The following is a 57,671-nucleotide window of genomic DNA, read 5'->3' as shown; positions in this document are numbered from 1 at the left end:
TGCGCTTGTCTGTCATCAGTAAACCTCTTCTTTTATCTCTTGCCCGCAGGCCCAACAGCGATATCACTTCAACCTGAATCACGCGCAAGCGCGAATTCGTGAACCACAGGTACGCTATGGCCGGCGGCGTTATTCGCGGTGTGTCATCACGGCGTCAACCAATCCATACTCTACTGCTTCATGGGCAGAGAGGAAACAGTCACGCTCAGTGTCACTATCTATCACTTCGAGAGGTTTGCCCGTATGTTCAGCCATCAGCTCATTCATACGTTGCTTCACTTTCAGTATTTCACGCGCATGGATTTCGATATCCGTTGCCTGCCCCTGGAATCCCCCCAGCGGTTGGTGAATCATCACGCGCGAATTCGGCAGGCAGAAACGCTTGCCCTTGGCACCGGCAGTGAGCAGGAAAGCCCCCATAGAACAGGCTTGTCCCATACAGATGGTGCTGACATCCGGTTTAATGAATTTCATGGTGTCGTAAATCGACATCCCTGCGGTAATCACGCCACCCGGAGAGTTGATGTACAGATAAATATCTTTTTCCGGATTTTCGGCTTCCAGGAAAAGCATCTGAGCAACGATCAGGTTGGCGATGTGATCTTCCACCTGACCCGTCAGGAAGATGATGCGTTCTTTAAGCAGTCGGGAAAAAATATCGTAAGAACGTTCCCCGCGCGAAGTCTGTTCTACCACCATCGGCACCAAAGCCATTTGGGGTGCTAATTTTTCTTGTTCGCCACTGTATAACATTCACCTCTCCTCGATAAAATGCTTTTGGTGCCATGTATCAGATTCTACTTGAGATAACGGCGGTTGACTATCACGGTCACCTAGACGTATCCCTTAAGAACGACACCGACTCGCCAAAATCCATGACCACGCGCCTCTGTTTCTTCTAGTTGGGGCATTGCACGCTATTTCAAGCTTACACTATCCTTTATTTTAGATTAAAGGGGTATAGTGCCCACCACATTTACAATGACTTGCATAGCAAACCCCGTTTTGCATAGAAAATAATATGTTGCACGCCCAAGAGACAATGCGGATTTTATCACTCGCGAAACGTTTCAATGCCACACCCACACAGTTTTATCATAGTGCAATCTGGCGCATCCGTGGCGATAGGTCTTTTCAAACGTAAATCAGTGATAACAAAAAGCCCACGCCAGAGGCGCGGGCTTTTTTTGGCAAAGATAACCGACCGAAGCCAGACAGCGAATTACGCCGTAGCAGGCTGGTTCATCAGATCGTTGAAGCTGCCGGCTTTCTCGACCACTTTCGCCTTAGACAACACCACTTCAACTGCTTGCTCTTCCAGAGCAACGTTGCGCATGTTGTTCATCAGCTCTTTGTTTTTGCTGTAGTAAGCAACCACTTCCTGCGGATCTTCGTAGGCAGAAGCTATCTCTTCGATCAGCGCGTTAACGCGATCATCGTCCGCTTTCAGTTCGTTGGTGCTGATCACTTCGCCCAGCAGCAGACCCACGACAACACGACGTTTAGCTTGCTCTTCAAACAGTTCACGCGGCAGTTCAGCCGCTTGCTTGGCGTTGCCACCAAAGCGTTGTGCCGCTTGTTGACGCAGAACGTCAATTTCCCCGTCGATCAGCGCAGCAGGAACGTCGATGTCATTGGCTTTCACCAGACCGTCGATCACCTGAGACTTGATACGGTTACGCACTGCGCCTTTCAGCTCACGCTCCATGTTTTTACGCACTTCAGCGCGCAGACCCTCAACAGAACCATCCGCCACGCCGAAACGTGCGATAAATACCGCGGTCAGCTCCGGCAGTTCACGCTCTTCCACTTTCTTCAGGACGATAGCGAACTGCGCTGCTTTCCCTTTCAGGTTTTCAGCGTGGTAGTCCTCTGGGAAGGTCACATCGATAGTGAACTCTTCACCGGCTTTGTGACCTACCAGACCTTCTTCAACGTCTGGGATCATGCGGCCCTGGCCCATAGCCAGAACGAAATCAGACGCTTTACCGCCGTCAAACACTTCGCCGTCGATAGTGCCGGTAAAGTCCACGGTTACGCGATCTTCTGCGCCAACGGCAGCATCGGTATCTTTCCAGGTCGCTTGTTGCTTACGCAGCGTTTCCAGCATGGCATCAACGTCAGCATCAACCACGTCAACCAGCGGTTTTTCAACTTCGATGGTGTCCAGGCCTTTCAGCTCTACTTCCGGATAGACTTCAAGCTCTACCGCGTAGGTGAAATCGGCATTCAGCTTGTATTCGCCCGGCACATAGTTCGGTGCACCAACGGGATTGATTTTTTCTTTAATGATGGCGTCAACGAAATGACGCTGCATCAGATCGCCCAACACGTCTTGACGCACGGAAGCGCCATAACGTTGAGCGATAACGTTCATCGGCACTTTGCCTTTACGAAAACCGTCAACGCGCGCTTTTTTAGCAACGTTAACCAGCTCTTTTTTTACCGCTTCTTCAATGCTATCAGCAGTGACGGTAATTGTTACGCGGCGACCAAGGCCTTGGGTGGTTTCAACTGAAACTTGCATCTTGTTACCTCAAAAAATCACAGTGCTCGGTCAGCTCCAAAACCATATACGCATGGGTGTCGGTTTGGACATATAACCCCACAGAACCGGGACAGCAACAGCTGGTATCTGAACCCTGTTCCTTGTCGTCAGAAGCGTCCCGATGACATTTCCGGAAAATAAGACGCGGCATTATAGCGGCATAGAGGGAGTGAGTCGAGAAAAGCGCGCAGACTATTATGACAAGATAAGCGCGCTTTGATGCCGGTCACCTCTTATGCGTCTCTTTTTATGCGTCGTTGGCATCAATCAGGCGTTAATACCAGCACCACCACAGGCAGGTGATTTCGGGGCCTGGCCCTGCGCATCGGACCACTCTTGCGGCGTGTAAGTATGCAGCGCCAGCGCCTGCAGGCCATTTTCCAATTCCGTCGCCAGCGTGGCATAAACCGAGCGATGACGGCCAATGGTGCGCTGTCCGGTAAAGGTTTCACTCACCAGTACCACCTTAAAATGGCTTTGCGAGCGCGCAGGCACGCGATGTTGATAACTTTCATTGATTACATCCAGATGCGTGGGGGCGAAAGCAGCGCGCAATTTCGCCTCAATGGTGGCATGCATGAAATAGTCCCTTGTTGCTTGTTGATCTTGCCAGACAGTATATTCCAATGGCAGCAAAATGAGGTGAACACACTATCGGTCAATCCGGCGATCGCGAAATCTCACCCCATCGCGCCGAAAAAATGGCCATTTCCAGAGTATTTCCCCTGAATTCGTCCTTTCACCCGCTGCCGGCAATGGTATGATAACGGGAATTTTTTACCAGCGAACCACCCTAATCATTACTGAGAAAATGCACAATGTTAAAAAAACTGTTTTTTCCCGTATTGGCCGTGCTGATGCTCGCCGGATGCGCCAATCAAAGCAATACGCTTGATGTCTCTCCTAAAATTAACGTGCCAGCGCAAGACCCAACCCTGATGGGCGTCACTGTCAGCATCAACGGGGCCGATCAGCGTGCCGATCAGGCATTGGCCAAAATCAACCGCGACGGGCAACTGATCGTTTTGACCCCTTCACGCGACCTGCGTTTCCTGTTGCAAGAAGCGCTGGAAAAACAGATGTCTGCACGCGGTTACATGATAGGAACCGGTGGCCCGGTTGCGCTGCAAATCGTGGTGAACCAGCTGTATGCTGATGTTTCAGAAGGCAACCTGCGTCATAATATCACCGCACGTGCAGATATTTCGATCATCTCTCTGGCGGCCAATGGCAACAAGCAGGTCAAAAATTACCGCTCAACCTATAACGTTCAGGGCGCCTTGACCGCGACCAACGAAAAAATCACCAACGCTGTCAATACGGTATTGAGCAATGTCATCAATGATATGGCACAAGACACCATTGTCAGCAGCTTCATTAAGGCTAACACCCGATAATTCCCACGCTGTTTTCCTCTATCCTGCTCTGTGGGATAGAGGAAAGGATCTGCCATGCTACATCGCTTTTTTACCATTGTTCGTCAGCCGTATTCGCTGTCGCTACTGCTACTGGGTTTTGCGTCTGGACTACCGCTGGCGCTGACCTCAGGTACGTTGCAGGCATGGATGACGGTCGCTAACGTCAATTTGAAAACCATCGGTTTCTTCTCCCTGGTGGGGCAAGCCTATGTTTTCAAGTTTATGTGAGCACCGATGATGGACCGTTACACCCCACCCTTCCTCGGCCGCCGCGGCTGGCTGCTGGTCTGTCAAGTGTTGCTGATTGGGTTGATTGCCTCAATGGCGCTGCTGGACCCCGGCAAGCATCTGTGGTGGTTAGCCGCGATTGCGGTTTTGGTGGCATTTTTTTCCGCCTCGCAGGATATCGTTTTTGACGCTTACAAAACGGACCTGCTACCCGCCGATCAGCGCGGCTCGGGTGCGGCCATTTCCGTACTGGGTTACCGTCTGGCCATGCTGGTTTCTGGTGGATTGGCGCTGTGGCTGGCCGATCGTTATCTCGGCTGGCACGCCACCTATGTGCTGATGGCACTGCTGCTGCCGGGTATCATCGCTACCTTGCGCGCGCCTGAACCGGTGTTGGATGCTCCAGCACCGCACACCCTTGAGCAGGCAATGTTTGCCCCGCTGCGCGACTTCTTTTCGCGCAATAACGCCTGGCTGATTTTATTGCTGATCGTGCTGTATAAGTTTGGGCGACGCCTTTGCGATGAGCCTGAGTACCCCGTTCCTGATTCGCGGCGTAGGTTTCAATGCCGGCGACGTCGGACTGGTCAACAAAACGTTGGGGTTACTCGCCACCATTATTGGTGCCTTGTACGGCGGGTTGTTAATGCAACGTATGACCTTGTTCCGTGCGCTGCTGTTATTCAGCATCTTGCAGGCCGTCTCTAACGCAGGCTACTGGCTGCTGGCGATCACGACCAAACATCTGGTTAGCATGGCAGGGGTTATCTTTCTGGAAAACCTGTGCGGCGGGATGGGCACAGCGGCGTTCGTGGCGTTACTGATGACCTTGTGCAACACGTCGTTTTCCGCTACCCAGTTTGCACTGCTTTCCGCACTTTCTGCCGTGGGGCGCGTCTACGTTGGCCCGATCGCAGGCTGGTTTGTACAGACCCATGGTTGGGCCTGGTTCTATTTATTTACCATTGCAATCTCAGTGCCGGGATTAGTCCTACTATTAGTATGCAAACAAACCCTGGAGTACACCCAGCGTACCGGCACATTCATGGTACGTATGACCTATCCCCGCTATTACCGCTTCGCGCTGCGTCTACTGGCCGCCGGGTGTGCGCTGTTATTCATCTGGCTGACCTTGACCATCGCCCACGCGTTGGGTGCCAATGCGGTTGAAATAATCAATGATAAACTTCTGATACTAGAGGGTATTTTTGTCATTTCGGGGGCGCTTTTTGGTAGTGTGCTCGACTATTTATCGCTGCGTAACCCACCGTCATCTGAAGCCTGAAAATAGCGATAAACCTGCGTGGTTATCACCGCATCGTATTATTTTTTTTCACTAGTCTGCTATCAGCCAACGTTATTTTTTTACGTTGGCTCACTTTTTTTCTGGCTATTTAATTGTTGGGAAAATGTGTGAGAGGCAATCATGTTGGTTCGATGGAAAATGCCTCTTCAGGCGGGTTGTAATTTTTTTTATCCATCCATACTTCTCTACGGAATAAAATTTAATTCACTGTTTTTAATAATTTTTTCCTAACGACAAGGTAATTGTGACATTCAGGGCAAAAATCAGCAACAAAGCGCTGACATAACCTTAATCATGTCTACAGTGCAGTAACCTTACCGTAAAATGCCCGCTCGCATGAAATGACAATAGAGCCCTTGTTATTGAGGTCGCTAGATGAGACTCAGGAAATACAATAAAATTTTTGGGATGTTGTCTTTATTCGCTGCCGCAGCACTACTGAGCGGTTGTGATATGGCATTGATGAACCCCAAAGGACAGGTCGAGTTGGAGCAACGGTCGTTGATTCTGACGGCACTCGGGTTGATGTTGATCGTGGTTATTCCGGTAATAGTGATGACCATCGCTTTTGCCTGGAAGTTTCGCGCTTCCAACACCAAAGCGAAATACACCCCGAACTGGTCACACCCCAACAAGATTGAAGCGGTGGTATGGACAGTTCCCATCATCATCATTCTTATTCTGGGTACCATTACCTGGAAAACCACCCATTCACTGGATCCGTGTAAGCCGTTGGTCTCCGAGGCCAAGCCGATTAACGTCGAAGTGATTTCACTCGACTGGAAGTGGCTGTTTGTTTACCCGGAATTGGGTATCGCCACGGTCAACGAGTTAGCGTTCCCGACCAATGTGCCGGTGAATTTCAAAATCACCTCCGATACCGTAATGAACTCTTTCTTCATTCCGCGTCTGGGTGGGCAGATTTACGCGATGGCGGGCATGCAAACTAAACTGCACTTTATCGCCAACGAGCCGGGTAAATATGAGGGTATTTCTGGTGGTTACAGCGGGAAAGGCTTCTCCGGCATGAAATTTACTGCCATTGCCACGCCAAGCCAGCAGGAATTCGACCAGTGGGTTGCCACCGTGCGTACCTCCAGCAAAACGCTGAACAGCACGGAGGAATTCAATACTCTGGCCAAACCCAGCGAATTCCACCCGGTAGAGTACTTCTCCAGCGTGCAACCTGAGCTGTTTGAAAACCTGATTCGCAAATTCACGCAAAGCGGCGGTGCGCCTGCGCATCACCACGCTGAAGGCGAAACGCAGCAAGGCAGCATGCAACACGGTGACAATATGAACATGAGCGAGCACGCCTCGCACCAAGGCGCCGAGGGATAAGACGATGTTCGGAAAACTAACGCTTGATGCGGTTCCGTATCATGAACCCATTATTATGGTTACGGTGGCCGGCATCATCGTCGGCGGCCTCGCCCTTTTGGCGGCCATCACTTATTTCGGTAAATGGAAGTGGCTGTGGGCTGAATGGTTTACCTCGGTAGACCATAAACGCATCGGCATCATGTATATGATCGTTGCGTTTATCATGATGATTCGTGGCTTTGCCGATGCCATCATGATGCGTGGTCAGCAGGTCTTGGCGTCTGCCGGTGAGGCAGGCTTCCTTAATGCCCACCACTACGATCAGATATTTACCGCGCACGGCGTGATCATGATTTTCTTCGTGGCAACGCCGTTTGTGGTCGGTTTGATGAACCTGGCGGTGCCGCTGCAAATCGGCGCACGCGACGTGGCCTTCCCTTTCCTTAACTCGCTCAGCTTCTGGCTATTCGTGGTAGGGGTTGTCCTGATCAACATGTCGCTGGGTATCGGTGAATTTGCGCAAACCGGTTGGGTGGCCTATCCGCCGCTTTCCGGCAAGGAGTACAGTCCTGGCGTAGGGGTGGATTACTGGATATGGAGTCTACAGATCTCCGGTCTGGGTACTACGCTGACTGGCGTCAACTTCTTCGCAACCATTATCCGTATGCGCGCACCGGGCATGACGCTGATGAAAATGCCGGTCTTTACCTGGACGGCACTGTGCACCAACGTGCTGATCATCGCCGCCTTCCCGATTTTGACCGTAACCATCGCCTTGCTGACTCTGGATCGCTATCTGGGCACCCATTTCTTTACCAACGATATGGGCGGCAATATGATGATGTACATCAACCTCATCTGGGCCTGGGGCCATCCTGAGGTGTACATTCTGGTTCTGCCCATTTTCGGCGTTTACTCCGAAGTGGTTGCCACCTTCTGTAAGAAGCGTCTGTTCGGTTACACCTCGCTGGTGTGGGCGACCATCGCCATTACCGTACTGTCGTTTATCGTCTGGCTGCATCACTTCTTCACCATGGGGTCTGGCGCGAACGTTAACGCCTTCTTTGGTATCGCCACCATGATCATTTCCATCCCGACCGGGGTGAAAATCTTCAACTGGCTGTTCTCCATGTATCAGGGCCGAACCCCGCCATGTTGTGGACCACCGGTTTTATCATCACCTTTACCATCGGTGGGATGACCGGGGGTGCTGCTGGCAGTGCCGGGTGCCAACTTTGTGCTGCACAACAGTCTGTTCCTGATTGCGCACTTCCATAACGTCATCATCGGTGGCGTGGTGTTTGGTATTTTTGCCGGTATTACCTACTGGTTCCCGAAAGCGTTTGGCTTCACGCTGAACGAAACCTGGGGCAAACGCGCGTTCTGGTTCTGGATTATCGGCTTCTTCACCGCCTTTATGCCGCTGTATGTGCTGGGCTTTATGGGCATGACCCGTCGCCTCAGCCAACAGATCGATCCGCAATTCCACTCACTACTGGTCGTTGCCTCTGTCGGTGCTGCACTGATTGGCCTCGGCGTACTGTGCCAATTGATGCAGTTCTATGTCAGTATCCGCGATCGCGACCAAAACCGCGATTTGACCGGTGACCCGTGGGGTGGCCGCACGCTGGAGTGGGCAACCTCTTCCCCGCCGCCGTTCTATAACTTCGCCATCGTGCCGAACGTTCAGGAACGCGATGCCTTCTGGGAACAGAAAGAGCGCGGTGAAGCCTACAAAAAACCGGTCAGCTATGAAGAAATTAATATGCCGAAAAACACCGGAGCTGGCGTGATTATCTCAGCGTTCAGTCTGGTGTTCGGCTTCGCCATGATCTGGCATATCTGGTGGATGGCGATTGCCGGTTTCGTCAGCATGATCGTGACCTGGATTGTGCACAGTTTTAACCGCGATGTGGATTACTACGTTCCGGTCAAGCAAATCGAAGAGATTGAAAACCAGCACTTCGACAATATCAGCAAAGCAGGTGTGAAACATGACAACTGAAACTCTGACGCATCATCACGCTGCTCATGACGCCCATGCCAAGCATGGGCACCACAACGCCAGCGGCACCAAGGTGCTGGGGTTCTGGGTTTATCTCATGAGCGATTTGATCATTTTCGGCTCATTGTTCGCCACCTATGCCGTGCTGGTAACTGGCACGGCGGGCGGTCCGTCCGGAAAAGAGCTGTTTGATCTCAAGTTTGTGCTGGTCGAAACCTTCACGTTGCTGTTGAGCAGTATCACCTTCGGCATGGCGATGATTGCCATGTACAAAGGCAACGTGGCACGCATCAACACCTGGCTGACTATCACCTTCCTGTTTGGTCTGGTGTTTATCGGGATGGAAATCTATGAATTCCATCACCTGATCGCAGAAGGATACTGCCCGGATCGCAGCGCGTTCCTGTCGGCCTTTTTCGCGCTGGTCGGCACCCACGGCGTTCACGTAACTTCAGGCCTTATCTGGCTGGTGGTGATGATGATTCAGGTCTCACGCTGGGGCATCACCCCTACCGTGAAAACCCGTTTGATGTGCCTTAGCCTGTTCTGGCACTTCCTTGACGTGGTATGGATTTGTGTCTTTACCGTAGTTTATCTGATGGGGGCGATGTAATGAGTCATTCAACGACCGATCACGGCGCCAGCCACGGTAGCGTACAGTCTTATGTCGTCGGCTTTGCCATGTCAGTCATTCTGACTGTGATCCCGTTTGGTCTGGTGATGGCGGGTGCCGCCTCCCCCAGCGTGATTATGGCCGGTGTGGTTGGCTGCGCCGTGGTACAGATACTGGTTCACCTGGTCTACTTCCTGCACCTGAACAGTTCTTCTGAGCAGCGCTGGAACGTGGTAGCGTTGGTGTTCGCCATTCTGATTATCACCATCGTGGTAGTAGGATCCATCTGGATTACGCTGAGCACGCACCACAATATGATGATTCCGTAATCGAGCCAGACATGATGATTAAGCAATACCTACAAGTCACAAAACCAGGGATCATTTTTGGCAACCTGATTTCTGTTATCGGGGGATTTCTGCTGGCGTCCAAAGGCAGCATTGATTACCCCCCTCTTTATCGCGACCCTATTTGGGGTGTCGTTAGTGGTTGCGTCCGGTTGCGTCTTCAACAACGTAATCGACCGTGACATTGACAAAAAGATGGAGAGAACCAAAAACAGAGTGATGGTGAAGGGGCTGATTTCGGTCAAGGTTTCACTGAGTTATGTGGCTGCGTTAGGTATTGCCGGTTTTGCGTTGCTCTACGTGGCGGCAAACCCGCTAGCCATGTGGCTTTCAGTAATGGGCTTTGCGGTATACGTTGGCGTCTACAGTCTGTATATGAAACGCCACTCGGTATACGGCACGCTGATCGGCAGCCTGTCCGGTGCCACACCGCCGGTGATCGGGTATTGTGCAGTAAGCAACCAGTTCGATGCGGGTGCGTTGATCCTGATGTTGATCTTCAGCCTGTGGCAAATGCCGCACTCCTACGCTATCGCCATTTTCCGTTTCAAGGATTATCAGGCCGCCAACATTCCAGTACTGCCGGTGGTGAAAGGCATTTCCGTGGCTAAAAACCATATTACGCTGTATATCGTGGCGTTTATGGTGGCTACGCTGATGCTGTCGCTGGGTGGCTATGCAGGGTATAAATATCTGGTGGTAGCAGCCTCTGTAAGTATCTGGTGGTTAGGCATGGCACTGTCGGGCTACAAAAAACCAAATGATGACAAAGTGTGGGCGCGCAAACTGTTTGTGTTCTCGATCGTTGCCATCACATCGTTGAGCGTGATGATGTCTGTCGACTCAATGACGCCAATGCAGGATGTGCTGCTCACCGCACTGCGCTAACGTTTCACCGTTCGCACGTTAAAAAAACAGACGATCCCCATCGTCTGTTTTTTTTCGCCCTTCCCCACCTTTGCTGCATTTACTGTGTCATTTTATGACCGTGCGCCAAATCAAGTAACAATGCTGCCATTTACTGCCCGATGAGTAAGGCACTACAATAGCGCCAACGCGAATTTGAGGTTTTCATGAACGATACATCCCTCACAGACAATATCATGACGCCGCGCGAACGGCACGCAACCTGGGGCTTAGGTGCGGTTTTTTCCCTGCGGATGCTCGGCATGTTTATGGTGTTGCCAGTGCTAACAACCTACGGCATGGCATTACAAGGGGCCAGCGAATCGCTGATTGGCCTCGCAATTGGCATCTATGGTCTGATGCAAGCGCTGTTTCAGGTGCCTTTTGGTTTACTTTCCGATCGCGTCGGGCGTAAACTGCTCATCGTTATCGGCCTGCTGATGTTTGTGCTCGGCAGCGTCATTGCCGCCCTCAGTACCACGATCTGGGGCATTATTATCGGACGTGCGTTACAAGGAGCAGGTGCGATCTCCGCCGCCGTTATGGCGCTGCTGTCCGATCTCACTCGCGAACAAAATCGCACCAGAGCAATGGCTTTTATCGGCATCAGTTTCGGCGTGACCTTTGCCATCGCCATGGTGCTTGGACCGATCGTTGCGCACGCCTGGGCATTACAGTCCTTGTTCTGGTGTATGGCCCTGCTCGCATCGCTCGGTATTGTGATAACCCTGACGCTGATCCCCAATGCCGCTAGCCATGCCCTCAATCTGGAATCCGCCATCGTGCGCGGCAGCATTCGCCAAGTGGTCGGTAACAGCCGTCTGGTAAAACTCAATATCGGCATTATGTGCCTGCATATCCTGCTGATGTCGAGTTTTGTCGCCCTGCCGCGCGTGCTGGAACAGGCAGGCTTGCCGGCAGAATCACACTGGAAGGTGTATCTGTACACTATGCTGATTTCCTTTGTCTGAGTGCTGCCCTTTATCATTTATGCCGAAGTGAAACGGCAGATGAAGCGGGTGTTTGTGGGCTGTATCGTCGTGCTGTTAGCCGCAGAGGTGGTTTTATGGATGGCAGGCAGCCAATTCTGGCCTATTGTGGCAGGCATTCAGCTGTTTTTTCTGGCGTTTAATATTATGGAGGCGCTGCTGCCCTCACTTATCAGTAAAGAGGCACCGGCGGGTTACAAAGGCACCGCAATGGGGATCTACTCCACCACCCAATTTATCGGCGTTGCTATCGGCGGCAGCATGGGCGGCGCACTGTTTCAATTCCACGGTGCAGCCTGGGTGTTTGCAGCAGGAGCGCTGCTCTGCGCGTTATGGCTGATTATCGGCGTCAGCATGAAGGAGCCGCCTTATCTGAGCAGCTTGCGCATTGCACTACCCGATGACGCATTGGACGACTCCGCACTAGCACAAAAGATACGCATACACCCCGGCGTAGCGGAAGTCATCGTGGTACCGGAAGAGCGCAGCGCCTATGTCAAAATCGATCGTCAGAAGACCAACCGTCAACAGCTCGAAGCGCTGATCGGGCAAGCGTGAGTCACATCGGGCCAGCATCGCTGGCCCTTTGCGATTAATCGCGGAAATTGGTGAACTGGAAGGGTTGCCCTAGATTGGCTCCGCGAATCAACACCATGACGCTTTGCAAATCGTCACGCGCTTTGCCGGTTATGCGCAGTTGCTCACCCTGAATCTGCGTTTGCACTTTCATCTTACTGTCTTTGATCAGCTTGACGATTTTTTTCGCCTGTTCAGGCTCAATACCCTGCTTCAGTTTGGCGTTAACGCTGTACGTCTTGCCGCTGTGTTCCATCTCTTCTGGAACCTCCAACGCGCCTGCTTCGATACCGCGTTTCACCAGTTTTTCGCGCAGAATATCAACCAGTTGCTGTACCTGAAAATCTGACTCGCTGGCCACTTTGATCTGTTCGTTTTTCTCATTCAGCTCAAAGCTCGCCGGTACGTTACGAAAATCCCAGCGATTAGTCAGTTCACGTGACGCATTCTCAACCGCGTTGCGGATTTCCTGCATATCGATTTCGGATACAATATCGAAAGATGGCATAATCAATTCTCCCTGATTTATGAGTAGGAATAGGGTTATGTGGCATGCATGATACCTGTTCCCCGCAGAGAAACAACATCCGCCTGCCTTGGCGCTTGCAGTCCCTTTCTCACGCGCCATAATACGTAGTTGTCAGGCAGAATGAATCAACCAAAAGATAACCGCCGCCGTCACACTGCGTGCCACGCGCATCGATAAAGGAAACCTCAGATGAAAATTACCGTGCTGGGTTGCGGCGCACTGGGTCAGCTTTGGCTTGCCGCATTACATCAGCAAGGCCACGACGTTCAGGGATGGATGCGTTTCCCCGCTCCGTACTGTGCTGTAAACGTACAAATGCTGGACGGAAAACTGTGCAATCTGATGCTGCCGACAAACGATCCCGAGCACCTGATGCAGAGCAAACTGCTGTTGGTAACCCTTAAAGCCTGGCAGGTTTCCGATGCCGTCAGCGCCTTATTACCAACTATCACCCCCGACTGTACCATTTTGTTGTTGCACAATGGCATGGGCACCCGGGAAGAGTTGCCGGTATTGACCCAACCGTTGTTACAAGGCGTCACGCCGCACGACGCGATGCGACGCTGGTGGTGCACGTTGCCGGAGGAACCACGCACATTGGTGCCATTACCAGCGGCAACAGCCGTGGCGCGGTTCCTCACAGCGATACGCACTCTGCGCTGGCTGCATTGCTGCATCAGGCGCTGCCGGATGTCGCCTGGTACAATAATATTGCCGTGACGTGCTGGCGTAAGCTGGCAGCAAACTGTGTAATCAATCCGTTAACCGTGCTCTATAACTGTAAAAATGGGGCGTTAAGCGCTTATCCCGAGCAAATAGATCTGCTGTGTCAGGAGATCGTGCGCGTCATGGAGCGTGAAGGCCACCCCGATTCGCTGGAGCAGGTGAAACTGTACGTGGAGCAATTGATTCAGAATACCGCAAAAAACACCTCCTCCATGCTGCAAGATATCCGTGCCCAGCGTCATACCGAGATTGACTATATTACCGGCTATCTGCTGCAACGGGCCCGTGCCCACGGGTTAACGCTGCCGGAAAACAGCCGTTTATTTGAAATGATTAAGCTAAAGGAAAGCGAATATGACCGCATCGGTACTCATCTGTCTGGCTCCTGGTAGCGAAGAAACCGAGGCCGTCACCACGTTCGACCTGCTGGTACGCGCCGGTATTGCAGTCACGGTAGCCAGCGTCGCCAGCGACGGCGCAACAACAGTAACCTGCTCGCGTGGCGCAAGATTAGTTGCGGATGCACCGCTGGTTTCTGTTGCAGATAACCCGTTCGACGCCATCGTGTTACCGGGCGGTGTCAAAGGGGCAGAATGCTTTCGCGACAGCCCGTTACTGGTGGAATGTATTCGCCAAAAGCATCAGGAAGGGAAAATCGTGGCCGACATCTGTGCCGTTCCTGCACTGGTGCTGGAACACCACCAGCTGTTTCCAGTCGGCAACATGACTGGATACCCCACGCTAAAAGAAAAAATCGCGCCAGAAAAATGGATGGATAAGCGCGTGGTATTCGATCCACGCGTTAATCTGCTGACCAGCCAGGGCCCCGGCACCAGCATGGATTTCGCCTTGAAGCTGATTGACTTACTGTCCGGGCGTGCCAAAGCGGCAGAGGTGGCAGCGCAGTTGGTGCTGCCACCGGGCATTTATGATTATCGGGAGTGATGCCTATGCCCCATCAGGTTATCAGGGTTGATGACCTGAAGAGAATTTGCCATAATGCCATCACAAAAGTAATTATACTAGTAATGGCATGCTATCATGCTAAAAGGAGACATCATGGGACACTTGAATATTCGTATCGATGACGAGCTTAAAGCACGGTCCTTTAGTGTCTTGGAAAAACTGGGGATGACGCCATCTGAGCTACTGCGTCAAACGCTGGAATACGTTGCCACCAACGAGCGACTACCCTTCCGCCAGGTTCTGCTAAGCGATGAAGATGCTGCATTGATTGAAGTTGCTCGTCAACGGCTGAAAAACCCTCAGCCTGTAAGAGTGACGCTTGAAGACTTATAAGCAGGAAATAGATTGATAGATAACGTCATTTAAAAGGAAATTTTAATGACTTACTCTTTGGATTTTGATGCTAATGCACTCAGAGAATGGCGAAAGTTAGGTTCAAACGTCAGAGAACAATTCAAAAAGAAACTGGCTGAGATTCTTCAGAATCCACACGTAGCATCAAACAGATTAAGAGAACTGCCCAACTGTTATAAAATAAAACTACTCAGTTCAAGCTACAGAATGATTTATCAGGTCAAGGACGATGTTGTCACTGTGTATGTGGTCGCGATCGGAAAGCGGGAGCGTTCTGTCGCCTATCGCGATGCAGTAAAACGGTTGTAAGAAAGCCAATGAGTCATTCATCCTCCGCACACGCGGAGGATGATGCACAGAGATTAAGGCCGATAGACCTTCACGTTAGTGAACCCCTGCTCACGCAGATACAGCGCCTGCAAACGGCTCATCACACCGCGTTCACAGTACAGCAGATAGGTCTTACCCTGATCAAGATCGCCAAACTGGGTGCTGAGCTTGTAGAACGGCAGCGATTTGATTTCAACACCGGTGAGCGCAAGCGGACGATCGTCTTGCTCATCCACCGAGCGAATATCCAGCAGAATATCGTCAGCAGAAAGCGATGCCACGGTTTCAACTTCCGTTATCTCTTGCGAGGTCTGGGTGGCGATATCGCGGATATCTATATTGCGCGCTTCAAAGACCACCCGGTCCAGAATCTCAAAATCGAACTTACCTTCTTCCTCTTCGATTTTGGATTTGACCGCTTTTACTGTTGGGCTTTTGGAAATGACCCCGCAATACTCAGGCATGGTTTTGGCAAAATCTTCCGTGCCTAAATGGCGCGCCAGCTTGATGATGTGCTCTTTATCGTGTGAAATCAGCGGGCGCAGAATCAGCGTATCCGAGGCATTATCGATGAGACGCAGGTTGGTCAACGTTTGGCTGGAAACCTGCCCTAACGCTTCCCCGGTTACCAACGCCTGAACGCCATAACGCTCCACAATGCGCGATGCGGCACGCACCATCATGCGTTTAAGCACCACGCCCATCTGGCCGTCATCCACTTTTTCCAGGATCTCGCCCACCACGGGTTCAAAATCGATAGCAACAAAGCGCACTCGATGCGAACTGCCAAAGCGTTTCCACAAATAGTGTGCGACCTGTTTAACACCAATTTCATGCACTGCGCCGCCCAGATTGAAAAAGCAGTAGTGCACGCGACAGCCACGGCGGATGAGCATATAGCTGGACACGCCAGAATCGAACCCGCCGGAAATCAGTGACAGTACATCTTCTTGCGTACCGATAGGGAAACCACCGATGCCTTCATAACGCCCTTTAATCAGCAGCAAAAGATCTTGTTCAATCTCCAGATGAACCGTGACCTGCGGCGTGGTAAGGTTAACGTGCGCACTGTCGATGTGCTGATTAAGTCCACCGCCCACATAACGTTCCACATCCTGCGATGAGAAGTCGTGCTTGCCGCGCCGTTTCACGCGTACACAGAAGCTTTTCCCTTCCAACTGCGGACGATACAGCGCCAACGTTTGTTCAAAAATGTCGTGCACGTCGGTGTAAGCGTGGTCTTCAACGTCCAGAATATGATGAATGCCGGGAATATGGGTTAACGCATCGCGAATCTCTTCGCGTTGGCTTTCCTCTTTAGCGCGGACTTCGATATGATCCCAATGACGGACGACGGCCAGTTGGTCGTCATACTGCTTAAGCACGTTACGAATGTTACCGGTAAGTATCTTAATAAAGCGCAACCGCACAGATTGACTCTTGATGGTGATTTCCGGGAACAATTTAATGATAAACTTCATGATGGCTGTCGTTACTTGGTCAAATAGGCGTATGTGTTAACCCGAGTGCTACATTCACGTTATCGGTAAACTCGTTCCATGGGGTGATTTTATCAATAGCATCCAGGGCGCGGAGTATATCATCTTCTCGCACACTGCGCGCAGGAAGGATATGCTTATCTGTGCGATGGGCCAGTAGCGAACAGTAATGATTAACGACACTAAAAGAACAGCATAACTTAGCGATCAGGATGTAAAATAGGTCATGCCTGCAAAAAAAACGTCGCCTCACTCGGAGGCAAACAGCGAAACGCTGAACACCACTGACTCAGCGCTGAGTTTTGAAGATGCGCTGCAACAGTTGGAACATATTGTCACCCGCCTTGAGTCGGGCGATTTGCCGCTGGAAGCCGCACTGAGCGCTTTTGAAAATGGCATTCAGTTGGCGCGTCAGGGACAGTTGCAGTTGCAACAAGCAGAGCAACGCGTACAAATCCTGCTAAGCGATGAACCGGATGCCGCGCTGTCCCCTTTCGCTCAGGGCACGACAACCCCGAACAGTAAACCACTATGACGGAATTCGCTGAGCAATTACGCGCCCATGCCGATCGCGTTAATCAGGCATTGAACCGTTTTATCACCGACTTGCCGTTTCAGAGCAGTCCGCTGGTTGACGCCATGGCCTACGGTGCGCTGCTGGGAGGCAAACGCCTTCGCCCTTTTTTGGTTTATACCACCGGGCAACTTTTCGGCATTCCCCTGAGCAGCCTGGATACGCCGGCTGCCGCAGTGGAATCTATCCACGCCTATTCGCTGATTCATGACGATTTGCCTGCCATGGACGATGATGATCTGCGCCGTGGTCAACCGACCTGTCACATTAAATTTGGCGAAGCCACTGCGGTTCTGGCTGGGGATGCGCTTCAAACGTTAGCCTTTTCCATTCTGGCTGACGGCTCCATGCCGGAAGTCAGCGACCGCGATCGCCTCTCAATGGTTGCAGAACTGGCGTACGCCAGCGGCGTGGCAGGCATGTGCGGCGGGCAAGCGCTGGATTTGGCGGCAGAGGGTAAGCAAGTCGATCTCACCGCGCTGGAGCAAATTCATCGCCACAAAACCGGCGCATTGATTCGCACAGCAGTCAGGCTCGGCGCGCTCAGCGCTGGTACTTCAGGTCGGGCAGCATTGCCACACCTCGATCGCTATGCCAATGCCATCGGCCTGGCTTTTCAGGTTCAGGATGACATCCTTGATGTGGTTGGTGACAGCGACACCACCGGCAAGCGACAAGGGGCCGATCAGCAACTGGGCAAAAGCACCTATCCCGGCTTCCTCGGGCTTGACAGTGCACGGGCAAAGGCGTGGGATCTCTATCAGGAATCACTGGCAGCATTGGATGAACTGCAAGCGGCCAGCGCAACGCCGCTCGATACCACGGTACTACGGGCATTGGCGAATTATATTGTCGAACGAGATAAATAATTTCAACATCACCCAGTGAATTTCAAGCGTGTCGCACGGTAGCAACGCCCGGATGGGCACTCCATTCGCCGCTTGAGAGAGAACGGGGATTACACCTCAGAATGAGTCGCAAATGAGTTTTGATATTGCAAAGTACCCTACACTGGCTTTAGTGGAAACACCTGACGAACTGCGCATGCTGCCGCGTGACAGCCTGCCTAAACTGTGCGATGAACTTCGTCAATATCTGCTGGACAGCGTTAGCCGCTCCAGCGGCCACTTTGCGTCAGGGCTCGGCACCGTTGAACTCACCGTGGCGCTGCACTATGTCTACAACACGCCATTTGACCATCTGGTGTGGGATGTCGGCCATCAAGCCTATCCTCACAAAATCATCACCGGTCGCCGCGATCGCATTGCCACCATCCGACAAAAAGGCGGCCTGCATCCGTTCCCCTGGCGCGGCGAGAGTGAATACGATGTGTTAAGCGTCGGTCACTCATCCACGTCGATCAGCGCCGGGCTGGGCATGGCGGTTGCCGCCGAACGCGAAGGCAAAGGACGCCGTACCGTGTGCGTTATCGGCGACGGCGCACTGACCGCGGGAATGGCATTTGAAGCCATGAACCACGCGGGCGATATCCGTTCCGATCTGCTGGTGGTGTTGAACGACAATGAGATGTCCATTTCCGAGAACGTCGGTGCGCTCAACAATCACCTGGCGCAACTGTTGTCCGGCAAACTCTACTCCACCCTGCGCGAAGGCGGTAAGAAGGTGCTGTCTGGCATTCCGCCCATCAAAGAGCTGGTCAAACGCACGGAAGAGCACCTGAAAGGCATGGTGGTACCCGGAACGCTGTTTGAAGAACTCGGCTTTAACTACATCGGCCCGGTCGACGGTCATGATGTGGTCGGGCTGGCGCAAACCCTGAAAAACATGCGTAGCCTGAAAGGCCCGCAACTGCTGCATATCATGACCAAAAAAGGCCGTGGTTATGCGCCCGCAGAGCAAGATCCTATCAGTTGGCATGCCGTGCCCAAATTTGATCCGGCCAGCGGCACCTTGCCCAAAAGCAAGGCGAGCCTTCCCAGCTACTCGGCCATTTTCGGTGATTGGCTGTGTGAAATCGCCGCCAAAGACAGCAAGCTGATGGCAGTAACGCCAGCCATGCGCGAAGGCTCTGGCATGGTGCGCTTCTCACGCGACTATCCGCAGCAATATTTCGATGTTGCCATTGCCGAGCAGCACGCCGTCACCTTTGCCGCCGGCTTGGCGCTGGGCGGGTACAAACCGGTGGTGGCGATCTACTCCACCTTTTTGCAGCGCGCCTACGATCAGGTGATTCACGACGTCGCCATTCAGAACCTGCCGGTGCTGTTCGCTATCGATCGCGGCGGTATTGTGGGTGCGGACGGCCAAACGCATCAGGGGGCGTTTGATTTGTCCTTCCTGCATTGCATTCCCGATCTGATTATCATGGCCCCGAGCGATGAGAACGAATGTCGCCAGATGTTGTTTACCGGCTACCGTTATCAAGACGGCCCTTGCGCCGTGCGTTACCCACGCGGTACCGGTACCGGTGCCACGCTTGAGCCGTTGCAGGAATTGCCGATCGGTAAAGGGGTGGTACGACGCACGGGCGAGAAAGTCGCCATCCTCAATTTCGGCACACTGCTGCCAGAAGCACAGCAGGTTGCCGAAAAGCGCAATGCGACATTGGTCGACATGCGCTTCGTCAAACCGCTGGATGAAGCACTGATCGCTGAACTGGCAAAAAACCACGATCTGCTGGTAACGCTGGAAGAGAATGCATTGATGGGCGGTGCGGGCAGCGGCGTTAATGAAGTGGTGATGGCGCAGCGTCTGGGCATTCTGGTGTTAAATCTGGGGTTGCCGGACAGCTTTATTCCCCAAGGGACTCAGGAAGAAGTACGCCACGACTTGGGGTTGGATGCAGCGGGCATCGAACGTCGCATTGATGAATGGCTGCAATGATAGTTGTTTCGACCGGGGCTGCCGCCCCGGTCAGCCACTGCGCATTCCGTTTAAGAAAATAGCGGCCAGTGGTGCCAAATCCAGTAGATAATGCCCGCAGAGATAACCCCAGCCACAATATCGTCAATCATGATACCCATGCCGCCGTGCACGTTGCGATCGAACCAGCGTATCGGCCAGGGTTTGAAAATATCCAGAACACGAAACACCACAAACCCGGCCAGCACCCACTGCCACTGTTCATCCGGGATCGCCATCAACGTGATCCACATCCCGACAAATTCATCCCAGACGATGCTGCCGTGATCGTGCACGCCCATGTCTTTGGCCGTTTGATGACACAGGTAAACGCCGATGCAAATGCTGAACATGATAGTCAGCGAATACAGTTGCCAGGGCAGGAAGGAGAGCAGATACCACACGGGGATCGCCGCCAGCGATCCCGCCGTACCCGGCATCCAGGGTGAAAGACCACTGCCAAACCCGGTTGCCAGCAGATGCCAGGGATTGCTCAGGCGCAAGCGCTGCTTAGCGGCGCGCTTGGCTTCTCGGTCATTGGCTGAAGTGGTCATAGCCTTTCCAGTTCAGTTCCACTGCGTTATCACCACGGAAAAAGCGTAGCCCCTCGGACGACGGTGCTATCTGACCAATGCAAGTGTAGCCCACCCCAAGTTGGCCCAGCGCCATGTCGATCGCCCCGCGATTAATTTCCGGCACGGTAAAGCACAGTTCATAATCTTCCCCGCCAGACAGCGCCCAACGCAGCGCCTGATCGGGCTCAACGTGTTGCATCATTGCCGATGAATAAGGAATAGCATCAAGCTGCACGCGCGCACCACAATCACTTGCGGCCAAAATATGGCGTAAATCCGAGATCAGCCCATCCGACAGATCGATAGCCGTGCTGGCAAGCGTGCGCAACGCCTGACCTTGCAGAATGCGTGGCTGCGGACGCAAATGGCGTTGCACCAATGACTGACGCGCCGCGCTGTCACTCACCTGCAAACGTTGTTGCAAAATCGCCAGCCCTGCGGCGCTGTCACCCAGCGTTCCGGTCACGTAGATCCAATCGCCAATGCGGGCACCGGCACGAGTGAGCGCACGACCAGCAGGAACCAGCCCGTGAATAGTCAACGTAAGGCTCAGCGGACCGCGCGTGGTATCGCCGCCAATCAGCTGCATGCCATAGTAATCCAGCAGCGTGAACAGGCTATCGCTGTAGGCTGCCAACCACGCGCTGTTGATTTCGGGCAAGGTAATGGCGAGAGAGAGCCAAGCGGGATCGGCCCCCATGGCAGCCAGATCGCTTAAATTAACGGCCAGCGATTTGTAACCCAAATCAGCAGGATCGATAGTCGGTAGGAAATGCACACCAGACACCAGCGTGTCGGTACTGACGGCTAAAAGCTGCTTTTCTGCCACTGTGAGCAACGCACAATCGTCGCCAATCCCCAATTCCACATCACGGCGCGGATTTCCCGCCTTGTAGGCGTTCGCACGATTGAAATAGCGGGCAATCAGATCAAACTCACCGTAAATCATAACCGTTTCCGTCAAAAACAATCGCGAACAGGGCCGGTATTCCGGCCCTGAGCGTTACTTCTTGGTTTGGCGCACCGTAGGAGCGACTTTATCCAATACGCCGTTGACAAACTTGTGGCTATCTTCCGCACCGAACACTTTCGCCAGTTCAATGCCTTCGTTGATGGCAACCTTATAAGGGACGTCGTCGCGCTTGCTCAGTTCGAACAGTGCAATACGCAGCACGGCGCGCTCCACCTGCCCCAACTCTTCGAGCTGACGTGACAGGTAGGGTGCCATCAATGCATCCAGTTTTTCTGCCTGTATGGCGACGCCCGCCAGCAACTCACGAAAGTAGCTGATGTCGACATCTTTGACATCCTGCTCACTCAGGAATTGCAGTTCAATATCGGCAATGTCATTCTTTGACAATTGCCAGGAATACAGCGCTTGAACCGCACATTCACGAGCGCGGCGACGAGCAGCAGGTTTCACGGAATACCCCTTTCTCAATCAAACTTATTTGATATCTTTCAATACGTTAATCATTTCCAGCGCGGTCAGCGCAGCTTCTGCACCCTTATTGCCCGCTTTGGTACCAGCGCGTTCAATCGCCTGCTCGATGCTTTCTGTCGTCAAAACGCCAAACGTCACAGGAATATCGCTGTTCATGGCAACATGAGCCAACCCGGAGCTGCACTCACCCGCAACATATTCAAAATGCGCAGTACCGCCACGGATAACCGTTCCCAGTGCCACGACGGCGTCATAGCCATTTTTTGCCAGCGCGCGCGCGGTCAGCGGCAGCTCATAGGCACCCGGTACCCACACGACGGTAATGTTTTCATCTTTGACCTGACCAATACGTTTCAGCGCATCGATAGCGCCTTCCAGTAGGCTATCGTTGATAAAATTGTTGAAACGGGCAATCGCAATCGCGACGCGGGCATCAGGGGTGGCAACAACACCTTCAATGACGTTCATAGCGTTCCTTATAATCATAATCGCATGCTAATTACCCCGCATGGGGGCGGATTCTATCACATTCTTGTGACGGCGTATCCGGTTTTGTCTGCCACACCCCATAGAGGCCAGAGCAAACCAAAACCCCAGGATATCGACGTCAGGATTGCGGTATCAAACGCAGACGGAGATCGGGGCCAATCTGGCACACCTCCGTCAGCGTAAATGAAGGCGCTTGCACCAACTGCGTCAACCCCGGCAACACACACAGGGCCCGGGCATCATGCCCTAACAGTTTCGGCGCCATATACACGATCAGCTCATCGACCACGCCCGCATTCAACAGCGCGCCTGCCAGCGTAGCACCAGCTTCAACCCAAACCGAATTAATCTGGCGCTTGCCGAGCGTCATCATTAGCGCAACCAAATCGACGCCGCCACCGTGGGCGGGCAGAGTAAGGTGTGTCACGCTTTCAGGCCATGCGCTGTCATTGCTCGGTTGGGTACTCGCCAGCCAGGTTTGTCCTGGTTGATGGACCAGTTGATGCTGAGGCGTTACGCGCCCATGGCTGTCGACGATCACACGCACGGGTTGAGGAAGCGCTACATCGGGAAGCTGTTGTTGCGTAGCGGCATCCAACGTCTCCCAACGTACCGTCAACAGCGGATCGTCCGTCAACACGGTAGCACTGCTGCTAAGGATAGCGGCGCTTTGTGCGCGAAAGCGTTGCACATCCTGACGCGCCTCGGGAGAGGTGATCCACTTGCTCTCTCCGGACGCCATCGCCGTGCGGCCATCCAGCGAAGCAGCCACTTTAAGGCGGACATAGGGAACGCCGGTGCGCATCCGTTTCAGAAAACCCAGATTGAGCTGCTCGGCATCTTGCATCATCAGGCCATGACTGACGGCGATACCCGCCTGCTGTAAACGGTGCAAACCGCGCCCGGCCACCTGAGGGTTGGGATCTTGCATCGCCGCCACGACGCGCGCCACACCCGCCGCAATCAGCGCATCCGCACAGGGTGGCGTGAGTCTATGGTGACTGCACGGCTCCAGCGTCACATAGGAGGTTGCTCCCCGGGCCTGTTCACCTGCCATGCGCAGCGCATGCACTTCCGCATGCGGTTCACCGGCGCGCAGGTGATAGCCCTCACCGACCATTTCACCGTCGCGCACAATCACACAACCAACATTAGGGTTTGGCGACGTAGTGAAACGCCCACGCCGCGCCAATTCAAGCGCGCGCGCCATCCAGAATTCATCTTGCCGTTCCATATGACTAATCATGTAACCGAGCAATCTCTTCGCCAAACTCCCGGATATCCTCGAAGCTACGGTATACGGAGGCAAAACGAATATAAGCGACTTTATCCAGGCGCTTCAGGGCATCCATCACCAGATTGCCGATCATCTTTGTGGTGACTTCACGCTCACCCGTGGCGCGCAGTTGAGATTTGATATGATTGAGGGCGTTTTCAACGTCGTCTGCACTGACCGGCCGTTTTTCCAGTGCTTTCAGCATCCCTTTACGCAATTTTTCTTCGTTGAAGGGCTCTCGAACGTCATTGCTTTTGATCACCCGGGGCATCACTAGCTCCGCCACTTCAAAGGTGGTAAAGCGCTCATTGCACACCAGACACTGACGGCGACGCCGCACCTGCGTGCCTTCGCCGACCAGACGAGAATCAATAACTTTGGTATCAACAGCGGAGCAGAATGGGCAGTGCATAACATATCCCGATGATTAGCTTCTCTTGCGCCTAGTTTACCCTGATTTGATTGACTAACCCAAATATCCAGCGCTTACAGACCAATATTTGCATAGGTGCCAGCATAAACGCAGCATGATTTAACTCTCATTCGCCACTAAGCTTATATACTTGCCACGTAAAGACGACATGAGAAAGGGCATAATGCAATGAGGGAAAAACCTGAATGAATAACTATTATCGTGCATCTGGCCTCTTGATGCTAGTGCTGACGGGCTGTTCAGCGCCTCCACAAACGCCTACGCTGCAACGGGAAGTGGGGCAGCTTAACCGGCAATTACAAACACTGACGGCACATGCGTTAGCCCTGGAGCAGCAAAATACCTTAAACAGTCACTCTACCCACGGTATGTACCTGCTACCCAGCGCGAAAAATAGCGCAATTTTAGAAAGCAATATTGGCAAACTGAGCATTTCCCTGAGCCATATTGAGCCCGAGGCGAATGGCACCCAGGCGCTGTTGCACGTTCGGCTACTGGAAGGTGCAGCACTGCCTGCGTTTCACGCCCAACTCGACTGGGGTCAGCTCGATCCGGTCAGCAGCAAGCCGTTGCCAAGCGAAACTCACACCCAGCCGCTGGTGCTCGACGCCCCCCTCTTGCCCAAAACCGAAGCCATATTTGGCCTGCGGCTAAGCGGTGTCACACCGGAGCAGCTCGGGTTTATACGCCTGCATCAGGTTGAAACCAGCCGCCCCTGATACATAAAAAAAATCCCTGCCGCAGCAGGGATTTTTCTCAACGTTATCAAACGGCCTTAAGGCAAGATGGAGGGTTGATCCGCCCCTTCCTTCTCGACTTTCTGCACCAGCAGGTGTTCGCGCTTCATCCCGAGCTTCAGCGCCAGCGCTGAGGCCACGTAGATGGAGGAGATAGTACCGATAGACACCCCGATCAGCATTACCAGCGAGAAACCTTCCAGCATCGCGCCGCCAAAAATGTAGAGCATCAATACCACACCCAGCGTGGTACCGGAGGTCATCAAAGTACGGCTCAATGTCTGTGTCAGCGACACGTTCATGATTTCGTAAGGCGTACCGCGGCGAATCTTGCGGAAGTTTTCACGAATACGGTCAGATACCACGATGCTATCGTTCAACGAGTAACCGATAACCGACATCAGCGATGCCACAATGGTCAAATTGATTTCGATTTGAAACAGCGAGAACACCCCCATGGTGATGATCACGTCGTGCGCCAATGCCAGCACCGCCCCCAACGCCAGACGCCATTCAAAACGGAATCCTACGTAGATCAAGATGCAGATCAACGCCGCCAACAATGCCATAGCACCGTCTTGCGCCAAATCGTTACCCACACTCGGCCCAACAAACTCGATGCGCTTCACCGTTGCACTCTGTTCCGTGCCCTGGTTAATCACGCTAACCACTTTGTTGCCCAGCTCCTGAACTGACGTGCCCACGCTTGGCGGCATGCGCACCATCACATCACGGCTGCTACCGAAGTTCTGAATCAATGGATCGGCAAAACCGGCTTTTTCCAGCGAGTCACGAATGAGGTCCAGATCGGCCGGTTTTTCCAGGTTGATTTCAATCACCGTACCACCGGTGAAATCCAATCCCCAGTTAAACCCGCGCACACCCATAACAATCAGTGACAGGATTAACAAAGTGCCCGAAATGACGAACGCGACGTTATCCCAACGCATAAAGTTATAGACTTTACGACCATAGTTGAGCTGTTCAACAGTATATTCCTGTGCCACGACGCACTCCTCAAATAGACAGCTTGTTAACGCGTTTGCCGCCGTAAACCAGGTTCACAATCGCACGGGTGCCGACAATAGCGGTAAACATTGAGGTCGCAACCCCAATCGCCGTCGTAATGGCAAAGCCTTTGATTGAACCGGTCCCCACAGCGTACAGAATCACTGCCGTGATCATCGTTGTCAGGTTGGCATCGACGATACTGGAGAACGCACCTTTGTATCCTTCATGAATGGCTTGCTGAACCGTGCGCCCGTTCCTGAATTCTTCTTTGATACGTTCGTTAATCAGTACGTTGGCATCTACCGCCACCGCCAGCGTCAACACGATACCGGCAATCCCCGGCATGGTGAGCGTCGCCCCCGGCAACAGTGACATCACCCCGACGATCAGCACCAGGTTAGCCACCAACGCAGTGGTCGCAATGACACCAAACCCTTTGTAGAACACCACCATAAACAGGATGGATGCCACCAGACCCCACAAGCAGGCTTCAAGCCCCTGTGTGATGTTTTGCATCCCCAGCGTTGGCCCGATGGTGCGCTCTTCAACAATCTGAATCGGGGCAATCAACGCACCGGCACGCAGCAACAGAGAGAGCTGACGCGCTTCGTTCGGGTTGTCGATACCGGTAATACGGAAGCTGTTACCCAGACGCGACTGAATGGTCGCAACGTTGATCACTTCTTCGTGTTTTTCCAGAATGGAACGACCTGAGGTGGCATCTTTCTTACCGCTGTCCTTGTATTCCACAAACAAGGTTGCCATCGGTTTACCGATGCTGTCCTTGGTGAAATTGGACATGGCGTTACCGCCCGCGCTGTCCAGCGAGATGTTCACCTGCGGACGACCGTATTCGTCGGCACCCGAGGTGGAATCGGTAATGTGATCACCGGTGAGGATCACACGCTTGTAGAGCACCACCGGGGTACCATCACGCATGTTTTTCACTTCGGAATCAACCGGAACACGACCATTGGCCGCTGCCGTCACGTCCGCAGAACTATTTACCAGACGGAATTCCAGCGTTGCCGTCGCACCCAGAATTTCTTTGGCACGCGCGGTATCTTGAATACCGGGCAGCTCAACCACAATGCGATCCGCACCCTGACGCTGTACCAGCGGTTCGGCCACGCCCAGTTGGTTAACACGGTTACGCAGGATATTGATGTTTTGCTGGACGGCGTATTCGCGCGATTCACGCATGCGCTCGGCGCTCATCATCGCACGCATCAGGTTATCGCCGCTGGCGTTAAACACCAGATCGCGATGACGGGTGGTGAGATACGAAATCGCGTCGTTACGCGTTGCCGCATCGCGGAAACGGATCTCTACGGTATTGTCATCGGCTTTACGCACCGTGGCATAAGGGATGCCCTTTTCACGCAGATCGCTGTGCAGGGAATCCATGGTCTGCTCTTGCAGTTTACCTAACGCCGTTTCCATATCCACTTCCATCAGGAAGTGTACGCCGCCGCGCAGGTCGAGACCCAGTTTCATGGGTTCCGCACGCAGCATGCGCAGCCAATTTGGCGTAGCGGGGGCCAGGTTCAAGGCCACGACATACTTCTCACCCAATGCATTCACCAGCGCTTCACGAGCGCGCAGTTGAATATCCGAGGTGGAGAAACGGGCAAGGATCGCACCACTTTCTAACGCGAGCGATTTGCTGGTGAGCTGCTGTTCTTGTAATACATTCTGGACTTGGATCAGCGTTAACTCACTGGCGGCGATACCTCGCGCGCCAGTGATTTGTACCGCCGGATCCTCACCATACAGGTTAGGAAGTGCATAAAGCAGGCCGATGACTAATGCCACGACCAGCATCAGGTACTTCCACAAAGGATAACGGTTTAACACGGCAGTTCCCTTCGGGAAAATCAAAAATTACAGGGCTTTGATGGTGCCCTTTGGCAATACGGCAGCAACAAAATCACGTTTGATAACCACTTCATTGGTGTCGTTCAGCGCGATAGCGATGTACCCGGTCTCAGAGACTTTCGTCACACGACCCACCAAACCGCCCGTCGTCAGCACTTCATCCCCTTTGGAAATGGAATCCATCAGTTTCTTGTGATCTTTAGCGCGCTTTTGCTGAGGACGCAGAATCATGAAGTAAAAAATCAGGCCAAAAACAGCCAGCATAATCACCAGAGAGTACGGACTTTGTGCCGGAGCGTCAGTTGCAGCTACAGCATCAGAAATGAAAAAACTCATTTAACTATCCTCTTTGTTATCAAACCAAACGTGTGCAAAAGTATATGAAATCCAAATGTGCCTAAAACGCTTCAACCGTACACATCACGCGCAGCAGGTACGAAAACTGCGTCGTCAGTCGTGTTGACCTGCCGCTGTTTCAGCAAGGGACGGCGCCGGCTTGCCAATCCGTTGGTAAAAATCTGCCACAAAGTGCTCTAATTTACCCTCTTCGATGGCCTGACGTAAACCCGCCATCAACCGTTGATAATACCGCAAATTGTGGATTGTATTGAGGCGCGCGCCGAGTATTTCGTTGCAGCGGTCAAGATGATGCAAGTAAGCGCGGCTATAATTGCGACACGTGTAGCAATCACAGTGCTCATCCAACCGACGAGTATCATCCTTGTGTACCGCATTGCGGATTTTTACCACACCGTCGGTGACAAACAGCTGGCCGTTGCGCGCATTGCGCGTTGGCATCACACAGTCAAACATGTCAATGCCGCGTCGCACGCCTTCCACCAGATAACGGGGTTTATCCGCCGGGATCTGCGGGCAAACATGCTCCAGAATGCGGTGCATATCCGCCTTCGGCTCCCCGACTGCCAAGCCGCCCACAGCGTACCCATCAAAGCCAATCTCTACCAGCCCTTTTACTGAGACATCGCGTAAATCTTCGTAAACACTTCCCTGAATGATACCAAATAACGCGTTGTTGTTATTGAGTTCATCAAAACGATCGCGGCTGCGCTTCGCACAACGCAACGACATTTCCATCGAGCGTTTGGCATAATCCCAATCGGCAGGATAAGGCGTACACTCATCGAAAATCTTCACGATATCAGAGCCGAGATCGTACTGGATTTTCATAGATTTTTCTGGACTGAGGAAAATCGGGTCGCCGTTGATCGGATTACGGAAGTGCACACCCTATTCGGTGATTTTGCGGATGTCACCCAGGCTGAATACCTGAAATCCGCCGGAATCGGTCAGGATCGGGCCATGCCACTGCATGAAATCATGCAAATCGCCATGCAGCTTCATGATCTCTTGGCCTGGGCGCAGCCACAGGTGGAAGGTGTTACCCAGCAGGATTTGCGCGCCGGTTTCTTTCACTTCCTCGGGCATCATGCCCTTTACCGTGCCGTAAGTGCCAACCGGCATAAACGCCGAGGTTTCCACTACGCCACGCTCAAAAACAAGACGGCCACGGCGCGCGCGACCATCGGTTTGCAACAATTCGTATTTCACTTTGCCTCCAGCACCGGAAAAACAGTCCGATGTTGTTATTGGTAAGTCAGTCAACACGCCAACAGATTGCACTCTGCGGCGCTATTATGCGTTTGTTTTCAAAAAACTTAAGCGTCGTTGTCGGCCGCACTGACAACCTGCTCCGCTTCAGCCGCGGGATTGCGCGTAATAAACATGGCGTCGCCGTAGCTGAAAAAACGATACTGCTCGCTCACTGCCGCACGGTAAGCCGCCATGGTGTGCTGATAGCCCGCAAACGCAAACACCAGCATGATCAGCGTTGATTCCGGCAGATGGAAGTTGGTCACCAGTGCGTCGATCACGCGATAATGATAGCCGGGATAGATAAAAATGCGGGTATCATCGAAGAAAGGGGCAATCAGCGCATCTTGTGCTGCCTGCGCCGCACTTTCCAATGAACGCACTGAGGTAGTGCCAACGGCGATCACGCGATTACCGCGCGCTTTACACGCCAGCACAGCATCGATCACCTCCTGCGGCACTTCAGCATACTCCGCATGCATGATGTGATCTTCGATGGTATCAACCCGCACGGGCTGGAAAGTGCCTGCGCCGGCGTGCAGGGTGACAAACGCCATTTCAACCCCTTTCTCGCGCAATGCAGCCAACAGCGGCTCATCAAAGTGCAGCTCAAACAGCGTATCGTGGCGCTGGGCCATCACCGCTTTGACGCTGCCGTCTTCTCCCAGCAACAGTTCCGTTCCCGGTTTGGGCGCCTTGGACGCTTTGACATCGGCCAGCACACGCCGGGTGTCCAGCACGCGCTCGACCAGCACTTCAATCTTGCCACCGCTGGCCTTTTGACCAAACAAACGAGCAGGAATGACGCGCGTATTGTTAAACACCAGCAGATCGCCCGGTGCCAGCTTATCCAGCAGATCGGTGAAAACACCATGGGTCAGGGCTCCCGTTGGTCCGTCCAGCGACAGCAATCGGCAACCGCTACGCTGCGCCTGCGGATAGTGCGCAATCAGCGCTTCGGGAAGTTCAAACGAAAAATCAGAGACTCGCATGGCTATTCACTTGGTTGTGCTATTTATAAAAAAGAGTGTTCGACAGGAATAGGTAAAAAAACGGCGTTCTAGTTTAGAGCCGTAAGCGCGCGGCTGCAACAAATAAGCAAACGGTGCTCGAAATTGATGTAAACAGGCAGAATGAATTTTCTTGCTCATCTTCACTTGGCCACGCTAGCCGATAGTTCGCTTCTCAGCAACCTGATGGCAGACTTTGTGCGCGGTAACCCGCAACAAGGCTTTAGCGATGACGTGGTGTCAGGTATCCGCCTGCACCGCCGCATTGATGTGCTAACGGACAGTCAGGCCGAAGTAAAAGCCGCCGCCGCCCATTTCAGCGCCGATTACGCTTGACGTGCTGTGGGACCATTTTCTTGCCCGTCACTGGACGCGCGTATGTCCGCAGCAATCGCTGGAAGCGTTTGTCGATAGCACTCGCGCCCAGATAGAGCCGCATCTGGCAGACACGCCGGAACGCTTTCAAAACCTGAATCACTATCTGTGGCGTGAACGCTGGCTAGAGCGCTACGCCGAGCTGCCCTTTATTGCCGATGTGCTGCAACGCATGGCGATACGCCGCCCCCGGTTGGCAGCATTAGCAGGCTCATTTGACGATATCGAGCGCCACTACACCGCCTTTGAAGACTATTTTTGGTGTTTCTATCCACGTATGATGGAACAGGCTCGTTTGCAACAACTGTAACGCTGTCGATTTATACAGGGTATGACCAATCAATTTAATAGACAAAACCTATCTCATCAATCAGTCTGTTAACCTGTATTCATGAGGAAACAAACCCTATACTGCCTGTTGTTTTTTCATCCTTGTCCTTTTAATCACTTTTACAGGAGTTATTATGGTCCTGGTAACGCGTCAAGCCCCTGACTTCAACGCTGCTGCCGTATTAGGCAATGGCGAAATCGTTGAAAACTTCAATCTGAAAAAGCACATCAGCGGTAAAGCGGCAGTGATTTTCTTCTGGCCGATGGACTTTACCTTCGTCTGCCCGTCAGAACTGATCGCCTTTGACCACCGCTACAAAGAGTTTCAAGATCGCGGCGTAGAAGTGGTTGGCGTCTCTTTTGACTCCGAATTCGTTCACAACGCCTGGCGCAACACGCCGGTGAAAAGCGGCGGTATCGGCCCGGTGCAATACGCCATGGTCGCCGACGTGAAGCGTGAAATCCAGAAAGCCTATGGCATTGAGCACCCGGATGCGGGCGTGGCACTGCGCGGTTCTTTCCTTGTCGACAAAGAAGGCGTGGTACGCCATCAGGCTGTCAACGATCTGCCGCTGGGTCGCAACGTTGATGAAATGCTACGCATGGTTGATGCCCTGCAATTCCACGAAGAGCACGGCGAAGTGTGCCCGGCACAGTGGGAAAAAGGCAAATCCGGTATGGGCGCATCGCCAGATGGCGTTGCCAAATACCTGACGGAAAATGCCGACAAGCTGTAATCTCGCCCTTTTGCGCGACAACAAGCCGACGCTATGCCGTCGGCTTTTTTATTAGCCATGTTCAGAGAATAAAAAACGGGGCTTTGCGCCCCGTTTTCTCATTGCCGTTCAACCACGCTTACGCGTTGTCATTCGCCAGCTTCTGCCGTTTCTGTTTAACGGCATAGCCCAACAGCAGCAACGCAATCCACAGCACGCCCACGTAGAGGGAAACGCGCGTTTCTTCTAAGTAGCCAATCAGTCCGATAATAAACACCAGGAACACGATACCGACTAACGAAGACGCCACCCCACCCGGCAGCGGGAACGCCAATGCTTTCACCTCGTTCTCACTCAAACGACGGCGGAACGCAATTTGTGAACAGAGGATCATGATCCACACCCACACGGTGGCGAAGGTTGCCAGCGATGCAATCACCAAAAACACTTTGCCTGGCATAATGTAGTTAAGGTAAACCGCCACCAGCAGCGCCGCCATCATTACAACGACCGTGACCCACGGAATACCGCGCTGCGACACTTTGGCAAAGACCTTGGGCGCGTTGCCCTGCTCAGCCATGCCGAGCATCATGCGGCCCACGCCAAAAACGTCGCTGTTAATCGCCGACAGAGACGCCGTAATGACCACAAAATTCAGAATGCCCGCCGCTACCTTAATACCGAGATGCTGGAAGGTCAACACAAACGGACTGCCGTTGGTGCCCACCTGATTCCAGGGATAAATCGACATGATGACAAACAGCGTACCCACGTAGAACACCAGGATGCGCCACGGCACCGAGTTAATCGCGCGCGGAATGGATTTATGCGGATCTTTGGCTTCACCGGCGGTGATACCAATGATTTCGATACCGCCGTAGGCAAACATCACCAGTTGCAACGACAGGACCATGCCCATCACACCGTTACTGAAGAAACCGCCGTGGCTCCACAGGTTACTGATTCCGGTTGGCTGACCGCCGTTACCGATACCCCACACGATAATCCCGATGCCCGCCACGATCATGATGATAATGGTAGCGACCTTGAAGAACGAGAACCAAAACTCCAACTCACCGAACACCTTCACGCTCATCAGGTTGATGGCACCAATGATCAGCACCACGCTCAACACCCAGATCCAGTGCGGCACATCAGGGAACCAGACGCTCATGTAGATACCAAACGCGGTCACATCAGTGATGGCGACGATGAGGATCTCAAAGCAGTAGGTCCATCCGGTAATGTAGCCCGCCATCGGCCCCAGGTAATCCTGCGCGTAGCGGGAAAAGGAACTGGCCTGCGGGTTATTGACCGACATCTCTCCCAGCGCTCGCATAATGATATAGGCGATAACGCCGCCGATGATATAAGCCAACAGCACGCTTGGTCCTGCCATCTGAATGGCACTGGCCGAGCCATAAAACAGCCCGGTACCAATCGCCGATCCGAGTGCAATAAAGCAGATATGCCGCGTGCTTAACCCACGCTTTAGCTTAGCGGATTGTTGTTCCATAAATTAAGCTGCTCTGTCTTACAAAAGAAAAACCACAGGCGACAGCCTGTGGTGAAAAATGCAGATGAGTGCGTTATTGGTGCGCAGTCACTTCCTGACGCCCGCTCAGCCGGTCATAAATAACCGCAGCCAGCAGCACCACCAGCGACGGCGGCAGCCAGGCCAATCCCTGTTCACCCAAAGGCAAGTTCAGGCTCCAGGCTGGCAGCAATGACGCAAAGGTCGATGATTTTACCCCATCAATCAGACCGAATAACAGGCTGATTAACATGACCGGGGCCACAATACGCGAAGCCTGATTCCACCAGCGCAAAGTAAAACTCAGCAAAACCAGAATGATACAGGGCGGATAGATCGCTGTCAGCACCGGAATGGAAAGCTGAATCAGATGACTTAATCCCAGATTGGCAACTAACGCAGAGAAGCCACCCAACACGAACACCAGCGTGCGATAGGAAAACGGCAAATACTGGGAGAAAAACTCGGCACAGGCGCAGGTCAGGCCAACCGCCGTCACCATGCAGGCGATAAAAATCAACAACGCCAGGAAACCGCTGCCCATGCTACCAAAGGTGTGCTGCACGTAAGCATGCAGGATTTCAGCCCCGTTTTGCGCGTTAGGAATCAGTTCACCGCTCACAGAGCCTAGTTTAAACAGGCTCAGATAAACCAACGTCAACCCGACGCCAGCAATCAAACCGGCCCAAATGGTATAGCGGGTCAGCAGCGTAGCATCGGTCACGCCGCGTGAACGGGCCGCATTGACGATAACGATCCCGAATACCATGGCACCCAGGGTATCCATGGTCAGGTAACCGTTCACAAAACCGTTAGAAAATTGCACGGTTTGATAGGCTTCGGTCGCCGGGATCGGCGACCCCGCAGGCCACATCACCGCCGCCAATCCCAGCACGGCCAGCGCCAGAATTTTCAACGGTGCCAGCACATGGCCAACCGTATCCAGCAGACGACCCGGATAGAGAGAAATGCCGATCACCAACGCGAAATAGACCAGGCTATAGATCAACAACGGCGTGGCTGCATCGCCAAACAGCGGAGCCAACCCCACTTCGAAGGATACCGTAGCGGTGCGCGGCGTAGCGAACAGCGGTCCGACAGCCAGATAACACACGGTCGCCAGCAAAACGCCTGCCTTCTGGCCGATGGGGGAGCTCAGCGCATCGACGCCACCGCCCACGCGCGCCAGCGCGACCACGGTCAGCACCGGTAGGCCAACCGCGGTGAGCAAAAAGCCAAGCGCGGCGGTCCAGACGTGTTCACCGGCCTGTAAACCCACAATTGGCGGGAAAATGATGTTCCCCGCCCCGACAAACAGCGCAAAGGTCATAAACCCCAGCGCCACGATATCTTTGGATGTTAAACGATGACTCATAGTTACGTTGTGTTGCCTGTATATAAATGCGACAAAATGGGAAGACGAACTGCGGCGTGTTATAAATTATTCTTATCGCGCAGACGTTATAGGGCGCTAAGTAAAACGTTTATAGCAATAAAAGACAAGTAGCGATCTAAAATGCGAAGCATTGCGCCAATCTAACAAAAATAGACAGCATATAATATCACCACTCACACAAACTTCGGCACATGATGTGCATTTACCGTCTTTGCTTTGCAATAAAACTAGTATAAAAACGCGTAATACGCGCAAAATGGACATAAAAGAGGCAGTGCTTCAGCATAAGAAGCGATTTTTGCTGCAAAAGGGGACAAGTGGCAGGGGATTACGCGGTAAACGGAGTGAACGGATTTGCAGATTGGGACACCCCATGGCGAAACGTCGCGGATACACCGGGGATAGTGTGCGTCCCCGGTGTTATGCACTGGTGTGTTACTTGCTCCACACGGCGGCAGCAGTATCCACAACCAGACGCAGCTTGGCCCACTGCTGTGCTTCCGTCAGGCTATTACCCTCTTCCGTGGAAGCAAAACCACACTGCGGGCTGAGGCAAAGTTGTTTGATATCGACATATTTCGCGGCTTCCGCGATGCGCGCTTTCAGCAAAGCCGGATCTTCCAACTCGCCGTTTTTGGTAGTCACCAGACCCAGCACCACTTGTTGGTGTCCCGGTTTGATGAAACGCAGCGGCTCGAACCCACCTGAGCGATCGTTATCGTACTATCGTACTCAAGGAAAAACTCGTCCACATTGACTTCGCCAAACAGGATAGATGCCACCGGCTCGTACCCGCCTTCAGAAATCCAGGTAGAGAGGAAGTTGCCGCGACATACGTGCAAACCGATCGTCAGGTCAGCAGGTTTACCCGCCAATGCTTTATTCAGCGCGACGGAATTCACCGTCGGTGACAACCTGAAGCCCGGCTTCGCGTTGCAGTTCAACGGCACGCAGAATTTCTGCATCTTCCACGGCGCGCAGTTGCTCCGCATGAATGGCACCGGACTGGAATTGCAGGCGTGCTTCTTTGATTGCTGCGGGACGCAACAGGCTGCCGACCACGTTAGCGCGGAAAGGGGGAAGTACTTTAGCCATGATAACCTCCTGATCTTTCGCAACAATGCCTTCACGTCACGGCGTGAGGCAAGCGACATTGCAAAATAGTTTCAAAATAAATAGTCACGCCGCACAGTAATCACGCCTTATACTTATTTAGACGTCTGGACGGCTAGAAGGTAGGTAAATCCTGTCATGGCAACAGGTTGAGGGCAATAGAATAATTTTCACTTTCCGCGACTAACATGAATAAAATTCACGTCAAACTGATGACAAAGTCACTTTTCCCTCGGCATCCCCGACTTTCTCCCCTCGTCATCCTCGGAGAAAGCCGGGGATCTCTGACAGAATGAACGCGTTTCGCCTGCACGAGATTCCCGCCTTCGCTGGAATGACGGTGATGGGCGAGAATAGTGGCGTGTTACAGGCCGAGCTGCTGGCGTGCGCTAACCCGCACGTGCTCAGGCAAAGGAAGATAGCCATCCTGACTCACCAGACTTTGCCCGGCGATAGACAGCACCCGATCCATAAAGGCGGCCGTCAGGCTATCCAGCGTCTGCTCTGGCGCTTTGTTGACATAAATATAGAGATAGCGCGCATAGGGATAACGCCAGCTGCGAATATTGTCCACCGTCGGCGCAACATAGTCGTTTCCCTGCGCCGCCAGCGGCAACATTTTCACTCCGCTGGCGCGAAAACCGATGCTGGCATAACCAATCGCCTGTGTGGAGGTAGTAACCGCCTGCACCACCGAAGCAGAACCCGGTAGCTCATTCACCAGCGGCAAGAAATCACCACCGCACAGCGCTTGCTGCTTAAAAAAACCATAGGTGCCTGACGCTGAGTTGCGCCCATAGCGCAACACTCGGCGCGATGCCCACTCCCCCGTCAGCCCAAGATCGCGCCAGTGGGTCACGGTTTGCGTCGCCCCGCAGCGATGGGTAATAGAGAACAGCGTATCGAGCTGTTGCACGTTCAAACCCGGCAGCGGATTATCCTGATTCACGAACACCACCAACGCATCCATCGCCACCGGCACAGCCAGTGGTGGATACCCGCAGCGTTGCACAAAAGCCTCAATCTCACTGGCCTTCATGGCACGGCTCATCGGACCGAGTTGTGCCGCGCCGGAGGCAAGTGCCGTGGGGGCCGATGACGATCCCGTCGCCTGCATCTGTATGTTAACGCTGCGATAATGCTGGTTAAAATAGGCAGCCCAAAACGCCATCAGCGTCGCCAAATCAGAGCCGGCACTGGAGAGATTACCCGTCAGCATTTGCTCACTGCGCGCAGCGTGGCTCTAGCCACTGAGTAACAGCGCAGCACAGAGCAATAAACCCGAAAAAAGCGGGGCTGGCATCATAGGTCAACTATCCATCAGGCCAAAGGAGTGGTGCTATTCTCCGACAGAGAGACAGCGACAATCAACCGGTTAGGAAGCGTAAACATAAAACGCGCTCCGGCACCCGGTTCACTGAGAATCTCCAGCCGCGAATCATGATGGCTGAGCGCATGCTTGACGATGGCAAGCCCCAACCCGCTGCCACCCGTTTGGCGTGAGCGGGCTTTGTCCACACGATAAAAACGCTCCGTCAGACGAGGGATGTGCTCGGCAGAGATCCCTGGACCATTATCGCTGACCTGAAACTGCGCACCCTGCGTGATTTTTTGCCAGCACACTTCAATGCGCGTGCCTTCCGGCGTGTGATTAACCGCGTTGTACACCAGATTGGAGAAGGCGCTGTGCAACTGCTCTTCATTGCCGTAAACGCTCAGCCCATCGTTGATGTGGAACACAATTTCGTGACGATCCTGACTCAGCGTCTGTGCTTCGCGTTGTAGTATGCGCAGCATACGCGGCACATTGACCTTTTCCGCCAGATTGATCGGTGCTGCCGCTTCTATTTTCGATAACGTGAGCAACTGTTTCACCAACCCGTCCATGCGCCGCGTCTGCTCCTGCATGGTTGAAAGCGCTTTGCTGCGTAAGGCACCGTCCAGCGAATCGTCCTGCATCATCTCCAGGTAACCTTGCAACACGGTGAGCGGAGTGCGTAATTCATGACTGACGTTGGCGAAGAAGTTACGCCGAGCCCTTTCCAACTGGTGCATCTGGGTAATGTCGCGCACAACCATCAATAATTGCCCTTCCGAGTACGGCATAACACGGAATTCGACATGGTGTGAATTGATCAGTTGCAGGGTCAAGGCGCGGGAGAAATCCTGCTGACGCATGTATTGGGTAAACTCGGGATAGCGCAGCAAGTTGAGGATATTCTGGCCGTTATCTTCCGGCCAACGCAGGCTGAGCAAATGCTGCGACAGGCCGTTGCACCAGATAATGGTGCCCTCTTCGGTGGTGATTACCACGCCATCGGGCAGCGACTCGGCACCGCTGCGAAAACGCTTGATCAGCAAAGCCAGCTCGCGCCGCCGCCGCCGACTACGCAGTTGCATTTGATACAGCCCGTAAAACAGCGGCTCCCAGCTCCAGAGCCCGGGTGGCGGTGTCATGCTGCGATCGACCCACAGCCAGTAGGAGAGTTTAAGCTGGTTGTAATAATTCCAGCCAAGCACCACCAGCACCGCCGCCAGCATAAACCAGGGCAGGTAGCCGAAAATCAGGCCAAGCAGCAGGGCTGGCAAGCAAAAAAAAGCCAGCTCCAATGCCAGCTTTTTCCACGAAAGACGTTCTAACACGTTAAAAACTCTCCGCTTTGGCGGTATTTAGCCACGATGTCGCGCTCGCTATGGCTCACGGGCACATCAATAACGCGTAGAAAAACGGTACCCCGTTCCCCGGACCGTTTGCACCATTTTATCGTGTCCGCTGGTTTCCAGCGCCTTGCGCAAGCGACGAATATGCACGTCCACAGTACGATCCTCAACATAAACGTTAGTTCCCCAAACGTTATTGAGCAACTGCTCGCGGCTGTATACACGCTCAGCGTGCGTCATAAAAAAATGCAGCAGTTTGAATTCGGTCGGCCCCATCTTCAGCGCATGTTGTTCTGTGGTAACGCGATGCGAAGTTGGGTCCAGACTCAACCCCCGCATTTCGATCACCTCTTCCACCGCCATGGGTGAAATACGGCGCATCACCGCATTGATCCGTGCTACCAGCTCTTTGGGCGAAAACGGCTTGGTGATATAATCATCCGCACCGACCTCAAGCCCGCGCACGCGATCTTCCTCTTCACCGCGCGCCGTCAACATCATAACCGGAATATCCCGCGTCAGCGCTTCGCGCTTCATGTGCTTGATAAACTGCAATCCCGAGCCACCTGGCAGCATCCAGTCCAGCAGTACCAGATCCGGATATGGTTCGGACAAACGCGTCACAGCGCTGTCATAATCTTCCGCTTCAACGGACTGATAGCCGTTTTGCTCTAACACGAAGCACACCATTTCACGGATCGGCGCTTCATCTTCTACGACCAGTATGCGTCTTGCCATTGTCCATCCTGCCGTTAGTCAGCGTATGAAACGCGTCAACAATAACGAAATCTCACCATTGCCCGCTTTACCTATAAAGGTGCCTGAGTGGCTTATCTTCTGCGGGCGAAAGCAGTATGCGTCAGTTTTATGACAGATTTATGAAAACCCAAACTGAAGGTAACACCCGATTTAGCCGCTGTTTCCAAAATTTTCGATGCGATAACGACAGCCGCCGCCCTCACTGCTTATAATCGCCCTACAGTAGGTAGATAGCACGTCTAACAGGAAACGCCATGCGTATCATTCACACCGCAGACTGACATCTGGGCCAATATTTTTATACTAAAAGTCGCGCACCGGAGCATCAAGCGTTTCTCGACTGGCTCATCGAGCAGATAACCGAACATCAAGTCGATGCGCTGATTGTGGCGGGTGATATCTTTGATAACGGTTCGCCGCCGAGCTACGCACGCGAGATGCTCAACCGGTTTGTGGTGGCATTGCGCACCACGGGATGCCAATTGGTATTGCTGGCCGGAAACCACGATGCGGTGGCAACCTTAAATGAATCGCGCGATCTGCTGGCGTGCCTCAAATACTCGTGTTATGGCCAACGCCGCTGAGGATGTGACGCAGCAGGTCTTCACACTCAATACCCATCAAGGCGCGCCCGGTGCAATTCTGTGCGCGATTCCTTTTCTGCGCCCGCACGACATCCTGCGCAGCCTGGCGGGTCAATCCGGCGTGGAGAAACAGATCGCCTTGCAAGACGCCATCAGCGAACACTACGCGCAATGCTATCAGCACGCCTGCGATTTGCGCGACACGCTGGCAATTACCCTGCCGATTATCGCCACCGGACACCTGACCACCGTGGGAGTCACCGCCTCGGAAGCGGTGCGCGAGATCTACATCGGCTCGCTCGACGCTTACCCGGTGCAGGCCTTTCCGCCTGCTGGTTATATCGCCCTTGGGCATATCCACCGCCCGCAGCGCGTGGGGCACAGCGAGCACATCCGCTACAGCGGCTCCCCGATAGCCCTGAGTTTTGATGAGCTTAGTAGTGAAAAATCAGTCGCGTTGATCGATTTCCCGTATGACGCGCCCCCAGAAATAAGGCTGCTGCCGGTACCTGTGACGCAACCGATGCGCCTCATCAAAGGCAATTTGGCGGACATTGAGCAGCAATTGCACAGCTTCCCCATACCAGAAGCTGGGCAGCGTATCTGGCTGGACATCGAGATCGCCACCGACACCTACCTCAGCGATATGCAGCAGCGTATCCAGCAGTTAACGCACGCATTACCCGTCGACGTGTTGCTGTTACGGCGCAACCGTGAGCAGCGCTTGCAGGCGATTGCGCGCGAAAAGAAAGAAACGTTGGACGAATTATCCCCGCAGGACGTTTTCGAACGCAAACTGGCGCTGACCGACATGGCGCAGGAACAGCAAGCACGGCTGCGCCCACTGTTCGATGAAATGGTCCGAGACGTCACCGAAGGAGCGCCGCAAGCATGAAAATCCTGAGCTTACGGTTAAAAAACCTCAACTCGCTCAAAGGCGAATGGAAGATTGATTTGACGCAGGAGCCGTTTGCCAGCAACGGGCTGTTTGCCATCACCGGCCCGACCGGCGCGGGCAAAACTACGCTGCTGGATGCCATCTGCCTAGCGCTGTATCACCAGACACCGCGGCTGAATACGCTATCCGCCACGCAGAACGAACTGATGACACGCAACACCGCCGACTGTCTGGCAGAAGTGGAATTTGAGGTCAAAGGCGTCGGCTATCGTGCATTTTGGAGTCAGCGCCGCGCCAAAGATGCGGCAGACGGAAACCTGCAAACCCCGAAAGCCGAACTGGCGCTGATCGAAGACGGCAAGATCCTCACGCAAAAGCTGTCCGAAAAACTGGCCCACACCATCCGTATTACCGGGCTGGATTTTGAGCGTTTTACCCGCTCAATGATGCTCTCGCAGGGGCAGTTTGCCGCCTTTCTCAACGCCGAACAGAATAAACGCGCAGAACTGCTGGAAGAGCTGACAGGAAACGTGATCTATGGCGAGATTTACAGTCGGATCTATGAGCAGCATAAGGCAGTAAAGCAGACATTGGACGCGCTACAAGCACGCGCCTCGGCCATCGCATTGTTGGATGACAGTGAGCGACAAAGCGTACTGGCGGCACTGACACAGCTACAACAGGAAGAACAAGGGTTACGGGAAAAACGTGAGCAAGCACTGACACACCAGCAATGGCTGGTTCAAGAACGGTTTCTTCAGCAGGACTTACGCCAAAAGCAGCAACAGGCCGAGGCCGCCGAGCAGGCACAACGTGACACGGAACTCGATTGATTACGGCTGGAACGAGACGAGTCAGCAGAAAAATTGCGCCCGTTGCAGCGCGAGCGTACTCAGTTGGCTCGGGTTGCTGCACAAACGCGTGAAAGCGAGTTAACCCAGCAGCACGCCACCAGCCAGACCGTACATCAGCAGCAACAGCAGTTGTTGCTGCAAGCGCAACAGATCCAGCAGAAACACAATGCCGCACGCCAGCAGGAAGAAACGCTGATCGAGCAGCAGGTGATACCGCTCGATCAGCACATCGCGAGCCAAAGGGAACGCTGCGCCCAGCACCGCCTGGCGTTGAGCCAAACACAAACGCAGCGTGATAACGAGCAGCAGCAACTGGCTGACCTGCTTCGCAAGCGCGATACTCTGCAAACCCGGCGTGAAACCCGACTCAATTACCAGCAGCAGCATCCCCATCACCGTTACTGGAGCGAACAACTTGGCGTGTGGCGCGCGGCATTTCAGGAACAGCAGCGCCTGTCAGAGGAACTGGCCGTTGTGGATGCGCAGCAGCAACTCCTGACCAACGATGAACAAGCGATGACGCGCAAGCAGGTGGTGCTAAGCGAACAGCGTAGCGCGCAACAGCAGCGCTATGACACCTTACAGCGTCAATGCGAACAGCAGCAACAGGTATGGCAACAGGCAGAAACGGCGAATCCGATTGCCGGTTTGCGTGAGCGTTACGCGGCGCACCAGCGCGCACGGCAAGCGCGACGGCAGTTCGGAGAATTAACACAAGCACTCAGCAACCTGCGTCAACAGCAGCAAAATAGCGCCAGCAAATGGCTCACACTGGACCAACGTTTTCAGGCCGACACCCAGAGCAACGAAACGCAGCGCGCGGACTGTCAGCGTCTGGAGCAGCAGTTGAACGATGTCGAGCAGCGTGTCGAACTGGAAAAGCGCATCATCAAACTGGAAGATGAACGCGCACTGCTGCAACCGGAAAAACCCTGTCCGCTGTGTGGCTCTACGCACCATCCGGCGATTGCGGAGTATCAAACGCTGGCGCAAACCACGTCCGATACACAAGTGCGTATGGCACAACTGCGCACGCTGTGTCAGCAGGTGCGCGGTGAGTTGGCACAACACGAAGGTGCGCTCGCCGCATTGGCAAAACAGCGTGACGAACTTCAAGCCGAGCGAGCCGAACAGGAAAAGCTGTAGCAAACGCGCCATAACCCTTGGCAACAGGTGAGTGAGTATTTACACGTAACCTTCACGCCCGAACAGGAACAAGAGATTGCCGAGTGGCTGACCGCCTGCGATCGCGAAGCAGATACCCTGTTTAGCCAGACAGAAGCGTAAGAAAAACTGCGACGCAGTTGGCAAGAAAGTAAGGATACACTGACCACGGCGCAGCAGCAACGTCAGGAAACAGAACAGCAGCTTGCCCTGCTGCAACAGCGTATTCAGACGCACCGGAAAGGGCTTGCCGAGGCCGCACACAAACAGCAACAGCTCACTGCTGCACTGACAACACAGCAAGAAACACTCGCCGCGGCGCTACGCCTTGTAGCGCTCTGCTTACACATGCGTAGGCGCGTTATGCCACCGGCCACAGCCAGGCGGCACGGCGCACACCGCTAGAGTCACCGTGAGTGGCCTGACGAATCCGCGTGGTGCACTCCTGACCGAAAATCCATGGGGTTATCAGCGCGGGCAGCGTCTGATAAAAACGTGGGACATTGCTCATCCCGTCACCCAACACCACGACGTCCGGATCCACTAAATTGATCACGTGTGCGATGGATTTGGCCAGACGTTGCTCATAACGTTGCAGAGCTTGTTCTGCGGAGCTATCCGCCTGACGCGCCAATGAAACAATGGTTTCCCCATTGCAGGCATGGCTCGTGACATGGCGATAGTCGGCAGCGAAACCGGTGCCGGAAATAAAGGTTTCAATGCATCCGATTTGACCACAATAGCAAGGCACGGCCTGCGCAAACTGGCGCTCTTGCTCATTCTGCCAGGGCAATGGGTTATGCCCCCATTCGCCAGCGATGCCGTTGCGTCCGGCATGAGCTCGTCCGTTGAGCGCAATGCCCACACCACAGCCGGTACCGATAATAATGGCAAACATTACATCGAGTCCGGCACCAGCTCCGTCCACCGCTTCAGACACCGCCAGACAGTTGGCGTCATTGGCGAGGCGCACCGGGCGCTGCAACAGTGCGGAGAGATCGTTATCCAACGGCTTATCGTTCAACCACACCGAATTGGCGTTTTTTACGTGGTGGGACAGCGGTGACAGGGTGCCAGGAATCCCCACGCCGACGCTCCCGGTCATGCCAGTTGCCTTTTCGGCTTCGTTAACCAGCGTAGCAATAGTCTTCAACGTTCCCTGATAGTCATCACGGGGCGTCGGCAGACGACGACGGAACAGCGTTTCGCCGTGATCCCCCAGTGCGATGACCTCCGTTTTGGTTCCGCCCAAATCAATTCCAATACGCACAACGCCTCCTCAGAAAATCCCCATAATGCATGAATAAATATCAAATTTTTCAAGTATATGGCATAAGGTAACTTTATTCTAGTGTATACGTAACCACCATTAAGCGCTGCACTTGCACGCCAAATCCGCTATGATGCGTCCCTCCCCTTTTCATCCGCGTGCCGCGCACACACCGCCAGGGATAACACCATGTTGTGGTTTAAAAATGTTATTATTTATCGCCTGAACCGCGATATCGCCCTTTCTACTGATGCGTTAGAAAAACAGTTGAGTGAGTTCGCCTTTACCCCCTGCGGGAGCCAGGATCTCTCTCGCACCGGTTGGGTATCCCCGATGGGCGTTCACAGCGATGCACTGACCCACAGCGTTAACGGCCAACTGCTGCTCTGCGCACGCAAAGAAGAAAAGATGCTGCCGTCTCCGGTGATCAAGCAGGCGCTCCAGACCAAAATCGACAAACTGGAAGCCGAACAGCACCGCAAACTGAAAAAAACCGAAAAAGACACCCTGAAAGATGAAGTGCTGCATACGCTGCTGCCGCGTGCCTTCAGCCGTTTCAGCCAGGTGTGGCTATGGATTGATACCGTTAATCAGTTGATTATGGTTGATGCTGCCAGCGCCAAAAAAGCCGAAGATACGCTGGCGCTATTGCGCAAAACCCTGGGCTCACTGCCCGTGGTGCCCTTGGCGCTGGAAAACCCTATTGAACTTACCCTGACCGAATGGGTGCGCTCTGGTGATGTGCCAGCCGGTTTCACCCTGCAAGACGAAGCCGAATTGAAAGCGATTCTGGAAGACGGCGGAGTGATCCGCTGTAAGAAGCAAGATCTGGTAAGTGATGAAATCGCCGTGCATATCGAAAAAGGTAAAGTGGTGACCAAACTGGCCCTCGACTGGCAAGAGCGCATCCAACTGATACTGGCAGAAGATGGCACGCTGAAACGCCTGAAGTTCGCCGACACGCTGCGTGAGCAGAACGACGATATCGACAGGGACGATGTGGCTCAACGCTTTGATGCCGATTTTATTCTGATGACCAGCGAGCTTTCCGCGCTAACGACCAATTTGGTTGAGGCGTTGGGCGGCGAAGCACAGCGCTAAACAAAACAGGGAAGAGAGTGCGTTATGCGACATGAGATTCCGATCCGCTGCTTTTCCATCGCGCTTTATGTACTGCGCCCAGTGCAGGCTGGCTATCAAGTCCTGCTGCTACGCCGCAACGGCCATACTCAGCCGGGGAAGTGGTGCCAGATAGCCGGTGGTATTGAAGCCAGGGAAAACGCCTGGCAAACGGCGCGACGTGAAGCGAAAGAAGAGACGGGATTGCAGTTAACCGATCTTTACTCAGCGGATCGCTGCGAGCAGTTTTACGAAGCGGATAACAATGGCCTGACGCTGGTGCCGGTGTTCGTGGCTTATGTCGCTGCCAACGCTGACATTGTGCTTAACGCCGAGCACAGCGAATTCCATTGGGCTACCTTTGAGGAAGCGGCCCAGATGTTGCCCTTCCCGGCCAGCGCGACATCCTGCATCACATTCATCGTTACTTTGCCGAACAGCAACCACATCCCCTGTTACGTATGCCGTTGGAGGCTTAGCCCTTATTCCAGTTAGCCTTAGTGGCATAGCCCGTTTGACCACCAGCAACGTTGCAGCGTCTGTCTGCACCGTCATTAAACCAACACCTAATGACACACACTCAAGCCGAGGGCTGGTTTGCTTTCCCCTATAAGGCATGCTACAAATAAAAGAGCGTAATATTCTTTTAATTTCGAGGAATGTGGACAAATCGCATTATTTGCGGCAGGTAATACAGTATCATCATGAAGAAAATACAGAACAAAACCATCATTACTTCCATCTAGATGCTATTCCTTTCAGCCATTCTTGCCAGTGAGCATCACTGGTGTAGCGAACTTTAGGTTTCTCACTGAATTCAGCGATGGCAACGCCACCCTTGCGTGTTTGTCTGCTGAGCCTCCTCTTTATCGCAACTGGGAGTCGATCTCTGCGGTATCGCTGTCCCCTGTTTTCACGGGAACATCGCGGGCATTACCCAGATGCTACGAGTCACCCTTTCAGGGAGAAACATAATGATTTACTGGATCTTTTTAGCCTGCGCGATTGCGGCAGAAATTATCGGCACACTGAGCATGAAATACGCCAGCCTCAGCGGTAGCTCGCTGGGACATATGGTGATGTATGGCATGATTGCACTCTCCTACCTTTTGCTATCGATCGCCATAAAGCTCGTTGCAATGGGCGTGGCTTATGCATTGTGGGAAGGTATCGGTATTATCTTTATCACGTTGTTTAGCGTCATGCTGTTTGATGAATCCCTTTCAGTGTTAAAAGTCATCGGGCTGGTAACATTGTTGGTGGGTATCCTGCTGGTGAAATGGGGCGTACGTAAAGCCCCTGCGACCAATACAACGCGAGGAAACCATCATGTTACCATTTGAATGGCAGCATGCGGCGTTCCTGGGCCTGGCAATTGTGTTGGAGATTGCCGCCAACATTTTCCTTAAACTGTCGGACAGCTTTCGCAACCTATGGCTTGGGATGTCATCGCTGATAAGCGTATTGGCCGCATTTAGTGCTCTGGGGCAAGCTGTAAAGGGCATCGATCTCACCGTCGCTTACGCGCTGTGGGGAGGATTTGGCATTGCAGCTACCGTGGCAGCCGGGTGGATATTGTTCGGCCAGCGACTCAACAAAAGCGGCTGGATTGTATTGGGGCTGCTGTTGCTGGGAATGGTGCTGATTAAACTGGCGTAGTAAAAAGAGCGCCTTACGGCGCTCATCGTGTTTACCGCAGAAACGTTCATTACACCTTGAAGTGCCCGACCGTGGAGTGTAGCTCTTCCGTTTGCGCCAACAGCGCTTCGGTAGCTGCTGTCGATTCCTGCACCAGCGCCGCGTTTTGCTGCACCATGGAATCCAACTGCGCCATCGCCTTGTTGATCTCCTGAATGCCACGCATCTGCTCATTCGCCGCGTGGGTAATTTCCGACATTACGGTGGTCACGGTAGAAACGCCGCCGACAATCTCCTGCATGGTGTTGCTGGCCTGACGCACCTGCGTAGAGCCAGAAGTCACGCCGACCACGGTCGCTTCAATCAGGGTTTTGTCTCTTTGGCTGCCTGCGCGCTGCGTTGTGCCAGCGCGCGCGCTTCAGATGCAACCACGGCAAAACCACGCCCCTGCTCACCCGCTTTTGCGGCTTCCACCGCCGCATTCAGCGCCAGAATATTGGTCTGGAAGGCAATGCCGTCAATCACACCGATAATATCGCCGATCTTGCCGGACGCGGCGACGATATCTTCCATGGTCACAATCACATCTGAAACCACTTTACCGCCGATGCTGGCATCTTCAGACAGGACTCGCGCCTGATTGTTCACATGCTGTGCCGAACTGGCCGATTCGGTAACCGCTGCTAAGATTTGCTCCAGCGAGGCGGCAGTTTGTTGAATACTCGCCGCCGCTGACTCCGTGCGCGCAGAAAGATCGTTGTTACCTAAAGAAATTTCATTCACGGCGACTTTCACCGAGGCACTGATATCACGAATCTGAATAATCACCATGCTGAGTTTGTCGATAAAGACGTTGAATGAGCGGGCAATCTGCGCCACTTCATCATGGCCTTCATCGGGCAAACGCTGACTCAAATCGTTGTTACCATTGCTGATGTCATCCATCGCATCGCGCACTTGCAGCAGGCGTTTAAGGGTTTTGGTAATGATGACGTCAACAACCAGCGAGCCGAGAAGTGAAATAATAACCAACGTTATCAACGATGTGGTCAGCAGTGAACGCATGCCCGCCTTGGCTTCTGCCCGGTCGAACGCCACCAGAATGTACCAGTCGGTGCCCGCAATCGGGGCCGCCCGCACCATACGCTCCGCGCCACCCATCTCCACGGTCACCGGATGCTAAGCGGTCAGTAATTCGCTGAGTACAACGCCCGGTGCAATATCCGTGATATTTTTCAGCGTCAGACTTTCATCCGGGTGCGCAATGATCACACCGGTTTTGTCTATCAGCACGCCAAAACTGGCCGGTGTCGGGTTGATGGAGCGCACGTTGGCAATCACATTTTCCATCGTCACGTCACTGCCCAATACGCCTTTGACGCTGGATGCAGGAACCGCAAACCAACAGGTATTCACTGGTGTGCAAGTAGACGGTTTGGGCGGCTGGTCGCTGCCACTGACCTCAACACAATTGGCTACCTTTACCGAGGGTGGACATACGTTGTTGGTAACCGTCACCAACAAGGCAGGCAACCCCAGCAGCGCCATCGTTAACGTTACTGCGGCATTAACACTGCCCACCCCCAACATCACTGAGCCATTATTTGGCGACGATAACACGCTCAACATCGCGGAAGCCAGTGGTCCGCTGACCATTACAGGCACCACCAATAGCACCAGCAGTGCGCAAAACATCAGTGTCGAAATTGACCTTAACGGCGTGATTTATCAGGCCGTGGTCACGGGCAACACCTGGAGCGTCACCTTGCCAGCCAATGCATTGAGCTCGTTAGCCGAAAGTGATGACCACACGCTGATAGTGACGGTGACCGACGTCGCAGGCAACACTGCCAGCGATACGGTGACCTTTGAAAACGATTTTCATGCGCCAGCTGTTACGCTGAACACCCCGTTTGGTGACGGTTACCTGAATGCAACAGAAATTGCAGCACTGAGCGGTAATGCTGGTGATGCCACGAGCGTTAGCGTGAAGGTCGGCACAAAATCGTATGATGCCACTGTATCTGGCGGCGTTTGGTCGCTTGACGCTGACCAGTTGATTGGGTTGGTTGATGGCACGCAGACCCTGACGGTCACCGCCACCGATGCCGCAGGCAACAGCACCAGCGTCAGCGGTCAGGTGCATATCGTGGTCAATACGCTGCCAACGATTACTTTCGGTGATTTTGTTGGTGGCGATGGGCTGAACTATGTTGAAAGCCGCACAGCACAAACCTTGAGCGGGACCTCAACCGGACTGGAGAACGGGCACAGTTACGAAACCAATATTGGCGCCGGAGGAAGTTGGTCGGTGTTAATTCCACCCTCAGAGTTGCAGCAGTTCACCAATCCAACCGAAATCGCCATCCAAGCGCAAGATAAAGCCGGTAATATCGTTAATGAAACACTAGATGTCCCTGTGAATATTGTTCTGCCACAGGCTCCAACACTAGTGATTAATGCCATAGCCGGTGACAATATTATCAACGCCGATGAATCAGAAGCCCCCATAACCGTTTCGGGGGTGGTGCACCACGGCGACAACCCGCAGACGATCACCATACTCATTAATGGCACTCAACCTGCTGGAAATGTCACCACTGACGGTGACGGTAAATGGAGCCTGGCCATCCCCGTCTCCGATCCAGCCTACGCCGCCTTTACGTCAGATGGCACGGTGACTATCACTGCGTCAAACGAAGTGGACGGCAACACCATTGACGGCAGCACCAGCGTTCAGGTCGACATCACGCCACCAACGGTCACTATCCTCACCTTCGCCGGCGATAACACGCTCAACAATAGCGAACTGGCAACGGCGCAAACCATCAATGGCACCGCCTCCTTTGCGGAGGTTGGGCGCTTTGTCTCTGTGATGCTGAACGGAAAAACTTATCAGGCGCAAGTCCTCGATAATGGCAGCGGCACTGGGAGGATCTGGTCGGTTAGCGTTCCTACCGCCGATCTCAATGCGCTCAGCCAAGGACAGCATCCGATTACCGCAACGCTGAAAGATGCCGCAGGCAATTCCACCAACGCAGATCCACTCTCTATCACGGTCGATACGGACATCCCGCTGCTGACCATCAATGCCTTTGCGGGCAACAATATCCTCACGATGGCCGAAGCGCTGCTGGGGCAAGCGCTGAGTGGCAAAGGTGAGGCAGGGGCCACAGTAACGCTGACTGCGGGCCCCCTCACCAGCATCCCGGTAAATGTAGATAACGATGGCAACTGGCAGATTCCCTTTACAACCATCGATCTGACCAAACTCACCGATGGCCCGCAGGTGATCGGACTGACCATTACTGACGCCGCCGGTAACAGCAGCAGTACCACCGTGACCTTAAACGTAGCGCTCAACCAGACGCTGGGCGCAGGCGTTGACGATATTTTCGGTAACAACGGTATCTTCAACTATGCCGAATCGCTGATAACACAGGTCATCAGCGGTCACGCTACCGGCAGTTCTCTGGGTGCCAAAGTCAGTGTCACCATCGCAGGCACCACCTTCGAGACCACCGAAGGGGCTAGCGGCGCGTGGAACCTCTCTATCCCCACGCTGGACTTGAAAGCCTTGCAGGACGGTACGCTGGCGCTCGGTGTCAGTGTTACCGATTACGGCGGCAACGTGGTCAGCAAAACCATAAACGTGCCGGCGATAATTAATAACCTGCCCAGCCTGACCCTCGATCCGATATTCGGTGACAGGCTGCTCAATCTCGCCGATTTGGTAAACGCTCAGACGATCAGCGGCACCGCGCTGAATCTGGCCCCCGGCACGCAACTGACGATTAATCTGGCAGGGGTAAGAACGTTGACCGCAACGGTCGGGACCGACGGCAAGTGGAGTACCAGCGTCGGCACCGATGCATTAGCATTGCTGCAAAACCTGGGCAATGGCAATGTTACCGTCATGGTGAATGCCAGCGATAGCGTGGGTAACGGTGTTTCCCTCGGCGGTGGCTTAACGCTGGGCTTCTCCCAGCCAGTGGTTACGCTTAGCCCCATTTTTGGTGGCGATAGTTTCCTCAATGCCGCAGAAGCGCTGGTGGCTCAAACCTTGAGTGGAGTGGTCACCAACGCCGCGGTTGGCTCCCAGGTTACAGTGACGCTGGGCAGTAAAACCTTCCAAACTACGGTCGGTGCCGCCGGGGCCTACAGTCTGACCTTGCAACCTTCCGATCTTGCTGCACTGGTTGATGGCAGCGTCTCGGTCAAAGTAGAGGTGATTAACGCCAGCGGTAACACCGGTTCCATCAGCCAAACCATTACGGCCATCACCGAAAACTTACCGACCATCAGCCTTAATTCGCTGTTTGGCGGTGATGGCTATCTCAACGTGGCGGAAGCAGCGCTGGGCCAAACCCTAAGCGGCACCACAACCAATCCAGGGGTGGGATCAAAAATAACGCTCACCATTGGTGGGCTTTCGCGGGAAGCCACCGTGCAGGCTGGGGGCGTTTGGAGCATACCAGTGACGCCAACGGACTTGCAATCATTGGCAAACGGTAACCTGACCGTCAACGCAACGGTGACGGATAAAGCAGGCAATAGTAATAGCACCAGCGCAGGTTTGACGGTGGCGCTCACGCCACCAATCATTACCTTCAACCCGCTGTTTATCAATGGTATTTTGGATCTTAACGACCTGCTCAGGACACAAATCCTGAGCGGCACCTCTACACAAGCGGCAGCGGGTACCACCCTGAAGTTAACGCTTGGAGGAAAAACCTATACCACCACCATCAATGCGGGCGGCAGTTGGTCATTGAACCTACCCATCGTGGATCTGCAAGCGTTGACGGATGGCTCTTTAACCGTGAATGCACAACTGACCAATGCCGCAGGTAACAGCATCAGCCAAAACAGCCTGGCAACGGTTGCCATTAATGCCGCACCGACCATCACGCTCAATCCGCTGTTTGGCGGCGATGGCCTGTTAAACGCCGTAGAGGCAGCGACCAACCCAATCATCAGCGGCACCACTACCAACGCCGTGGGTTCAACGCTGCGTGTCACGCTGGGCAGCAGAACCCTGACAACCGTGGTACAAAGCGATGGCACCTGGTCGGTTGTCTTGTCCGCCACCGATCTCACTGCGCTTACCGACGGCAATCTGACACTGGGCGTCACACTCACCAACCCGGCGGGCAAGAATGTCAGTGCCAGTGCCAACGTAGGTATCGGTATCCATAACCTGCCGACGCTGTCGCTGGGTTCACTGTTCGGTGATGGGTACCTCAATCTGACGGAAGCACAGGCCAATCAAACCATCAGTGGGACGGTCAGTAATGCCGTAGGCGGCACTGTCAACGTCGGCGGATTGGTGTTGACCGTCCCGGTGACTGCCAATGGTGGTTGGAGCGTAAGCGTGCCGACAGCCAACCTGCTGAACATCGCAGACGGTAATCTGAACGTGGGGGTCACCGTGACCGATCGCTATGGTAATAGCACGAGTACCAGCAGCACGGCCATTGTCAAAACCCATGCGCTGCCGCAATTGGGGATCGATCTGACCACGCTGCTGAGCGCGCTGAGTATTATCACCAACGGCCTGGCTATCCACGGAGAAAGCCGCAATGTGCAGGCTGGTGCGCAGGTCTCCGTTTCTCTGCTCAAAACCAACTCCGTACTGAACGGCATTAACCTGACCGGCACGGTGCAAGCCGATGGCAGTTGGACCGCCAGACTGGAAAGCTCACTGCTCACTTCACTGGGGCTGACCGTACTCAACATCCTCGCAGTGTTAACCGGCACGCTGGTTTCCGCGAGTGTCACCGATGTGGCGGGCAATAGCGTTGGCGTTTCTGCCGGGCTGAAGACCGGCATTTCACCTCCCCTCACGTTCGCAAGCCTTGAGAGCCAAAGTCTGTCCCTTGAGGAGAGTGGCGTCTCGCTGGAGACCAGTCATGAAACAAGCACGACGCATGATGACAGTACCTTGACGCTCGCCAGCCTGAATGAGGTGCAAAGTACCGGTGCAAGTGCCACGGTAACCACGCCGAGCGATATCAGCTACAGCATCGGCGGCGTTGCTATCGTGCCCACTGACAGCAACACGCTAACCGGCAGTGATGGCGATGACTTGCTTCAGGTTTCTGTACTTGACGCGCTTCATATCGACAGCGGCGCTGGCGCTGAGTGGCGAGCATCTGGCGCTGGATCTTACCGCGCTGGGACTCAGCATCGACAACATCGAAATCTTCGATCTCGACGCTTCGGGCACCAACAGCATCACGCTCGATTTGGCGCGCGCGCTGTCTGTCACCGATAAACCCGAAGATGATTTGCGCATCCTGGGCGCAACGGGCAACGAGGTCAATTTGATCCCCGACCCCAGCGGCACCTGGGCCCTGACCGGGCAACGGGCGCTGGATGGCATGATGTTCGATGTGTATCACAACTCGGCGTTAGAGAGCAGCAACACGCTGGGAGATGTGCTGGTGCAGCAAGGGCTGCCGCTATTGAATACGCGATTCGTTTATCCCGCACGGTGATCTCCGATTTGATGGGCAAGCAGATCGATCTGCGGGTTTCCGGCATGCTGTTCGCCCGCGCATTGGCTATCAAAAACGAAGCACGCCCCAAATCTACCGGCTCCTTTATTTCTCAGCTACGAGAAATCGATCAGGTGCGTGAATTACTAACCTCGACCACCGTCGGCGCGGCGGCAGACATGCCTTTTGTGCTGATATTTCTGGCACTGATGTCGTTTATTGGTGGCCCGCTGGTGTTTATTTCCATGTTGGCGATCCCGCTGATTGTCATTCCCGGCATCTTGCTGCAATGGCCTATGGCGAAACTGGCTAAAGACGGCATGCGCGAGAGCGCGCTGCGCAACGCGGTGCTGGTGGAATCGATTGAGGGCGTCGAAGACATCAAGGCACTTCAGGCAGAACCCTATTTCCAGCGGCAGTGGGAGCAAACTCACGAGGTGAGCGCCGCCGTCGGCATGAAGCAGCGCCTGTGGGGCGCACGCCTGACCGGATGGGCGGCGACGGTACAGCAGCTCACTTATGCTGGCATGTTGGTGTTCGTTAGCTATCTGGTGTTGGCCGGCGACATCACCACCGGCACGCTAGTGGCGTGTAGCCTATTGTCATCACGCACCATCGCCCCGCTGATGCAACTGACCATGGTGTTTTCGCGCTGGCAGCACGCCAAAAACGCGCTGACCGGGCTCGATGAACTGCTGCAAAAACCGCTCGACCGGCCAGAGGCACAAGAAATCGCCCACTGCCCGGTGCTGCAAGGCCACTATCAAGTGGCGCAGGCACAGTACAGCTACGATCCGGAAAAGAAAAATAACGCGTTTTTTATCAACACACTGGATATCAAACCTGCCGAACGCGTGGCGATACTGGGCAAGGTCGGCTCTGGAAAATCCACCCTGCTCAAGCTGCTCGCCGGGCAGGCAACCGCCACGCGCGGCAAAGTAACGCTGGACGGTGTCGACATGGCACACATGGACCCAGCAGACATGCGCCGCCAGGTTGATTTTCTTTCACAGGATTCTCGGCTGTTTTTTGGCAGTCTCAGGCAAAACCTGATGCTGGGCAACCCCCACGCCATTGAGCAGGAATTACTGGCAGCATTGCGTATCAGCGGGGCACTCAGCATGGTGCAGCAAGATGCCTACAGTCTTGACCGCATCATCCAGGAAGGCGAGCGCGGCCTGTCCGGCGGGCAGCGCCAAATGGTGCTGCTAAGCCGTCTTATCCTGCGCAATCCGCAGATCATGCTGATGGATGAACCCACGGCCTCAATGGATGAACAACTGCAAGAACAGGTTATTCGCCAAATGAAAAGCTGACTGGAAGGGCGCACGCTAGTGCTGGTGACACATCTCCCGGCACTGCTCAAACTGGTCGACAGGCTGATTGTCATCGACAACGGGCGCGTTATTGCCGATGGCCCCAAAGACCAGATACTCAAGGCGGTCAGCAAACCGCTGGATAATGCGCAGCAGGTCGCCTGAGGGAGAAAATCATGAACAAGACGCTGTTCAGCGCAAAAGGTAAAGCCTCCTCCAGAGTAATTTGGCTGACGCTGCTGGGGCTGGTGGTGTTTTTCGCCTGGGCGAAAATCGCCATTCTCGATAAAGTCACCGTCGGTAGTGGCAAAGTCACCCCATCCACGCGAGCCCAGGTGATTGAAAGTCTTGATGGTGGCGTAATCGATAATCAGTACGTCCAGCAAGGGAATATCGTGGAAAAAGGCCAGACGTTGGCGCAATTGGACATCAACCGCGCCCAGTCCGTCTACGGGGAGGCCTTTTCGCGCGTCACCACCCTGCGCGCCTCAGCGGAACGGTTGCGCGCGGAGCTAAGCGGAGAGCCGCTGCGCTTTATCTAAGAGACGTTGAAAGATCCCAATCTGGCGGCGCGCGAACGCCAACTGTATGAATCCCGCCTGCGTAACCGAGATGAAACCGTGCTTAACCTGCAACAATCCATGCGACTGGTAGAGCAGGAATTGAAAATGACCGAACCGCTGGTGGCACGCGGCGCCGCCAGCGCAGTCGAAGTGATCCGTCTGCGGCGACAAATCAGTGAAATCTGCGGCAAGATCGATGAAGCACGCAATCTGTATGCCGTCAGGGCGTGCGAAGAGCAGGTAAAAAATAACGCCGATCTGGAAGCACTGTTGGAAGTGGTCAACGGTAAGGCCGACCAGCTACGGCGCGCCACACTCACCTCCCCTGTGCGCGGTATCGTCAAAGATATTCAGGTCACCACCGTCGGCGGCGTACTGCAACCGGGCGGCAAGTTGATGGAAATCGTACCGCTGGAAGACAAACTGCTGATTGAAACCCGCGTCAACCCGCGCGATATCGCGTATATCCGCCCTGAATTGCCTGCCATTGTCAAAATTACCGCCTATGACTCATCGATTTATGGCGATCTCGACGGCGAAGTAGAAAGTGTTTCACCAGATACGTTGCAAGATGAAGTACGGCGCGATCAGTATTATTACCGGGTTTATGTGCGCACGCTGGAGAGTGGTTTGACCAATAAAAACGGCGACCGGTTTGCCATTGTTCCCGGCATGATGGCCAATGTGGAGATTAAAACCGGGCAAAAAAGCGTGCTCGATTACTTGATCAAGCCACTGAATAAAGTGAATGAGGCGCTGCGTGAACGCTAGCGCCTCTTGAGCGTATTGCTACAGTGAAGCTGCCGTATTACAGCAATTGAGGGAAGAACACTTGCTTGAGCGCCAGCTCAACGCCGCGCACTTCCGCCAACCCTTTCAGACGGCCAATAACCGAGTAACCGGGGTTGGTTTTCTTCTTCAGATCGTCGAGCATCTGGTGACCGTGGTCAGGACGCATCGGAATCGGACGCAGATCGCCCGCCGCTTTACGGCGTGATTCTTCCGTCAGCATCGCTTTCACCACTGCCACCATATTCACGTCGCCGCCCAGATGCGCCGCTTCGTGAAAGGTTTTCGGGTTCTGCTCGCGACAGGTCGCTCGCAGATGGGTGAAGTGGATGCGATCGCCAAAGGTTTCGATCATCTTGACCAGATCGTTATCCGCACGCACACCGTAAGAACCGGTGCACATGGTGAAACCGTTGTGGATATTATCCACAGTGTCCTTCATCCATTGCATATCTTCAATGGTGGACACCACGCGCGGCAGCCCCAGAATCGGACGCGGCGGATCGTCAGGGTGGATCGCCATGCGGATACCTGCTTCTTCGGCAACCGGCACGATTTGCTTAAGGAAATAGCCCAGGTGTTCACGCAGCTTGGCGTGGTCAATGCCGTCATATTCCGCCAGACGCGCGCGGAACTGCTCCAGAGTATAACCTTCTTCCGCACCCGGCAGACCGGCGATGATATTGCCGGTCAAACGCACGATATCCGCTTCGGTCATGGCTTCAAAGTAAGCGGCAGCCTGCGCCTGCTCTTCTTCGGTGTAATCGTTATTTGCCCCCTCACGTTTGAGAATGTGCAGTTCAAACGCCGCAAAAGCGATTTGATCAAAGCGCAGCGCTTTGGAACCGTCCGGCAGTTGGTATTCCAGGTCGGTACGCGTCCAGTCCAGAATCGGCATAAAGTTGTAGCACACGGTGTCGATGCCGCACTGCGCCAGATTGCGCAGTGACTGCTGGTAGTTAGCAATATAGTGCTGATAGCGAGCGGTTTTCGTTTTGATATCTTCATGGATCGGCACACTCTCGACCACCGACCACACCAGACCTTTGGCTTTCAATTCGGCTTTACGCTTTTCGATCTCTTCAACTGTCCAGACTTCGCCATTCGCAATGTGGTGCAACGCGGTCACCACACCCGTCGCCCCAGCCTGACGGACATCGTTCAGAGAGAAAGGATCGTTCGGGCCATACCAACGCTAGGTTTGTTCCATCTTTATTACCCTTAATCAATATCTTGTAAAATCATCGCTTGCGCTGTTCCCGGTCCACGGCAATCGCTACGGGACGACAGGTCATCAATTTCATCAACCAAAGCGGTAAACAGGCCGACCAATTTTGTTTATCATTCCAATGACAGCCTACACCAGCCAGTGAAAAGCACCAACAAGAAAACAAAATAGGTTGACCAATATCACCAAAATAATGCTTTTTGGACAAACAAATTGGCTTTTTACGTGGAAACAAGTGGGTCTTCCCCGATCATGGTGGGAGACTTATAACCCCATGTTTAACCTGCCGTAATGGAACATC

Annotated in this window: 43 protein-coding genes and 14 pseudogenes (1 of these 57 running past the window's edge); 29 read left to right on the top strand and 28 right to left on the bottom strand. The window is 53.8% G+C overall.

Annotation, left to right across the window (positions count from 1 at the left end; all coding sequences use genetic code 11):
* From clpX to bolA, 4 genes are all read right to left on the bottom strand, one after another.
* Positions 1–16 carry the 5' end (the start) of an ATP-dependent protease ATP-binding subunit ClpX gene (clpX, locus tag CS369_RS03835; protein ID WP_196906057.1) on the bottom strand. It extends 1,259 nt beyond the left edge of the window, so 16 of the gene's 1,275 nt are visible here — the first part of the coding sequence; the start codon lies at positions 14–16; its stop codon lies off the left edge, out of view.
* Between the two features lie 113 nt (positions 17–129).
* Entirely contained in the window at positions 130–753 is a 624-nt protein-coding gene (clpP, locus tag CS369_RS03830; RefSeq protein ID WP_196906055.1) for an ATP-dependent Clp endopeptidase proteolytic subunit ClpP, read from the bottom strand.
* A 469-nt stretch (positions 754–1,222) separates the two neighbouring features.
* Complete coding sequence (gene tig, locus CS369_RS03825) at positions 1,223–2,527, bottom strand: trigger factor (protein WP_196906054.1); 1,305 nt, start codon at positions 2,525–2,527, stop codon at positions 1,223–1,225.
* A 288-nt stretch (positions 2,528–2,815) separates the two neighbouring features.
* Positions 2,816–3,127: a transcriptional regulator BolA gene (bolA, locus tag CS369_RS03820; RefSeq protein WP_196906052.1), complete on the bottom strand. Its 312-nt coding sequence runs from the start codon at positions 3,125–3,127 to the stop codon at positions 2,816–2,818.
* 239 nt (positions 3,128–3,366) lie between these two features.
* On the opposite strand from bolA, the gene CS369_RS03815 reads away from it, so the two are divergent.
* The 8 genes and pseudogenes from CS369_RS03815 to CS369_RS03780 all read left to right on the top strand — a co-directional run bounded on the left by CS369_RS03815 (position 3,367) and on the right by CS369_RS03780 (position 12,241).
* Positions 3,367–3,945 carry a lipoprotein gene (locus CS369_RS03815; protein WP_196906050.1) on the top strand — a complete coding sequence of 193 codons (579 nt, stop codon included), beginning with the start codon at positions 3,367–3,369 and terminating at the stop codon, positions 3,943–3,945.
* A gap of 54 nt (positions 3,946–3,999) precedes the next feature.
* Positions 4,000–5,479, top strand: a pseudogene (gene ampG / locus CS369_RS03810) (muropeptide MFS transporter AmpG).
* A 396-nt stretch (positions 5,480–5,875) separates the two neighbouring features.
* A complete protein-coding gene (cyoA, locus tag CS369_RS03805) occupies positions 5,876–6,841 on the top strand; it encodes a cytochrome o ubiquinol oxidase subunit II (RefSeq protein ID WP_196906049.1) in 966 nt (321 codons plus the stop codon).
* 4 nt (positions 6,842–6,845) lie between these two features.
* Positions 6,846–8,828, top strand: a pseudogene (gene cyoB / locus CS369_RS03800) (cytochrome o ubiquinol oxidase subunit I).
* A complete protein-coding gene (locus CS369_RS03795; protein ID WP_196906047.1) occupies positions 8,818–9,441 on the top strand; it encodes a cytochrome o ubiquinol oxidase subunit III in 624 nt (207 codons plus the stop codon). Before cyoB ends, CS369_RS03795 begins: the two are co-directional and overlap by 11 nt.
* On the top strand, positions 9,441–9,770 hold the full coding sequence (locus CS369_RS03790) for a cytochrome o ubiquinol oxidase subunit IV (RefSeq protein WP_196906046.1): 330 nt from the start codon (positions 9,441–9,443) through the stop codon (positions 9,768–9,770). The genes CS369_RS03795 and CS369_RS03790 overlap by 1 nt, the downstream gene beginning before the upstream one ends.
* Before the next feature lie 11 nt (positions 9,771–9,781).
* A pseudogene (cyoE, locus tag CS369_RS03785) lies at positions 9,782–10,676 on the top strand (heme o synthase).
* 185 nt (positions 10,677–10,861) lie between these two features.
* Positions 10,862–12,241 (top strand): annotated as a pseudogene (locus tag CS369_RS03780) (MFS transporter).
* Between the two features lie 34 nt (positions 12,242–12,275).
* Here CS369_RS03780 and CS369_RS03775 read toward each other — a convergent pair.
* Positions 12,276–12,767, bottom strand: coding sequence for a YajQ family cyclic di-GMP-binding protein (locus CS369_RS03775; protein ID WP_196906045.1), 492 nt, complete (start codon positions 12,765–12,767; stop codon positions 12,276–12,278).
* Positions 12,768–12,977: 210 nt separating this feature from the next.
* Here CS369_RS03775 and panE point away from each other — a divergent pair.
* The 4 genes and pseudogenes from panE to CS369_RS03755 all read left to right on the top strand — a co-directional run bounded on the left by panE (position 12,978) and on the right by CS369_RS03755 (position 15,143).
* Positions 12,978–13,906, top strand: a pseudogene (gene panE, locus CS369_RS03770) (2-dehydropantoate 2-reductase).
* Positions 13,869–14,459 carry a protein deglycase YajL gene (gene yajL, locus CS369_RS03765; RefSeq protein WP_196906044.1) on the top strand — a complete coding sequence of 197 codons (591 nt, stop codon included), beginning with the start codon at positions 13,869–13,871 and terminating at the stop codon, positions 14,457–14,459. Before panE ends, yajL begins: the two are co-directional and overlap by 38 nt.
* Positions 14,460–14,573: 114 nt before the next feature.
* Positions 14,574–14,813 (top strand): type II toxin-antitoxin system RelB/DinJ family antitoxin, encoded by a 240-nt coding sequence (locus tag CS369_RS03760; RefSeq protein WP_196906042.1) that lies wholly within the window; start codon positions 14,574–14,576, stop codon positions 14,811–14,813.
* Positions 14,814–14,858: 45 nt separating this feature from the next.
* Positions 14,859–15,143 carry a type II toxin-antitoxin system RelE/ParE family toxin gene (locus CS369_RS03755; protein WP_196906040.1) on the top strand — a complete coding sequence of 95 codons (285 nt, stop codon included), beginning with the start codon at positions 14,859–14,861 and terminating at the stop codon, positions 15,141–15,143.
* A 53-nt stretch (positions 15,144–15,196) separates the two neighbouring features.
* Here the strand turns inward: CS369_RS03755 and thiI are convergent, their stop codons facing one another.
* On the bottom strand, positions 15,197–16,645 hold the full coding sequence (gene thiI, locus CS369_RS03750) for a tRNA uracil 4-sulfurtransferase ThiI (protein ID WP_196906039.1): 1,449 nt from the start codon (positions 16,643–16,645) through the stop codon (positions 15,197–15,199).
* A 244-nt stretch (positions 16,646–16,889) separates the two neighbouring features.
* Between thiI and xseB the strand changes: the two genes are divergently transcribed.
* From xseB to dxs, 3 genes are all read left to right on the top strand, one after another.
* Positions 16,890–17,198 (top strand): exodeoxyribonuclease VII small subunit, encoded by a 309-nt coding sequence (gene xseB / locus CS369_RS03745; protein ID WP_196906038.1) that lies wholly within the window; start codon positions 16,890–16,892, stop codon positions 17,196–17,198.
* Positions 17,195–18,106, top strand: coding sequence for a (2E,6E)-farnesyl diphosphate synthase (gene ispA, locus CS369_RS03740; protein ID WP_196906037.1), 912 nt, complete (start codon positions 17,195–17,197; stop codon positions 18,104–18,106). The genes xseB and ispA overlap by 4 nt, the downstream gene beginning before the upstream one ends.
* Before the next feature lie 112 nt (positions 18,107–18,218).
* A complete protein-coding gene (gene dxs, locus CS369_RS03735; protein ID WP_196906036.1) occupies positions 18,219–20,081 on the top strand; it encodes a 1-deoxy-D-xylulose-5-phosphate synthase in 1,863 nt (620 codons plus the stop codon).
* 50 nt (positions 20,082–20,131) lie between these two features.
* Here the strand turns inward: dxs and pgpA are convergent, their stop codons facing one another.
* The 6 genes from pgpA to nrdR all read right to left on the bottom strand — a co-directional run bounded on the left by pgpA (position 20,132) and on the right by nrdR (position 24,295).
* On the bottom strand, positions 20,132–20,653 hold the full coding sequence (pgpA, locus tag CS369_RS03730) for a phosphatidylglycerophosphatase A (RefSeq protein ID WP_196906035.1): 522 nt from the start codon (positions 20,651–20,653) through the stop codon (positions 20,132–20,134).
* The gene (thiL, locus tag CS369_RS03725; protein ID WP_196906034.1) at positions 20,634–21,623 is read right to left on the bottom strand and encodes a thiamine-phosphate kinase; all 990 of its coding nucleotides are present in this window, start codon (positions 21,621–21,623) and stop codon (positions 20,634–20,636) included. Before thiL ends, pgpA begins: the two co-directional genes overlap by 20 nt.
* Positions 21,624–21,677: 54 nt before the next feature.
* Positions 21,678–22,097: a transcription antitermination factor NusB gene (gene nusB, locus CS369_RS03720; protein ID WP_196906033.1), complete on the bottom strand. Its 420-nt coding sequence runs from the start codon at positions 22,095–22,097 to the stop codon at positions 21,678–21,680.
* A gap of 24 nt (positions 22,098–22,121) precedes the next feature.
* Positions 22,122–22,586: a 6,7-dimethyl-8-ribityllumazine synthase gene (gene ribE / locus CS369_RS03715; RefSeq protein WP_196906032.1), complete on the bottom strand. Its 465-nt coding sequence runs from the start codon at positions 22,584–22,586 to the stop codon at positions 22,122–22,124.
* Between the two features lie 139 nt (positions 22,587–22,725).
* Positions 22,726–23,841, bottom strand: a complete 1,116-nt coding sequence (gene ribD / locus CS369_RS03710) for a bifunctional diaminohydroxyphosphoribosylaminopyrimidine deaminase/5-amino-6-(5-phosphoribosylamino)uracil reductase RibD (protein WP_196906031.1) — start codon at positions 23,839–23,841, stop codon at positions 22,726–22,728.
* A 4-nt stretch (positions 23,842–23,845) separates the two neighbouring features.
* On the bottom strand, positions 23,846–24,295 hold the full coding sequence (gene nrdR / locus CS369_RS03705; protein WP_196906030.1) for a transcriptional regulator NrdR: 450 nt from the start codon (positions 24,293–24,295) through the stop codon (positions 23,846–23,848).
* Positions 24,296–24,501: 206 nt separating this feature from the next.
* Between nrdR and CS369_RS03700 the strand changes: the two genes are divergently transcribed.
* Complete coding sequence (locus CS369_RS03700) at positions 24,502–25,035, top strand: DUF3251 domain-containing protein (RefSeq protein ID WP_196906029.1); 534 nt, start codon at positions 24,502–24,504, stop codon at positions 25,033–25,035.
* A gap of 56 nt (positions 25,036–25,091) precedes the next feature.
* On the opposite strand, the gene secF is transcribed toward CS369_RS03700, so the two are convergent.
* The 5 genes and pseudogenes from secF to CS369_RS03675 all read right to left on the bottom strand — a co-directional run bounded on the left by secF (position 25,092) and on the right by CS369_RS03675 (position 30,545).
* A complete protein-coding gene (gene secF, locus CS369_RS03695; protein ID WP_196906028.1) occupies positions 25,092–26,060 on the bottom strand; it encodes a protein translocase subunit SecF in 969 nt (322 codons plus the stop codon).
* A gap of 10 nt (positions 26,061–26,070) precedes the next feature.
* Entirely contained in the window at positions 26,071–27,921 is a 1,851-nt protein-coding gene (gene secD / locus CS369_RS03690; RefSeq protein ID WP_196906027.1) for a protein translocase subunit SecD, read from the bottom strand.
* A 27-nt stretch (positions 27,922–27,948) separates the two neighbouring features.
* Positions 27,949–28,278, bottom strand: a complete 330-nt coding sequence (gene yajC / locus CS369_RS03685) for a preprotein translocase subunit YajC (RefSeq protein WP_196906026.1) — start codon at positions 28,276–28,278, stop codon at positions 27,949–27,951.
* 114 nt (positions 28,279–28,392) lie between these two features.
* Positions 28,393–29,511 (bottom strand): annotated as a pseudogene (gene tgt, locus CS369_RS03680) (tRNA guanosine(34) transglycosylase Tgt).
* Between the two features lie 107 nt (positions 29,512–29,618).
* A complete protein-coding gene (locus CS369_RS03675) occupies positions 29,619–30,545 on the bottom strand; it encodes an S-adenosylmethionine:tRNA ribosyltransferase-isomerase (protein ID WP_196906025.1) in 927 nt (308 codons plus the stop codon).
* A gap of 141 nt (positions 30,546–30,686) precedes the next feature.
* On the opposite strand from CS369_RS03675, the pseudogene CS369_RS03670 reads away from it, so the two are divergent.
* A pseudogene (locus CS369_RS03670) lies at positions 30,687–31,248 on the top strand (ACP phosphodiesterase).
* A 154-nt stretch (positions 31,249–31,402) separates the two neighbouring features.
* Positions 31,403–32,005: a peroxiredoxin C gene (locus CS369_RS03665; protein ID WP_196906024.1), complete on the top strand. Its 603-nt coding sequence runs from the start codon at positions 31,403–31,405 to the stop codon at positions 32,003–32,005.
* A gap of 118 nt (positions 32,006–32,123) precedes the next feature.
* Here the strand turns inward: CS369_RS03665 and proY are convergent, their stop codons facing one another.
* From proY to phoB, 7 genes and pseudogenes are all read right to left on the bottom strand, one after another.
* The gene (proY, locus tag CS369_RS03660; protein WP_196906023.1) at positions 32,124–33,500 is read right to left on the bottom strand and encodes a proline-specific permease ProY; all 1,377 of its coding nucleotides are present in this window, start codon (positions 33,498–33,500) and stop codon (positions 32,124–32,126) included.
* A gap of 73 nt (positions 33,501–33,573) precedes the next feature.
* Positions 33,574–34,893, bottom strand: coding sequence for a branched-chain amino acid transport system II carrier protein (brnQ, locus tag CS369_RS03655; RefSeq protein WP_196906022.1), 1,320 nt, complete (start codon positions 34,891–34,893; stop codon positions 33,574–33,576).
* Between the two features lie 456 nt (positions 34,894–35,349).
* Positions 35,350–35,801 (bottom strand): annotated as a pseudogene (locus tag CS369_RS03650) (5-methyltetrahydropteroyltriglutamate--homocysteine S-methyltransferase); the annotation flags it as partial.
* Positions 35,794–36,009, bottom strand: a complete 216-nt coding sequence (locus CS369_RS25030) for a hypothetical protein (protein WP_374191027.1) — start codon at positions 36,007–36,009, stop codon at positions 35,794–35,796. The gene CS369_RS25030 and the pseudogene CS369_RS03650, both read right to left, overlap by 8 nt.
* Positions 36,010–36,391: 382 nt before the next feature.
* Positions 36,392–37,246, bottom strand: coding sequence for a phosphate ABC transporter substrate-binding protein (locus tag CS369_RS03645; RefSeq protein ID WP_196906021.1), 855 nt, complete (start codon positions 37,244–37,246; stop codon positions 36,392–36,394).
* 101 nt (positions 37,247–37,347) lie between these two features.
* Entirely contained in the window at positions 37,348–38,670 is a 1,323-nt protein-coding gene (gene phoR, locus CS369_RS03640; RefSeq protein ID WP_196906020.1) for a phosphate regulon sensor histidine kinase PhoR, read from the bottom strand.
* A gap of 66 nt (positions 38,671–38,736) precedes the next feature.
* A complete protein-coding gene (phoB, locus tag CS369_RS03635; RefSeq protein WP_196906019.1) occupies positions 38,737–39,426 on the bottom strand; it encodes a phosphate response regulator transcription factor PhoB in 690 nt (229 codons plus the stop codon).
* Positions 39,427–39,731: 305 nt separating this feature from the next.
* On the opposite strand from phoB, the pseudogene sbcD reads away from it, so the two are divergent.
* The 3 genes and pseudogenes from sbcD (at position 39,732) to CS369_RS03620 (ending at position 42,929) form a co-directional block, all read left to right on the top strand.
* Positions 39,732–40,926 (top strand): annotated as a pseudogene (sbcD, locus tag CS369_RS03630) (exonuclease subunit SbcD).
* Positions 40,923–41,714: pseudogene (locus tag CS369_RS03625) on the top strand (AAA family ATPase); the annotation flags it as partial. The pseudogenes sbcD and CS369_RS03625, both read left to right, overlap by 4 nt.
* Positions 41,715–41,795: 81 nt before the next feature.
* The gene (locus tag CS369_RS03620) at positions 41,796–42,929 is read left to right on the top strand and encodes a hypothetical protein (RefSeq protein WP_196906017.1); all 1,134 of its coding nucleotides are present in this window, start codon (positions 41,796–41,798) and stop codon (positions 42,927–42,929) included.
* A 39-nt stretch (positions 42,930–42,968) separates the two neighbouring features.
* Here the strand turns inward: CS369_RS03620 and CS369_RS03615 are convergent, their stop codons facing one another.
* Positions 42,969–43,250, bottom strand: a complete 282-nt coding sequence (locus CS369_RS03615) for a hypothetical protein (protein WP_196906016.1) — start codon at positions 43,248–43,250, stop codon at positions 42,969–42,971.
* 58 nt (positions 43,251–43,308) lie between these two features.
* Positions 43,309–44,217 carry a fructokinase gene (gene mak / locus CS369_RS03610; protein ID WP_196906015.1) on the bottom strand — a complete coding sequence of 303 codons (909 nt, stop codon included), beginning with the start codon at positions 44,215–44,217 and terminating at the stop codon, positions 43,309–43,311.
* A gap of 189 nt (positions 44,218–44,406) precedes the next feature.
* Here mak and rdgC point away from each other — a divergent pair, with 189 nt between their 5' ends.
* The 4 genes from rdgC (at position 44,407) to mdtI (ending at position 46,995) form a co-directional block, all read left to right on the top strand.
* Positions 44,407–45,318, top strand: coding sequence for a recombination-associated protein RdgC (rdgC, locus tag CS369_RS03605; protein ID WP_196906014.1), 912 nt, complete (start codon positions 44,407–44,409; stop codon positions 45,316–45,318).
* A gap of 24 nt (positions 45,319–45,342) precedes the next feature.
* On the top strand, positions 45,343–45,831 hold the full coding sequence (locus CS369_RS03600) for an NUDIX pyrophosphatase (RefSeq protein WP_244664754.1): 489 nt from the start codon (positions 45,343–45,345) through the stop codon (positions 45,829–45,831).
* Between the two features lie 479 nt (positions 45,832–46,310).
* Entirely contained in the window at positions 46,311–46,679 is a 369-nt protein-coding gene (gene mdtJ / locus CS369_RS03595; protein WP_196906013.1) for a multidrug/spermidine efflux SMR transporter subunit MdtJ, read from the top strand.
* A complete protein-coding gene (gene mdtI, locus CS369_RS03590) occupies positions 46,666–46,995 on the top strand; it encodes a multidrug/spermidine efflux SMR transporter subunit MdtI (protein ID WP_196906012.1) in 330 nt (109 codons plus the stop codon). Before mdtJ ends, mdtI begins: the two co-directional genes overlap by 14 nt.
* A gap of 49 nt (positions 46,996–47,044) precedes the next feature.
* Here the strand turns inward: mdtI and CS369_RS22960 are convergent.
* Positions 47,045–48,351: pseudogene (locus CS369_RS22960) on the bottom strand (methyl-accepting chemotaxis protein); the annotation flags it as partial.
* Between CS369_RS22960 and CS369_RS03570 the strand changes: the two are divergent.
* From CS369_RS03570 to CS369_RS03555, 4 genes and pseudogenes are all read left to right on the top strand, one after another.
* Positions 48,239–53,251 carry an Ig-like domain-containing protein gene (locus CS369_RS03570; protein WP_307833648.1) on the top strand — a complete coding sequence of 1,671 codons (5,013 nt, stop codon included), beginning with the start codon at positions 48,239–48,241 and terminating at the stop codon, positions 53,249–53,251. The pseudogene CS369_RS22960 and the gene CS369_RS03570 sit on opposite strands and share 113 nt — an antisense overlap.
* Positions 53,223–53,474 carry a hypothetical protein gene (locus CS369_RS03565; RefSeq protein ID WP_196906010.1) on the top strand — a complete coding sequence of 84 codons (252 nt, stop codon included), beginning with the start codon at positions 53,223–53,225 and terminating at the stop codon, positions 53,472–53,474. The genes CS369_RS03570 and CS369_RS03565 overlap by 29 nt, the downstream gene beginning before the upstream one ends.
* Positions 53,420–54,955: pseudogene (locus tag CS369_RS03560) on the top strand (ATP-binding cassette domain-containing protein); the annotation flags it as partial. The gene CS369_RS03565 and the pseudogene CS369_RS03560, both read left to right, overlap by 55 nt.
* Before the next feature lie 11 nt (positions 54,956–54,966).
* Positions 54,967–56,124: pseudogene (locus CS369_RS03555) on the top strand (HlyD family efflux transporter periplasmic adaptor subunit).
* Positions 56,125–56,161: 37 nt separating this feature from the next.
* Here CS369_RS03555 and uxuA read toward each other — a convergent pair.
* A pseudogene (gene uxuA / locus CS369_RS03550) lies at positions 56,162–57,352 on the bottom strand (mannonate dehydratase).
* Positions 57,353–57,671: the final 319 nt, after the last annotated feature.

Origin of the sequence: Candidatus Symbiopectobacterium sp. 'North America' (assembly GCF_015762685.1) — a bacterium.
In the GTDB taxonomy this organism is placed as follows: Bacteria; Pseudomonadota; Gammaproteobacteria; order Enterobacterales; family Enterobacteriaceae; genus Symbiopectobacterium.
The sequence above is the reverse complement of the archived record's forward strand: the minus strand, read 5'-3'. Positions and strand labels throughout refer to the sequence as shown.

What these genes read in the sequence shown, in the direction of transcription:
- CS369_RS03760 (WP_196906042.1), top strand. Translation starts at nt 14,574, where the DNA reads ATGGGACACTTGAATATTCGTATCGATGACGAGCTTAAAGCACGGTCC.
- CS369_RS03600 (WP_244664754.1), top strand. Translation starts at nt 45,343, where the DNA reads ATGCGACATGAGATTCCGATCCGCTGCTTTTCCATCGCGCTTTATGTA.
- thiI (WP_196906039.1), bottom strand. Translation starts at nt 16,645, where the DNA reads ATGAAGTTTATCATTAAATTGTTCCCGGAAATCACCATCAAGAGTCAA.
- dxs (WP_196906036.1), top strand. Translation starts at nt 18,219, where the DNA reads ATGAGTTTTGATATTGCAAAGTACCCTACACTGGCTTTAGTGGAAACA.
- xseB (WP_196906038.1), top strand. Translation starts at nt 16,890, where the DNA reads ATGCCTGCAAAAAAAACGTCGCCTCACTCGGAGGCAAACAGCGAAACG.
- CS369_RS03675 (WP_196906025.1), bottom strand. Translation starts at nt 30,545, where the DNA reads ATGCGAGTCTCTGATTTTTCGTTTGAACTTCCCGAAGCGCTGATTGCG.
- CS369_RS03815 (WP_196906050.1), top strand. Translation starts at nt 3,367, where the DNA reads ATGTTAAAAAAACTGTTTTTTCCCGTATTGGCCGTGCTGATGCTCGCC.
- thiL (WP_196906034.1), bottom strand. Translation starts at nt 21,623, where the DNA reads ATGATTTACGGTGAGTTTGATCTGATTGCCCGCTATTTCAATCGTGCG.
- CS369_RS25030 (WP_374191027.1), bottom strand. Translation starts at nt 36,009, where the DNA reads ATGGCTAAAGTACTTCCCCCTTTCCGCGCTAACGTGGTCGGCAGCCTG.
- brnQ (WP_196906022.1), bottom strand. Translation starts at nt 34,893, where the DNA reads ATGAGTCATCGTTTAACATCCAAAGATATCGTGGCGCTGGGGTTTATG.
- proY (WP_196906023.1), bottom strand. Translation starts at nt 33,500, where the DNA reads ATGGAACAACAATCCGCTAAGCTAAAGCGTGGGTTAAGCACGCGGCAT.
- rdgC (WP_196906014.1), top strand. Translation starts at nt 44,407, where the DNA reads ATGTTGTGGTTTAAAAATGTTATTATTTATCGCCTGAACCGCGATATC.
- CS369_RS03570 (WP_307833648.1), top strand. Translation starts at nt 48,239, where the DNA reads ATGATCACACCGGTTTTGTCTATCAGCACGCCAAAACTGGCCGGTGTC.
- CS369_RS03775 (WP_196906045.1), bottom strand. Translation starts at nt 12,767, where the DNA reads ATGCCATCTTTCGATATTGTATCCGAAATCGATATGCAGGAAATCCGC.
- CS369_RS03645 (WP_196906021.1), bottom strand. Translation starts at nt 37,246, where the DNA reads ATGCTGACGGGTAATCTCTCCAGTGCCGGCTCTGATTTGGCGACGCTG.
- nrdR (WP_196906030.1), bottom strand. Translation starts at nt 24,295, where the DNA reads ATGCACTGCCCATTCTGCTCCGCTGTTGATACCAAAGTTATTGATTCT.
- CS369_RS03665 (WP_196906024.1), top strand. Translation starts at nt 31,403, where the DNA reads ATGGTCCTGGTAACGCGTCAAGCCCCTGACTTCAACGCTGCTGCCGTA.
- CS369_RS03755 (WP_196906040.1), top strand. Translation starts at nt 14,859, where the DNA reads ATGACTTACTCTTTGGATTTTGATGCTAATGCACTCAGAGAATGGCGA.
- mdtI (WP_196906012.1), top strand. Translation starts at nt 46,666, where the DNA reads ATGTTACCATTTGAATGGCAGCATGCGGCGTTCCTGGGCCTGGCAATT.
- cyoA (WP_196906049.1), top strand. Translation starts at nt 5,876, where the DNA reads ATGAGACTCAGGAAATACAATAAAATTTTTGGGATGTTGTCTTTATTC.
- ispA (WP_196906037.1), top strand. Translation starts at nt 17,195, where the DNA reads ATGACGGAATTCGCTGAGCAATTACGCGCCCATGCCGATCGCGTTAAT.
- CS369_RS03700 (WP_196906029.1), top strand. Translation starts at nt 24,502, where the DNA reads ATGAATAACTATTATCGTGCATCTGGCCTCTTGATGCTAGTGCTGACG.
- yajL (WP_196906044.1), top strand. Translation starts at nt 13,869, where the DNA reads ATGACCGCATCGGTACTCATCTGTCTGGCTCCTGGTAGCGAAGAAACC.
- yajC (WP_196906026.1), bottom strand. Translation starts at nt 28,278, where the DNA reads ATGAGTTTTTTCATTTCTGATGCTGTAGCTGCAACTGACGCTCCGGCA.
- ribD (WP_196906031.1), bottom strand. Translation starts at nt 23,841, where the DNA reads ATGGAACGGCAAGATGAATTCTGGATGGCGCGCGCGCTTGAATTGGCG.
- mdtJ (WP_196906013.1), top strand. Translation starts at nt 46,311, where the DNA reads ATGATTTACTGGATCTTTTTAGCCTGCGCGATTGCGGCAGAAATTATC.
- clpP (WP_196906055.1), bottom strand. Translation starts at nt 753, where the DNA reads ATGTTATACAGTGGCGAACAAGAAAAATTAGCACCCCAAATGGCTTTG.
- ribE (WP_196906032.1), bottom strand. Translation starts at nt 22,586, where the DNA reads ATGAACGTCATTGAAGGTGTTGTTGCCACCCCTGATGCCCGCGTCGCG.
- bolA (WP_196906052.1), bottom strand. Translation starts at nt 3,127, where the DNA reads ATGCATGCCACCATTGAGGCGAAATTGCGCGCTGCTTTCGCCCCCACG.
- phoB (WP_196906019.1), bottom strand. Translation starts at nt 39,426, where the DNA reads ATGGCAAGACGCATACTGGTCGTAGAAGATGAAGCGCCGATCCGTGAA.
- CS369_RS03795 (WP_196906047.1), top strand. Translation starts at nt 8,818, where the DNA reads ATGACAACTGAAACTCTGACGCATCATCACGCTGCTCATGACGCCCAT.
- tig (WP_196906054.1), bottom strand. Translation starts at nt 2,527, where the DNA reads ATGCAAGTTTCAGTTGAAACCACCCAAGGCCTTGGTCGCCGCGTAACA.
- CS369_RS03790 (WP_196906046.1), top strand. Translation starts at nt 9,441, where the DNA reads ATGAGTCATTCAACGACCGATCACGGCGCCAGCCACGGTAGCGTACAG.
- pgpA (WP_196906035.1), bottom strand. Translation starts at nt 20,653, where the DNA reads ATGACCACTTCAGCCAATGACCGAGAAGCCAAGCGCGCCGCTAAGCAG.